Annotated in this window: 54 protein-coding genes, 1 tRNA gene and 1 other RNA gene (2 of these 56 only partly in view); 31 read left to right on the forward strand and 25 right to left on the reverse strand. The window is 74.1% G+C overall.

Features of this window, described 5'->3' with window-relative positions:
- From BJ976_RS09695 to BJ976_RS09710, 4 genes are all read right to left on the reverse strand, one after another.
- Window positions 1–79, reverse strand: a protein-coding gene (locus BJ976_RS09695; protein WP_184231855.1) for an IS5 family transposase; it reaches 816 nt to the left of the window's first position. Within the gene, window positions 1–79 belong to an annotated coding region that runs on past the window's edge; the region does not span the whole gene.
- 55 nt (window positions 80–134) lie between these two features.
- On the reverse strand, window positions 135–572 hold the full coding sequence (locus BJ976_RS09700; RefSeq protein ID WP_184231856.1) for a hypothetical protein: 438 nt from the start codon (window positions 570–572) through the stop codon (window positions 135–137).
- Window positions 573–595: 23 nt separating this feature from the next.
- Entirely contained in the window at window positions 596–1,825 is a 1,230-nt protein-coding gene (locus BJ976_RS09705; RefSeq protein ID WP_167736965.1) for a tyrosine-type recombinase/integrase, read from the reverse strand.
- Between the two features lie 150 nt (window positions 1,826–1,975).
- A tRNA-Ser gene (locus BJ976_RS09710) sits at window positions 1,976–2,060 on the reverse strand.
- A gap of 141 nt (window positions 2,061–2,201) precedes the next feature.
- On the opposite strand from BJ976_RS09710, the gene ffs reads away from it, so the two are divergent.
- Window positions 2,202–2,298: signal recognition particle sRNA small type (gene ffs / locus BJ976_RS09715), an RNA gene on the forward strand.
- Between the two features lie 24 nt (window positions 2,299–2,322).
- Entirely contained in the window at window positions 2,323–3,306 is a 984-nt protein-coding gene (gene gluQRS, locus BJ976_RS09720; RefSeq protein ID WP_135030739.1) for a tRNA glutamyl-Q(34) synthetase GluQRS, read from the forward strand.
- A gap of 19 nt (window positions 3,307–3,325) precedes the next feature.
- On the opposite strand, the gene BJ976_RS09725 is transcribed toward gluQRS, so the two are convergent.
- On the reverse strand, window positions 3,326–3,988 hold the full coding sequence (locus BJ976_RS09725; protein ID WP_135030738.1) for a malonic semialdehyde reductase: 663 nt from the start codon (window positions 3,986–3,988) through the stop codon (window positions 3,326–3,328).
- Window positions 3,989–4,089: 101 nt separating this feature from the next.
- On the opposite strand from BJ976_RS09725, the gene BJ976_RS09730 reads away from it, so the two are divergent.
- Both BJ976_RS09730 and recR read left to right on the forward strand, forming a co-directional pair.
- Window positions 4,090–7,638, forward strand: a complete 3,549-nt coding sequence (locus BJ976_RS09730; protein WP_135030737.1) for a DNA polymerase III subunit gamma and tau — start codon at window positions 4,090–4,092, stop codon at window positions 7,636–7,638.
- A 61-nt stretch (window positions 7,639–7,699) separates the two neighbouring features.
- The gene (recR, locus tag BJ976_RS09735) at window positions 7,700–8,299 is read left to right on the forward strand and encodes a recombination mediator RecR (protein WP_135030736.1); all 600 of its coding nucleotides are present in this window, start codon (window positions 7,700–7,702) and stop codon (window positions 8,297–8,299) included.
- A gap of 11 nt (window positions 8,300–8,310) precedes the next feature.
- On the opposite strand, the gene BJ976_RS09740 is transcribed toward recR, so the two are convergent.
- Window positions 8,311–9,570 (reverse strand): ABC transporter permease, encoded by a 1,260-nt coding sequence (locus BJ976_RS09740; RefSeq protein WP_135030735.1) that lies wholly within the window; start codon window positions 9,568–9,570, stop codon window positions 8,311–8,313.
- Window positions 9,567–10,559, reverse strand: coding sequence for an ABC transporter ATP-binding protein (locus BJ976_RS09745; protein ID WP_135030734.1), 993 nt, complete (start codon window positions 10,557–10,559; stop codon window positions 9,567–9,569). Before BJ976_RS09745 ends, BJ976_RS09740 begins: the two co-directional genes overlap by 4 nt.
- Before the next feature lie 215 nt (window positions 10,560–10,774).
- On the opposite strand from BJ976_RS09745, the gene BJ976_RS09750 reads away from it, so the two are divergent.
- A complete protein-coding gene (locus BJ976_RS09750) occupies window positions 10,775–12,061 on the forward strand; it encodes an aspartate kinase (protein WP_135030733.1) in 1,287 nt (428 codons plus the stop codon).
- 158 nt (window positions 12,062–12,219) lie between these two features.
- On the opposite strand, the gene BJ976_RS09755 is transcribed toward BJ976_RS09750, so the two are convergent.
- Window positions 12,220–15,195, reverse strand: coding sequence for a S8 family serine peptidase (locus BJ976_RS09755; protein WP_135030732.1), 2,976 nt, complete (start codon window positions 15,193–15,195; stop codon window positions 12,220–12,222).
- Window positions 15,196–15,418: 223 nt separating this feature from the next.
- Between BJ976_RS09755 and BJ976_RS09760 the strand changes: the two genes are divergently transcribed.
- Window positions 15,419–16,438: a 3-methyladenine DNA glycosylase gene (locus BJ976_RS09760; RefSeq protein WP_135030731.1), complete on the forward strand. Its 1,020-nt coding sequence runs from the start codon at window positions 15,419–15,421 to the stop codon at window positions 16,436–16,438.
- 206 nt (window positions 16,439–16,644) lie between these two features.
- Here BJ976_RS09760 and BJ976_RS09765 read toward each other — a convergent pair whose 3' ends face one another.
- On the reverse strand, window positions 16,645–17,049 hold the full coding sequence (locus tag BJ976_RS09765) for a hypothetical protein (protein WP_135030730.1): 405 nt from the start codon (window positions 17,047–17,049) through the stop codon (window positions 16,645–16,647).
- An 80-nt stretch (window positions 17,050–17,129) separates the two neighbouring features.
- On the opposite strand from BJ976_RS09765, the gene BJ976_RS09770 reads away from it, so the two are divergent.
- The 4 genes from BJ976_RS09770 (at window position 17,130) to BJ976_RS09785 (ending at window position 19,166) form a co-directional block, all read left to right on the forward strand.
- Complete coding sequence (locus BJ976_RS09770; protein WP_135030729.1) at window positions 17,130–18,143, forward strand: GNAT family N-acetyltransferase; 1,014 nt, start codon at window positions 17,130–17,132, stop codon at window positions 18,141–18,143.
- A 76-nt stretch (window positions 18,144–18,219) separates the two neighbouring features.
- A complete protein-coding gene (locus tag BJ976_RS09775) occupies window positions 18,220–18,765 on the forward strand; it encodes a hypothetical protein (RefSeq protein WP_229667506.1) in 546 nt (181 codons plus the stop codon).
- A 3-nt stretch (window positions 18,766–18,768) separates the two neighbouring features.
- The gene (locus BJ976_RS09780; RefSeq protein WP_135030728.1) at window positions 18,769–18,966 is read left to right on the forward strand and encodes a helix-turn-helix transcriptional regulator; all 198 of its coding nucleotides are present in this window, start codon (window positions 18,769–18,771) and stop codon (window positions 18,964–18,966) included.
- Window positions 18,967–19,016: 50 nt separating this feature from the next.
- Complete coding sequence (locus BJ976_RS09785) at window positions 19,017–19,166, forward strand: hypothetical protein (RefSeq protein ID WP_167736963.1); 150 nt, start codon at window positions 19,017–19,019, stop codon at window positions 19,164–19,166.
- 31 nt (window positions 19,167–19,197) lie between these two features.
- On the opposite strand, the gene BJ976_RS09790 is transcribed toward BJ976_RS09785, so the two are convergent.
- Window positions 19,198–19,680, reverse strand: a complete 483-nt coding sequence (locus BJ976_RS09790; protein WP_135030727.1) for a YchJ family protein — start codon at window positions 19,678–19,680, stop codon at window positions 19,198–19,200.
- A 4-nt stretch (window positions 19,681–19,684) separates the two neighbouring features.
- Window positions 19,685–19,918 (reverse strand): hypothetical protein, encoded by a 234-nt coding sequence (locus tag BJ976_RS09795; RefSeq protein ID WP_135030726.1) that lies wholly within the window; start codon window positions 19,916–19,918, stop codon window positions 19,685–19,687.
- 256 nt (window positions 19,919–20,174) lie between these two features.
- On the opposite strand from BJ976_RS09795, the gene BJ976_RS09800 reads away from it, so the two are divergent.
- From BJ976_RS09800 to BJ976_RS09850, 11 genes are all read left to right on the forward strand, one after another.
- Window positions 20,175–21,221 (forward strand): hypothetical protein, encoded by a 1,047-nt coding sequence (locus tag BJ976_RS09800; RefSeq protein WP_135030725.1) that lies wholly within the window; start codon window positions 20,175–20,177, stop codon window positions 21,219–21,221.
- 254 nt (window positions 21,222–21,475) lie between these two features.
- Window positions 21,476–21,754: a phosphoribosylformylglycinamidine synthase subunit PurS gene (gene purS, locus BJ976_RS09805; RefSeq protein ID WP_135030724.1), complete on the forward strand. Its 279-nt coding sequence runs from the start codon at window positions 21,476–21,478 to the stop codon at window positions 21,752–21,754.
- Entirely contained in the window at window positions 21,754–22,551 is a 798-nt protein-coding gene (gene purQ, locus BJ976_RS09810; RefSeq protein ID WP_135030723.1) for a phosphoribosylformylglycinamidine synthase subunit PurQ, read from the forward strand. Before purS ends, purQ begins: the two co-directional genes overlap by 1 nt.
- A complete protein-coding gene (gene purL / locus BJ976_RS09815; RefSeq protein ID WP_135030722.1) occupies window positions 22,548–24,854 on the forward strand; it encodes a phosphoribosylformylglycinamidine synthase subunit PurL in 2,307 nt (768 codons plus the stop codon). The genes purQ and purL overlap by 4 nt, the downstream gene beginning before the upstream one ends.
- A gap of 181 nt (window positions 24,855–25,035) precedes the next feature.
- A complete protein-coding gene (locus BJ976_RS09820) occupies window positions 25,036–25,821 on the forward strand; it encodes a hypothetical protein (RefSeq protein WP_184231857.1) in 786 nt (261 codons plus the stop codon).
- A 224-nt stretch (window positions 25,822–26,045) separates the two neighbouring features.
- A complete protein-coding gene (locus tag BJ976_RS09825; protein ID WP_135030721.1) occupies window positions 26,046–26,864 on the forward strand; it encodes a DUF4397 domain-containing protein in 819 nt (272 codons plus the stop codon).
- Window positions 26,857–27,609 (forward strand): class F sortase, encoded by a 753-nt coding sequence (locus BJ976_RS09830; RefSeq protein ID WP_135030720.1) that lies wholly within the window; start codon window positions 26,857–26,859, stop codon window positions 27,607–27,609. Before BJ976_RS09825 ends, BJ976_RS09830 begins: the two co-directional genes overlap by 8 nt.
- A gap of 86 nt (window positions 27,610–27,695) precedes the next feature.
- Entirely contained in the window at window positions 27,696–28,235 is a 540-nt protein-coding gene (locus tag BJ976_RS09835) for an RNA polymerase sigma factor (protein ID WP_229667505.1), read from the forward strand.
- Complete coding sequence (locus tag BJ976_RS09840; protein WP_135030719.1) at window positions 28,228–29,091, forward strand: anti-sigma factor domain-containing protein; 864 nt, start codon at window positions 28,228–28,230, stop codon at window positions 29,089–29,091. Before BJ976_RS09835 ends, BJ976_RS09840 begins: the two co-directional genes overlap by 8 nt.
- 78 nt (window positions 29,092–29,169) lie before the next feature.
- The gene (locus BJ976_RS09845) at window positions 29,170–30,009 is read left to right on the forward strand and encodes a DUF1206 domain-containing protein (protein ID WP_135030718.1); all 840 of its coding nucleotides are present in this window, start codon (window positions 29,170–29,172) and stop codon (window positions 30,007–30,009) included.
- Between the two features lie 156 nt (window positions 30,010–30,165).
- The gene (locus BJ976_RS09850; RefSeq protein WP_135030717.1) at window positions 30,166–30,546 is read left to right on the forward strand and encodes a YtxH domain-containing protein; all 381 of its coding nucleotides are present in this window, start codon (window positions 30,166–30,168) and stop codon (window positions 30,544–30,546) included.
- Between the two features lie 119 nt (window positions 30,547–30,665).
- Here BJ976_RS09850 and BJ976_RS09855 read toward each other — a convergent pair whose 3' ends face one another.
- From BJ976_RS09855 to BJ976_RS09880, 6 genes are all read right to left on the reverse strand, one after another.
- A complete protein-coding gene (locus BJ976_RS09855; RefSeq protein WP_135030716.1) occupies window positions 30,666–31,448 on the reverse strand; it encodes a hypothetical protein in 783 nt (260 codons plus the stop codon).
- Window positions 31,445–32,152 carry a Tat (twin-arginine translocation) pathway signal sequence gene (locus tag BJ976_RS09860; RefSeq protein ID WP_135030715.1) on the reverse strand — a complete coding sequence of 236 codons (708 nt, stop codon included), beginning with the start codon at window positions 32,150–32,152 and terminating at the stop codon, window positions 31,445–31,447. Before BJ976_RS09860 ends, BJ976_RS09855 begins: the two co-directional genes overlap by 4 nt.
- A 148-nt stretch (window positions 32,153–32,300) precedes the next feature.
- Window positions 32,301–33,737, reverse strand: coding sequence for an LLM class flavin-dependent oxidoreductase (locus BJ976_RS09865; protein WP_260399202.1), 1,437 nt, complete (start codon window positions 33,735–33,737; stop codon window positions 32,301–32,303).
- 181 nt (window positions 33,738–33,918) lie between these two features.
- Window positions 33,919–34,848: a MetQ/NlpA family ABC transporter substrate-binding protein gene (locus BJ976_RS09870; RefSeq protein WP_209281019.1), complete on the reverse strand. Its 930-nt coding sequence runs from the start codon at window positions 34,846–34,848 to the stop codon at window positions 33,919–33,921.
- Between the two features lie 89 nt (window positions 34,849–34,937).
- On the reverse strand, window positions 34,938–35,639 hold the full coding sequence (locus BJ976_RS09875) for a methionine ABC transporter permease (RefSeq protein WP_135030714.1): 702 nt from the start codon (window positions 35,637–35,639) through the stop codon (window positions 34,938–34,940).
- Window positions 35,636–36,700 carry a methionine ABC transporter ATP-binding protein gene (locus BJ976_RS09880; protein ID WP_135030713.1) on the reverse strand — a complete coding sequence of 355 codons (1,065 nt, stop codon included), beginning with the start codon at window positions 36,698–36,700 and terminating at the stop codon, window positions 35,636–35,638. The genes BJ976_RS09875 and BJ976_RS09880 overlap by 4 nt, the downstream gene beginning before the upstream one ends.
- Before the next feature lie 341 nt (window positions 36,701–37,041).
- Here BJ976_RS09880 and BJ976_RS09885 point away from each other — a divergent pair.
- The 4 genes from BJ976_RS09885 (at window position 37,042) to BJ976_RS09900 (ending at window position 40,867) form a co-directional block, all read left to right on the forward strand.
- Window positions 37,042–37,936 (forward strand): IS5 family transposase gene (locus tag BJ976_RS09885; RefSeq protein WP_184231858.1). Its coding sequence is split into 2 segments (ribosomal slippage): window positions 37,042–37,398 and window positions 37,400–37,936, totalling 894 coding nucleotides; the frame shifts between segments, so codons are not numbered across the junction.
- A gap of 180 nt (window positions 37,937–38,116) precedes the next feature.
- Window positions 38,117–39,001 (forward strand): ABC transporter ATP-binding protein, encoded by an 885-nt coding sequence (locus BJ976_RS09890; RefSeq protein WP_135030216.1) that lies wholly within the window; start codon window positions 38,117–38,119, stop codon window positions 38,999–39,001.
- Between the two features lie 19 nt (window positions 39,002–39,020).
- Entirely contained in the window at window positions 39,021–40,043 is a 1,023-nt protein-coding gene (locus BJ976_RS09895) for an aliphatic sulfonate ABC transporter substrate-binding protein (protein ID WP_135030215.1), read from the forward strand.
- Window positions 40,040–40,867, forward strand: coding sequence for an ABC transporter permease (locus tag BJ976_RS09900; RefSeq protein ID WP_135030214.1), 828 nt, complete (start codon window positions 40,040–40,042; stop codon window positions 40,865–40,867). Before BJ976_RS09895 ends, BJ976_RS09900 begins: the two co-directional genes overlap by 4 nt.
- A 36-nt stretch (window positions 40,868–40,903) precedes the next feature.
- Here the strand turns inward: BJ976_RS09900 and BJ976_RS09905 are convergent, their stop codons facing one another.
- From BJ976_RS09905 to BJ976_RS12080, 5 genes are all read right to left on the reverse strand, one after another.
- Window positions 40,904–42,166, reverse strand: coding sequence for an acyl-CoA dehydrogenase family protein (locus BJ976_RS09905; RefSeq protein WP_135030213.1), 1,263 nt, complete (start codon window positions 42,164–42,166; stop codon window positions 40,904–40,906).
- Between the two features lie 76 nt (window positions 42,167–42,242).
- Complete coding sequence (locus BJ976_RS09910) at window positions 42,243–43,667, reverse strand: LLM class flavin-dependent oxidoreductase (protein ID WP_135030212.1); 1,425 nt, start codon at window positions 43,665–43,667, stop codon at window positions 42,243–42,245.
- On the reverse strand, window positions 43,664–45,067 hold the full coding sequence (locus BJ976_RS09915; protein WP_135030211.1) for an MFS transporter: 1,404 nt from the start codon (window positions 45,065–45,067) through the stop codon (window positions 43,664–43,666). Before BJ976_RS09915 ends, BJ976_RS09910 begins: the two co-directional genes overlap by 4 nt.
- Window positions 45,064–45,771, reverse strand: a complete 708-nt coding sequence (locus BJ976_RS12075) for an acyl-CoA dehydrogenase family protein (protein WP_229667467.1) — start codon at window positions 45,769–45,771, stop codon at window positions 45,064–45,066. Before BJ976_RS12075 ends, BJ976_RS09915 begins: the two co-directional genes overlap by 4 nt.
- Window positions 45,772–45,810: 39 nt before the next feature.
- Window positions 45,811–46,476 carry an acyl-CoA dehydrogenase family protein gene (locus BJ976_RS12080; protein WP_229667465.1) on the reverse strand — a complete coding sequence of 222 codons (666 nt, stop codon included), beginning with the start codon at window positions 46,474–46,476 and terminating at the stop codon, window positions 45,811–45,813.
- A gap of 414 nt (window positions 46,477–46,890) precedes the next feature.
- Here BJ976_RS12080 and acs point away from each other — a divergent pair, with 414 nt between their 5' ends.
- On the forward strand, window positions 46,891–49,047 hold the full coding sequence (gene acs / locus BJ976_RS09925; protein WP_135030210.1) for an acetate--CoA ligase: 2,157 nt from the start codon (window positions 46,891–46,893) through the stop codon (window positions 49,045–49,047).
- A gap of 252 nt (window positions 49,048–49,299) precedes the next feature.
- Here the strand turns inward: acs and BJ976_RS09930 are convergent, their stop codons facing one another.
- A complete protein-coding gene (locus BJ976_RS09930; RefSeq protein WP_135030209.1) occupies window positions 49,300–50,190 on the reverse strand; it encodes a siderophore-interacting protein in 891 nt (296 codons plus the stop codon).
- Window positions 50,191–50,387: 197 nt separating this feature from the next.
- Here BJ976_RS09930 and BJ976_RS09935 point away from each other — a divergent pair, with 197 nt between their 5' ends.
- Genes BJ976_RS09935 through BJ976_RS09945 form a run of 3 tightly spaced genes read left to right on the forward strand, consistent with a single transcriptional unit; the run spans window position 50,388 to window position 53,321 of the window.
- The gene (locus tag BJ976_RS09935) at window positions 50,388–50,939 is read left to right on the forward strand and encodes a YceI family protein (RefSeq protein WP_135030208.1); all 552 of its coding nucleotides are present in this window, start codon (window positions 50,388–50,390) and stop codon (window positions 50,937–50,939) included.
- The gene (locus BJ976_RS09940) at window positions 50,936–52,402 is read left to right on the forward strand and encodes an MDR family MFS transporter (RefSeq protein WP_135030207.1); all 1,467 of its coding nucleotides are present in this window, start codon (window positions 50,936–50,938) and stop codon (window positions 52,400–52,402) included. The genes BJ976_RS09935 and BJ976_RS09940 overlap by 4 nt, the downstream gene beginning before the upstream one ends.
- Window positions 52,403–52,406: 4 nt before the next feature.
- Window positions 52,407–53,321: an EamA family transporter gene (locus BJ976_RS09945; protein ID WP_135030206.1), complete on the forward strand. Its 915-nt coding sequence runs from the start codon at window positions 52,407–52,409 to the stop codon at window positions 53,319–53,321.
- Here BJ976_RS09945 and BJ976_RS09950 read toward each other — a convergent pair.
- A complete protein-coding gene (locus BJ976_RS09950; protein ID WP_135030205.1) occupies window positions 53,308–54,135 on the reverse strand; it encodes a DUF1648 domain-containing protein in 828 nt (275 codons plus the stop codon). The genes BJ976_RS09945 and BJ976_RS09950 overlap by 14 nt on opposite strands.
- 78 nt (window positions 54,136–54,213) lie before the next feature.
- A complete protein-coding gene (locus BJ976_RS09955; RefSeq protein ID WP_135030204.1) occupies window positions 54,214–54,534 on the reverse strand; it encodes a hypothetical protein in 321 nt (106 codons plus the stop codon).
- Between the two features lie 187 nt (window positions 54,535–54,721).
- Between BJ976_RS09955 and BJ976_RS09960 the strand changes: the two genes are divergently transcribed.
- On the forward strand, window positions 54,722–55,264 hold the full coding sequence (locus BJ976_RS09960; protein ID WP_135030203.1) for a metallophosphoesterase family protein: 543 nt from the start codon (window positions 54,722–54,724) through the stop codon (window positions 55,262–55,264).
- Between the two features lie 148 nt (window positions 55,265–55,412).
- Window positions 55,413–55,806, forward strand: partial view of an O-acetylhomoserine aminocarboxypropyltransferase/cysteine synthase family protein gene (locus BJ976_RS09965; protein ID WP_135030202.1) — the 5' portion only. It continues 971 nt past the right edge of the window; 394 of the gene's 1,365 nt are visible here — the first part of the coding sequence; the start codon lies at window positions 55,413–55,415; its stop codon lies off the right edge, out of view.

The following is a 55,806-nucleotide window of genomic DNA, read 5'->3' on the forward strand; positions in this document are numbered from 1 at the left end:
CGGCCCTGCCGGTCCGGGTCGGGAGCATCGGGGCGATCAACTCCCATTGGGCATCGGAGAGCATCTGGAAGCGGGACATGCCTTCCAGGGTGTCAGCTGGCCCCCTGGATCCATTCTCAGACACGCCCTAGTGGTTACTCCAGGATCGACAGGTCCAGTTCCCGTATGTCGTGCGCGACGATCTTCGCCACGAGCTGGCCGAAGCGGTCTGCGGTGTAGCGCATGGTGCGGCGGCAGCGTGGGCATCGGAACTCCGTTCCAGCCCCGCGAGTGCCGGTGTTGCCGTTGGGCAACGTGACCGGCTCGCCTCTACGCCCACCGCGCGTGAACGATGGCGCGGCCCTGGTCGTGCGCCAGCCGTTGGGCGACCACTCCCGGATGGTCTGGTTCTTCCGGGCCTCGCGCGTCCCTCCCGACGGCAGCTGCCGAACCTGGAAGGCGGCGGGGTTCCCATCGCCGTCGATCAGGGCCAGTTCGGTGCGCTTATGCCGGCCCCGGTCTGTGCAGATCAGGCTGTACTCCGTCACCCATTCGTACCCGTATTCCTCCGACGGCGAGTCACCCGCGTTCATGCCCCCTGTGTTCAGGTCCCTGTTCACGTCCCAGTTGCTCCCATCTTGTCCGCGAGCGCGGCCAGGCGGCCCCGCTCGGCGTGCTGGTAGATCTCCACGCTCTTGCTGTCCGAGTGGCCCGCGTAGGCGCGCAGCTCGGCCGTGGTGGCCCCGGCCTGGCCCAATCGGGTCAGGGCGGTGTGTCGCAGCCCGTGGAACGTGAAGTCCTCCACGGGATGCCCGCCGGCGCGGACGCGCTCGCGGTTGAGCACGTCCAGGGCGGCGTTGAAGCGCTTGCGGATCGTGTTCGGGTTGTTGAGCCGGTTCCCGGGGCCGCGGCGGGGGAACAGCAGCGCGTCCGGGTCCGGGCCGGTGTGCTCTGCCAGGTGGGCCACGGTGGCCGCGTGAATAGCGCTCGGAACGGGGATCGCGCGGAATCGGGCGGCCGACTTGGGGGTGTCCTCGCGGACGCCGGAGCCGCGGGCCTGGACCTGGGATTCCACGCGCAGCCACAGGACGCCGTCGTCGTCGGCCTGGAAGTGACGGCGTCGCAGGGCCAGCACCTCCCCCAGCCGGAGCGCGGCCCAGCCGGAAAGCAGCACGATCAGCCGGTCCTCCGGGTAGCTCATGTGGCCCGCGAGCGCGGCCACGTCCTCAGCTGCCAGCACGTCGCGGTTCCGCGTGGGCAGGTTCGGGCGGCGCAGCTTGCGGGCGGCCAGCGGCGGGACGGGCGAAGTCAGCAGCCACGGGGTGAATCCGCGGGGCAGCTCGGCGGCGTCGCCGGTGGCGAACTTGAACAGGGCGAACACGTCCCGGTGAATGCGTGCGGCGGCGTCCGCGCCGCTGGCCCGCTCCAGGGCGTCCAGCCATTCGTTCAGCTCCAGCGCTGTCACGTCCGAGACGCGCCGGTCCCCGTACTCCGGGAGGAAGTGGGCCTCTAGGTGGCGCTGGTAGGTGTAGACGCTGCCGATCTTCAGCCCGCGCTCGCGGTGCCACTGCAACCATGCCTCGGCCAGCTCTCGCACGGTGCGGGCGTCCACGTCGGCCTGTGCCCGGCGGGCGGCCTGTTCGGCCTTCAGGCGCTCGCGGCGGATGGCCGGCGGGGTGAACGTGCCGCGGGCCTTCTCGGCGCGGGCGATGTCCAGGGCGGCCCGTGCGTCGCCGATGGTCCCGAACGTGCCGATGGTGTGGACGATGTTGTCCACGGTCAGCCGGGCTCGGTAGGTGCCGGAGGGAAGTCGGTCGATCCCGCGCGGTAGCCGCTTGCCGGCCATGTCGGCCCCCGTCCTGTCGTGACAGCTATGTGCCAGGAATAGTGTCATATCGTGGGGCCTCATGGGGACTTGTGAACGTAGGGCTACCGGCCAAAATTGGCCCAGACATGCGGAAGGCCCCGAACTCATGCGGAGTTCGGGGCCTTCTCGCGGAGGATGGGGGATTTGAACCCCCGAGGGCGTGAACCCAACACGCGTTCCAGGCGTGCGCCATAGGCCGCTAGGCGAATCCTCCTTGGCGTGCCCCTGCGCGGCGGACCGCTCAAGGGCAGGCTTCATCATAACCAGATCGCAGCACACGGTGCCACTCGGACCCCCACCGTCCCCGGACCCCGCTCCGACGTCGCGCCGCGGAGCGGCCACTGCTAGACTCTCGGATGGCCCCTCACGTGGTGTCATCTCGCCGAACTCCCCCAGGACCGGAAGGTAGCAAGGGTAGGTGGGCTCTGGCAGGTGCGTGGGGGGTCTTCGATTTCCCCGAGCCCGAGGGAGGCCCCATGCCCGCCGGCCGCTACGCCCCCTCCCCCACCGGGACCCTGCATCTGGGCAACCTGCGCACCGCGATCGTCGCGTGGCTCGCGGCCCGCGCCTCGGGCCGGGACTTCTGGCTTCGGATCGAGGATCTGGACCGGGTGCGCTCCGGCGCCGAGGCCGAGCAGCTCACGGATCTGCGGGCCGTGGGCCTGGAGTGGGACGCCGCACCCGTCCGCCAGTCCGAGCGATCAGCCCTGTACGAGGGCGCCGTCGCCGCCCTGCGCGCCGCCCACGGGCCGGATGCCGTGTACGAGTGCTTCTGCTCCCGGAAGGACATCGCGCAGGCCGGCTCCGCGCCGCAGGCCGGGGACGCCACGGACGACGACGCCCCGCCCGCCCCGCTGCGGCCTCCGGGCTTCTACCCCGGCACGTGTCGCGGCCTGACGGAGGCGGAGCGCGCCGAGCGACGCCGCGAGCGCCCCGCCGCGCTGCGCATCGACGCGGCCCGCGTGGCCGGCCTGCCGGAAGGCTCGGTCCCGGAGGCCTCCGCCCGCGACCTGCTGCACGGCGAGGTCACGGGACTCGTGGACGACCTCGTGCTGCGCCGCAACGACGGCGCGTGGGCGTACAACCTGGCGGTTGTCGTCGACGACGCGGCCCAGGGCGTGGACCAGGTGGTCCGCGGGGACGACCTGCTGGACTCCGCACCCCGCCAGCGGTGGCTGGCGGCACGGATCGCCCAGGCGCAGGGACGCCCCGACGCAGCGGTGGAGCACCTGCACGTGCCGCTCGTGCTCAACGCGCAGGGGCGTCGCCTGGCCAAGCGCGACGGCGCGGTCACCCTGGCCGACCTGGCCGCCGAGGACCCCGCCTGGACGCTGGAGGCCGTGCGGGACCGGCTGTTGGCGTCCCTGGGCCTGCCGGCCAGCCCCCTGGCGGACGCCGTGGCCGCGTTCGACCCGGCCGCGCTGCCCCGGGAGCCGTGGGTGTTCCCCGGGCGTCTCTGACGGCGGCCGTCGGCGCGTTTCAGAGGACCTGCGCGGCCTGCTCGAACTCGAGCCGGCCCTGGCGCGGCTGCTGGGCCTTCTCGTCGTCGGCCGGGGCGTGGCCCACGTTGATGACCACGAGCGAGCGCCAGGCGCGGTCGGCGTGGAACTCGGCGTCGACGCCGTCGTTGCTGAACCCGGCCATGGGGCCCACCTCGAGCCCGTGGGCGCGCAGGGCCATCAGCAGGTAGCCGATCTGGATGGCGGCGTTGAGCCGGCCCATGCCCTCGCGCATCCCCGCCTTGCCCTCGGCGTCCTGCTCGAAGCCCTCGCGGAAGGGGGCCAGGTGGCCCATGTGGCGGTGCCAGTCGAGGTCGTAGGAGGCGATCAGGGTCAGCGGCGCGCGCTCCGTCTTCTCCCTGTTGAACGCGATCATGTGCGGGAGCAGGCGCCGCTTCGCCTCGGGGGACGCGATGACGTCCAGGCGCAGGGGCTGGCTGTTCATGGCCGTCGGCGCCCAGCGCAGGTCCTCGTAGGCGCGGCGGACCAGCTCGGGGTCCACCGGCTCGTCGGTGAAGAGCTGGGTGGTGTGCCCGTCGGCGAACAGGTGGTCGATCGCCTCCCGGTCCAGTCGGCCGGCGTCGGCCTGCGGCTGCGTGGGATGAGCGGTGTCCTCGGCGTCGTGGTGCATCTCGGCGGTCATGGCGGGGGCAACGCCGGGGCTCGCCCCCCGGATTCCCGGCAGCCGCCGGACGGTGGGGAGCGCCGTTATCGTGTCCGGACCCACCGGATAGGCTGACGCGGGTGAGCACCGCCCTGTACCGCCGCTACCGCCCCGACCGGTTCGAGGACGTGATCGGACAGGACCATGTCACCGTGCCGCTCCGGACCGCGCTGTCCAAGGACCGCGTGAACCACGCCTACCTCTTCTCCGGCCCGCGCGGCTGTGGCAAGACCACGTCCGCCCGGATCCTGGCGCGCTGCCTGAACTGCGCGCAGGGCCCCACGCCCACGCCCTGCGGGGAGTGCGACTCGTGCCGGGACCTCGCCACGGGCGGCCCCGGCTCCTTGGACGTCCTGGAGATCGACGCCGCCAGCCACGGCGGCGTGGACGACGCGCGCGGGCTGCGCGAGCGGGCCACGTTCGCCCCGGTGCGGGACCGCTTCAAGATCCTCATCATCGACGAGGCCCACATGGTCACGGCGGCCGGCTTCAACGCGCTGCTGAAGATCGTGGAGGAGCCGCCGGAGCACCTCAAGTTCATCTTCGCTACCACGGAGCCGGACAAGGTGATCGGCACCATCCGCTCGCGCACCCACCACTACCCGTTCCGCCTGGTGCCCCCGGAGCCGCTGATCGCCCACCTGGAGCAGCTGTGCCAGGAGGAGGGCGTGCGGGTGGAGCCCGGGGTCCTGCCGCTCGTGGTGCGCGCGGGCACCGGCTCGGTGCGGGACACCCTGTCCGTGCTGGACCAGCTGATCGGCGGCGCCCAACAGGGGCAGGTCTCGTACGAGCTCGCCGTCAGCCTGCTCGGGTTCACCCCGGAGGCGCTGCTGGACGACGTGATCGACGCCGTCGCCGCGGACGACACCCCCACCGTGTTCCGCGTGGCGGACCGCGTGGTGCAGTCCGGCCAGGACCCGCGCCGGTTCGTGGAGGACCTGCTGGACCGGTTCCGCGACCTGGTGATCGCCCGCGCCCTGCCGGACGAGGCCGGCGCCATCCTGCACGGCATGCCCGAGGACCAGGTCCGCCGGCTCGCCGCGCAGGCCGCCCAGCTCTCCCGGTCCGAGCTCTCCCGCCTCGCGGACGTCACCAACCTGGCCCTGACGGACATGGTGGGCGCCACGAGCCCCCGGCTGCACCTCGAGCTGCTCATGGCGCGCCTCATGCTGCCCGCCACGGATGATTCGCACCGCGGCCTGGCCGCCCGCCTGGAGGCCCTCGAGCGTCGTGTCGGCGCCGGCGCCCCCCTCGCCGACGACGACGGCGGTGCCCCCTCCGGCGCGTCCGCCTCCCGGGGCGCGGCGGACGGGACGGAGGCGCTGAGCGGGGCCGCGCTCGCCCGCGCCGCCGCGCGGCGCGCGGAGACCACGGCTGCGGCGCCGGACCCGGCTCCGCAGCCGGCCCCGGAGCGGGGGGCGGAGCAGCCCGCCGGCCCGGGAGCCGGACGACAGGCCGACCGGGACCCCGCGCCCTCCCCTGAGGCACCGGCACGTCCTGAGGCCCCGGCACGCCCGGAGACTGCGGCTCGTCCCGAGACTCCGGCCCGCCCCGCGCCACCGACAGAGGACGCCCGGCCGGCCCCGACGCCGGGGGACACCCCGCGCCCGGCCGCCGAGCCGGCCGGGCCCGCAGCCGAGCCCGCACCCGCCCCTGCGCCGGCCCCCGCTGCCGCCGCACCGAGCCAGGTGGAGAAGGTGCGCCGCGCATGGCCGGACATCCTGGGCGCGGTCGAGGACTCCTCGCGCCTGGTGTGGATGCTGGTGAAGGACAACGCCTCGGTAGCCGGCTACGACGGCGACCTGCTCACCATCGCCTTCACCCAGGACGGCCCGCGCCGCTCCCTGCTCTCCCGTCAGGGCGACCAGGTGCTGGCCGAGGCCGTGCACCGGGTCCTCGGCATCCGGCCCGAGTTGGACCTCATCCTGGGCGGCGACGGCCCGCAGGACGGCGGCGGGCCCTCCCGACCGGACCGGCCCGCGCCCCCGCAGGGTCCGCGGCAGGGCCGAGGCCCCGCGCCGGAGCGCGCGGAGGGCCCGGCGTCGACCCGGCCGTCGGCCGAGCGGGCCGCCCCAGGGCCAGCGGCCCCCGGGCGCCGGACACCGGCCGAGTCCGCCCCGCGATCCGTTCCGGCCGAGCGTGCGCCCGCCCAGGACCTCCCGGTGGCCACGTCCTGGCCCTCGCCCGCCCCGCAGGCCGACCCCGCCCAGGGCCGGACGACCCCGTCTCGACCCGACCGCCCGGAGCAGCCGACGGACCTGTCGTCGCCGTCCGCGCCGGTCGGCGGGCACGCCCCCGCCGCGCCACGCCCCCCTGCCTCGGCGGACGCCCGGTCAGGCGCTCGCCCCGGGACGGCGGACACCACCCCGCCCGCAGCACCCGCCCCGCAGGGCTGGGGCAGCGCGGACGAGGCGCCCCCCGCCTGGGAGGACGCCCCGCCGCCCCCCGAGGACCCATGGGACGCCCTGCCCGAGTTCGACCCGGACGCGGACATGGAGGACTCCCCCGGACCCGAGGGCTGGACCCCGGACCAGGACGACGCGGAGGAGTCCGCCCCCGGAGCCCCCGCCGAGCCCGCCCATGACGTGCCGACCCCGCAGGACTGGGGCCCTCCCGCTGGGCGCACCCCCGCCGGCGACGCCGCCGGGCAGGGGGCCGCCGCGCCGTCGTCGCCCGAGCCGGACCGGCCCGCCGAGGTGACCCCCGCCCCCAGCGACGCCGACGTGCGCCGCGCCTACGACCCGGGGCCGCTCGTCCGCGAGGAGGAGCACACCATCCCGGTGTTCGCCAAGCCCGAGGCCGAGCTGCGCGCCGAGTTCGCCGCACGTTTCGGCGGCACGCGGCCGGCCGGCTTCGACGCCGGTCGCGCTGCGGCGCAGCCCGCCGGGGACGAGACCGCCGGCGACGACGACGCCGACCCCGACCGACCGAGGGCGGCCGTCCGGGCCGCGCTCGCCGGGGAGCCCGACCGGTACGGGCAGGACGCGGCGGAGAACGAGGCCGAACGGACGGCCGACGTCCGCGAGGACCCGCAGGCCGCGGCCTCCGGGACGGAGGAACCCGTCGCCGAGTCCCCAGCCCGCCCCACCGCGGACGACACGCCGGACCCCGGCGTGCCTGCGGAGCACCACGAGGACGCGTCCCCCACCCCGGGCTCGGACGCTGCCGCCTCGACCCGTGCCGAAGGCCGCGGCGCAGGCCACCCGGACAGCTGGTTCGGCGCGCTCATGGAGCGGCTCGAGGCCGGGGGCCCGCTCGACCCGCCGGTCAACGCGGGTCGGCCCGGACCGGGCGCTGCGGCAGGCTCGGGCGGGCGGCCCAGCGCCTCGGCGCTCGACGGACCGGATGCGCCCGACCACGCACCGCCCGCGGACACCGCCAGCGTCGACCCCCGGGCCGCCGCCATCCGTGCCGCCCGCGAGGCGGCACGCGGCAGCGGGGCGAGGCCGGACGACGACGCGCCCGCCGGCCCCGTTGCGGCGTCCGCCCCGTCCGTAGACTGGTCGGACGAGGTGGCCAGTGAGGACGACGTCTCCCTCGAGGAGTCCGGCCTGGTCGGCCGGCCGGTGGTGGAGCGTCTGCTGGGCGCCCGCCTGCTCGAGGAGCGGCCCCACGAGGGCGGCTTCTGACCCGCCGCAGCACCCGCAGGAGGACGGGCACCCGCGTGCCCCCAGGAGAGGACGGTGAGACGTGTACGACGGTGCCGTCCAGGAGCTGATCGACGAGCTCGGCCGACTTCCGGGCATCGGCCCGAAGTCCGCCCAGCGCATCGCCTTCCACATCATGGATGCGGACGCCGCGGACATGCTCCGCCTGGCCGAGGCGATCCGCACCGTCAAGGACAAGGTGCGCCTGTGCACCGTGTGCTTCAACGTGTCGGAGGAGGAGGTCTGCCGGCTCTGCCGGGACGAGCGCCGGGACCGCAGCCAGATCTGCGTGGTCGAGGAGTCCCAGGACGTCATGGCCATGGAGCGCACCCGCGCCTTCTCCGGCCGGTACCACGTGCTCGGCGGCTCCATCAATCCGATCGCCGGGATCGGCCCCGAGCAGCTGCACGTGCGTGAGCTGCTCACCCGCCTCCAGGACGAGACCGTCCAGGAGGTCATCCTCGCCACGGACCCGAACCTCGAGGGCGAGGCCACCGCCACCTACCTGGGCCGCCTCCTCGGCGCCACCGGCATCCGCGTCACCCGGCTCGCCTCCGGCCTGCCGGTGGGCGGCGACCTCGAGTACGCGGACGAGGTCACCCTCGGCCGCGCCTTCGAGGGCCGTCGCCCGATCGCCGGCTGACCCGCCCCCGCTCAGGCCACCCGCGTGCCGGCGGCGAGCCGTCCGGCCGGGGTGTCCAGCCGGCGGTGTCCCCACCACAGCAGACCCGCGGTCAGCGCGCCCTGCATGGCCAGTCCCAGCGGCCACATCGGCCACGTGCCCTCGCGGGCCGGCGTCGCCATCTGGTCGATCCCGCGCAGCTCGCCGTCGAGGCACTCCACCGACGCCCGCGGGTCCCGCTGCGCCTGCCGGTACGCCGCGGACAGCCCGTTCAAGGGCCCCACGTCCGGGGCGAGGCCGCCCGACGACCCGGCCGGACGCGCGATCCACGGGGAGGCGTCCGCCACCACCACGAAGGGGTTCGGCGCCACGAGCCAGGCCACCCGGCGCCCGTCGAGGACCTCCTGGTCCGTCACCGGACCCACGCAGCGGTCCGCGATGGAGTCGAACGCCTCGGGGAACCGGCGCTGCTGCTCGGCGTAGTACGCGTCCCACTCCTGTTCGGTCATGCCGGCCGCCTCCTCCTCGGAGAGGGTCTCCTCCGGCGAAGCGTGCTCGGGCTGGCTCGCGCGCACCGTCAGCGAGGTGAACTGCATCGAGAGCACCAGCGCCACCACGGAGCCGATGGTCAGCGCCGCCACGAGCAGGTACGTCACGACGACGGCGAACAGGGTGCGCCCGGCGATCGCGGAGACGGCCACGCCGATCCCGGTCACCACCGCGAACTCCACGAGGATCATCAGGATCCCGACCAGGACGTACAGGGGATTCACGCGACCCACCACGGCCGCGACCACGAGCCAGGGCAGGGCCGCGGCCACGAACGCGGCCGAGGCGATCCACGCCGCCAGCCACTTGCCGGCCATGAGCTGCCACGTGGACAGGAGCGTCACCTGGGTGATCGCGAGCGTGCCGCCCGCCCGGTCACCCGAGATGGCGTTGGCCGCCAGCGCCGGCGCCACGAGCAGGGCGAGGGTGAGGGTGAACATGAGGACGCCGTCGAACATCCACTGTCCGGCCGTGCGCAGCGCAGCCTCCTGGTCGGCGGCGCTCATGCCGGTCATCTCCCCGGCGCTGAGGGCGCGCAGCCCCAGGGCCCCGAGGGTGACGGCGCCGACCAGCAGGAAGAACAGGCCCAGCAGCACGTACCAGCCGCGCGAGCGCAGCCGCTGGCGCAGCTCCATGCCCACCACGGTGCGCAGGGCGGCGCCGCCGGACAGGCCCGCGGCGCCCGGGCCGGGTCCCTGCGGCGCGGCGCCGGGGGTGGGGCGGGTGTCCAGGGCGGTGCTCATGCGCGGTCTCCTTCGATGCGCTGGGGGTGGGCGCCGCCGTCGAGGGCGAGGTCCAGGTAGGCGTTCTCGAGGCGTGAGCCCTCGGGGGCGAGGCGGCTGACGGGCACCCCGGCGGCCACCAGGTCCGCCAGCAGGGCCGCCGCGGCGTCCTCACCGCGCAGGTGCACCACGACGCCGGGCCGGTGCCGCTCGGGGCCCTCGGCCAGGAGCACGCCGCGCGCCTCGAGGGCGCGGACGAGCTCGGGCAGGCGCGACGGGTCGGGCCCGGCGATCCGGTACGGGCGCTCGGCGGCGGTGTCGTCCGCGCCGGAGAGGTCCTTCACGGCCACCGTGGCGCCCTCGCTCACGAACACCGCGCGGTCCGCCATCTCCTCGAGCTCGGAGAGCACGTGCGAGGAGATGAGGACGGCGGTGCCCTGCGCGGCCATCGCCCGGACGTCGTCGCGCAGGCGCAGCCGGGAGGTGGGGTCCAGTCCGTTGGCGGGCTCGTCCAGCATCAGCACCGCGGGCCGGTGCACCGTGGCCCGGGCCAGGGACAGGCGCTGCTGCTGGCCGCGGGAGAGCACGCGCGCGGGCCGGTCGGCGAACTCCTCGAGCCCCACCCAGGCCAGCTGCTCCCGGGCCCGGGCGTCGGCGTCGGCGGCGCCCATCCCGTACAGCCGTCCCAGGCTGGCGAGGATGTCCCGGCAGGTCAGGGCCTCCCACACGCCGAGGGTGTCCGGCATCCAGCCCAGCCGGGCGCGGGCGGCCGTCGGGTCGGTCATGGCGTCCACGCCCGCCACGCACACGGACCCCCGGTCGGGACGCAGCAGCGTCGCGAGGATCAGCATCAGCGTGGTCTTGCCGGAGCCGTTGGGGCCCACGAGGGCGGTCACGGACCCGGCGGGGGCGGTGAGGGACACGTCCCGCACGGCGTGCACGGCGCCGAAGGACCGCGCCAGGCCGTGGGCGGTGATGCCGCCGGGGGCGGGGAGGGCTGTGGTGGTCATGCCCCCATCCTGGGCTCCGCCCGCCGTCCGGGGATCCGACCACGGGATGATCCCCGCCGACCCCGGCCTCGTCCACCAGGCGGACGTCGGGGGTCACCCGCCGGATGCCCCTGGCATGCGCCCCTAGACTGACCCCAGCCGCGTCCCGGCGCCGGTCCCTCCCGGGCCGTCCGGCCCCGGCCCGTCCGCCTCCCCGTCCGGAAGGATCCCGTCCCGTGAGCCTGATCGTCCAGAAGTTCGGCGGCTCCTCCGTGGCCGACGCCGAGGGCATCCAGCGCGTGGCCCGCCGCGTCGTCGCCACGCAGCGCGCCGGCCACGAGGTCTGCGTGGTGGTGTCCGCCATGGGCGACACCACGGACGAGCTGCTCGACCTCGCCGCCGAGCTCACCGACGACGCCCCCGCCCGTGAGATGGACATCCTGCTCTCCGCGGGCGAGCGCATCTCCATGTCCCTGCTGGCCATGGCCATCCACGCGCAGGGCGTGGACGCCCGCTCCTTCACCGGCTCGCAGGCCGGCATGATGACGGACGCCTCCTACGGCCGCGCGCGGATCGTGAAGGTCAGCCCGGAGCGCGTGCGGCAGGCCCTCGACGCCGGCTCGGTGGCCATCGTCGCCGGCTTCCAGGGGATGAGCCCCGAGTCGAAGGACATCACGACCATGGGCCGCGGCGGCTCGGACACCACCGCGGTGGCGCTGGCGGCCGCGCTCGGCGCGGACGTGTGCGAGATCTACACGGACGTGGACGGCGTGTACTCGGCGGACCCGCGCGTCGTGCCCTCGGCCCGCAAGCTCGAGCGCCTCTCCTCGGAGGAGACCCTCGAGCTGGCCGCCTCCGGCGCCAAGGTCCTGCACCTGCGCTCCGTGGAGTACGCCCGCCGGTTCGGCGTGCCGATCCACGTGCGCTCCTCCTTCTCCGACCACGAGGGCACCTGGATCATGCCCGACCCGAACGACACCATCACCCTCGAGGAAGGCGCTCCCATGGAACAGCCCATCGTCTCCGGCGTGGCCCACGACCGCTCCGAGGCCAAGGTCACGATCGTCGGCGTCCCGGACGTGCCCGGCAAGGCCGCCGAGATCTTCCGCGTGATCGCCGAGTCCAACGTGAACATCGACATGATCGTGCAGAACGTGTCCCGCCAGGGCTCGGGGCGCACGGACATCTCCTTCACCCTGCCGCTCGTGGAGGGCAAGGAGGCCATGGCGGCGCTGCGCGCGGCGCAGGAGCAGATCGGCTTCGAGGAGATCGTCCCGGACCGGGAGATCGGCAAGCTCTCCCTCATCGGCGCGGGCATGCGCTCGAACCCCGGCATCTCGGCCACCTTCTTCAAGGCCCTCTCCGACGCCGGCGTGAACGTGGACCTGATCTCCACCTCGGAGATCCGCATCTCCGTGGTCACCTCCGAGGACAAGCTCGACGACGCCGTCCGCGCCGTGCACACCGCCTTCGGCCTGGACACCGAGGTCGAGGCCACCGTGTACGGGGGCACCGGCCGCTGACCCTCCGCCCACGACGCACGACGCCCGCCCCGGTCGGACCGGGGCGGGCGTCGTCGTCTCCCCGAGTCGCGACCCCGGACACGACGCCGCCCCCGCACCTTCACGAGGAAGGTGCGGGGGCGGCGTCGTCAGGGGCCGAGCCCGTCAGGGGTGTCCGATCAGGGGACCGTCACCTCGACGTCGGTGGCGACGCCCTCGGCCCACTGGACCTGGCCGCGCCAGGTGCCGGAGGTCAGGCCGTCCCAGGACACGGTGGCCTCGGTCTCCTCACCCACGGTCACGGGGACCGGGTTCGGGGAGACGGTGAGGTTGCCGGCGTCCGTGGTCAGCTGCACGGTCTCCAGGGACGCGGTGTCCGCGCCGGCCGGGTTCGCGTAGAGCTGGGTCAGCACCAGGTAGGTGCCGGCCTCCGGGTTCTGGATGGTGACGGCCTCATCCGAGGCCGCCGTGGCGGACGCCAGTTGCTGGCCGGAGGGGGTCTGCACCAGCATGTCCCAGTCGGCGGTGTCCACGCCGGAGTCGACTGCGAAGGTCACGGTCTCCACACCCTCGCCCACGGTCACCTGGGAGACCTTGGACGCGCCGGGCTCGAGGGTGACCGCCTGGGCGTCCACCTTGTTCAGGCCCAGGACGGTGGGGGTGAGCTCCCCGCTGAAGCCGGGCTCGATGGTGACCTGCTCGGAGCCCGAGGCCCCGGTGCCCTGCACGGCGGTCTCGGCGAGGGCCGGGACCGACTTGAGGGTGATCGGCGAGGTCACCGTGGGGACGGCCTTGCCCTTGGCGGTGGACCAGGAGAAGGAGCCGTGGTCCCACTCGTTCAGCGCCGCGTCGGTGCGGGTGATCGTGAGGGTGACCTCGGCCGACTGACCGGCCTTCAGGTCCAGGACGGACGGGGAGGCGGTGACGTCGTAGCCCGGCATGTCCTCGGAGAACTGCCAGCGGCCGTTCTCCAGGGCGGTGACGGTGCGCGTCACCGTGGTGGTGCCCAGCACGTCCGGGATGGCCACGGACGCCAGGTTGACGTCACGGCCGCGCAGCTCGCCCATGATCAGGGCGTCCCACTGCTCGGCGCCCGACTCGTAGACCAGGCCCGGACGGGCGGCGGCCTTCGGGTCGGCCGAGCCGGCACCGGTGGCGAAGTTGTCCTCGTTGACGGAGCCGTCCGCGTTGTAGACGTCACCGGCCGAGGTCATGAGGGCCGACTTCACAGCCATCGGGGACCAGTCGGGGTACTTGCCGATGAGCAGGGACGCCATGCCCGCCAGGTTCGGCGAGGCCATGGAGGTGCCGGACATGAGGCCGAAGGTGTTGCCGTCGTAGGACGGGTCCAGCGGGGAGACGCCGGCGATCACGTTGACGCCCGGGGCGGCCACGTCCGGCTTGAGGAACTCCTGGTTCACGGCGTTGGACGGGCCGCGCGAGGAGAACCCGGCGATCTGCGGCAGCGGCTCCTCCGGCAGGCCGGTGGTGTCCTGCGGGACGATCGTGGCCGTGTAGTCGCCGTTCTTGACCTTCTCGATCAGGGAGGCGTCGTTGGTGTGCACGGTGGGCACGGAGTGGATGTCCGCGTCCATGGAGCTCGGGGTCACGTTCACGAGGATCATGCCGATGCCGCCGGCCTCGGCCACGGCCTTGGACTTGTCCACGCGGGCGATCGCGCCGCGCTCGCAGAGCACGATCTTGCCGGCGGTCTTCGCCGGGTCCAGCGAGCCGGGCACGCAGAGGCGGGCGTCCTCGGCGCTGGCGCCCGCGGCCGCCACCTCGCTGGAGTGCACGACCTCGGCCGGGCCGACGCCGGTGCGGGCCGAGGATGCACCGCGCACCTTGGTGCCGTCGGAGAGCTCCACGGTGCCGGTCAGCTCGTTGGAGAACGTCTCGGCGGCCACGGTGGTGACCCACGGGGAGGAGTGGTTCACGGTGTTCGGCGTGGGGCCGGAGTTGCCGCCCGAGGCGGAGACGAAGATGCCGGCCTCGGCGGCGGAGCGGAAGGCCATGGCCACCGGATCCACCACGGAGGTGTTGTTGCCGGAGATCGAGTAGTTGATCACGTCCACGTTGTTCTCGATGGCCTGCTCCACGGCGGCCACGGACGCGGAGGTGTAGCAGCCGCCCGTGGACGGGTCGGTGTCCTCCCAGCAGATCTTGTAGGAGATCAGCTTCGCGGCGGGGGCCACGCCCGCCCCGGTGCCGAAGGAGTCCCCGTTGATGGTCTGCTCGACGTCCGTGTTGCCGACGATGGTGGTGGCCACGTGCGTGCCGTGGGAGAAGACGCCCAGCGGAGAGATGCGCTCGTTCGGGTCGCGCTGGTCCACCGGGACGTACTTCTCGAAGTCCTCGGAGAACGCGTAGGCGCCCAGCAGCTTGGAGTCACAGGAGGAGGCCGGGAAGTCCGGGCCGGTCTCGCACTCGGCGACGGCGGTGGTGCCGTCCGCCTTGAGCATCGCGATCTGGCCGTCCGCCGTGCGGTACGGCTCGCCGACCTTCGGCTTGCCCTTCAGCGGGCCCACCGGCTCCCCGTCGATGTAGGGGTTGTCCGGGTTGATGCCGGAGTCGATGACACCGACCACGACGCCCTTGCCGGCGTTGACCGGCTTGCCGTAGGTGGTGTTCCAGGTGCCCTTCTTGCCGGGCAGGCCGAGGAACTCGGTGGAGGTGTAGTCCGGGGCCACCTGCTCGTCCGGGGTGACGGCGAGGACCGAGGGGTCCTTCGCCAGGGTGGCGGCCTGGTCGGCGGACAGCTCGGCCACGAACGCGTTGACGGCGCGCTGGAACTGGAGCTTCGGCTCCACACCGGCCTTGGCGGCCAGCTTGGCCTGCTGGCGCTCGAGCTTGGCCTCGTAGGCCTTCACGCGCGGGTGCGAGGGGTCGAACTTGGCCTTGGGGGCGGCGCCCGGCGTGGTCTGGCCGCCCTCGGCGACGACGGACGGGGCCTGCTTCAGGACGACGAAGTAGCGGCCGGCCTCGAAGACGTCGGTCTGGCGGAGCTGCCCCTGCGGGCTCTGCGCGGTGGTGCCGTTGCCGAGGTCGAGGGCGCCGGCGGGGACGGCGAGCGCGGGGGCGGCCACGAGTCCGAGGCCGGCCACGGCGGCGGCCAGGCGACGGAAGCGCGGTGCGGGGGTGGTGGAACGGGGCATGGGCCTCCGCCTTTCTCATCACGGGGTGCGAGTGCAACTGTCCACCGCGGCACGTCATCCCGGGTCAGGAATGCATGATGTGAGGTGGACCACAGTCAGTGGGAGAAATCTACCTGGTGATCGACGAGTGCGCCAAAAGGATGTCCGGAGTCCGGACAGGGGGCTCACGGGAGGCGCGCACGGCCGGCGTCCGGATCTCCCCGTCCGGGAGAATGGTCCCGTCATGTCCTCCGCCAGCCCTTCCCCCGCCCTCCCGAGCACCCGCCCCCGGACCGTCCTCGCGCCCGAGGACTGGCGGGCCCGCGCCCGGGCCCACCGCGAGCGCATCGCCCGCCGCACGGACCCGCTCGTGGCGCTGCGCATGCGCGGCGAGAAGCACCCCGTGCAGGACTTCCTGTTCGGCTACTACACGCACTCCCCCGCCGCGCTGCAGCGGTGGCATTCGGGAGCCGGCGTCGTCCTCGCCGACGACGACGGCACCGCGGCCGCCGCCGAGGCCGCCGAGCTGGGCACGGCCCCCCGCGGCGAGTGGAAGCATTGGCGACGCGTCGAGGCGGGCGAGGTGCCCGGCGTCGTGCTGGAGGGGCGCGAGGTGGGCGGCTGGACCGTGGACGTGCCGGTGTTCCTGGCGGACCGCGCGTCGGGGGCGGCGTTCACCCGGGAGCTGCTGGCGCGCACGGCGCAGCGGGCGGCCCGGCTGGGGTGCTTCGGGCTGCACGAGTGGGCCATGGCGTACCGCTCGGACGTGCACGGGGTGCGGCACTCCCAGCTGCCGCTGCGGCTCGGCGCGGCGGGGACGGACGCCGTGGTGGAGGGCTCGCGGATCCGGTGCACGCACTTCGACGCGTTCCGGTTCTTCGCCCCGGAGGCGCGGGGGCTGAACGAGGGCGAGGACGGCGTCCTGCCCACCCGGGAGGGGATGCGGGACATGGAGCAGCCCGGCTGCCTGCACGCCGGCATGGACCTCTACAAGTGGGCGTACAAGCTGGTGCCGCTCGTGGACTCGGACCTGCTCGCGGACTGCTTCGACCTCGCCTGGGACATCCGGCGCCTGGACATGGAGGCCTCCCCCTACGACCTCACCGGCGTGGACGACCTCTCCGACGGACGCGGCGGGTATGAGGCCGTGCGGATCGAGGAGCCGGCCGGGCGCGCCGAGTACGCCCGGAGGCAGCGGGAGTTCGCCGAGCGGGGCCAGGCGCTGCGGATAAGGCTGCTGGCGGTGCTGGAGGGGGCCGGGTGAGGATGCCGCTCGAGCAGGGGCCAGGACGCTGGACCTCCCGTTCTGTTCAGGACCGCGTCCCGAGGGCGAGGTTCTGAGCACAGCGGGAGGTCTTGTGTAGTGCGGCTGCTGCGGGCCCGCCCGTCACCCGTCCACGATGCAGAACTCGCCGCCCTCCGGGCCGGGGCGGGAGGACCACCGGAGTGCCGACGCCGGGAGGCGGACTCTCAGCGGATCGCCGCGTCGGCGTGGGCTTGGGTCAGGGGTGTGACGAGCAGGACGATGGCCGGGAGGACGGCGGCGGCCAGCAGGGCCACCACGGCCCACGACCAGGCGGCCGCCCTCTCCGGACGTCCGGTGCGGTGGACGGCGACGGACGCGACGAGCGCGGCGGCGGTGCAGACCGCCGGACAGGCCCCGAGGGCGAGCTCCCCGAGCGTCACCGCCTGCAGGTCCCGTTCGAGGAGCCCCAGGACCAGCGCGATGCCCGGCGGGACCACGAGGAGCAGCGGGATGAGGGCGACCACCCAGGCACGGAGCACACGGTCTCGGGCGGACCCGGTCCGCTCGGCCGGCGTGTGCGGGGCCGGCGACGGCCGGCAGGGGAACGCGAGGGGCAGGGTGTCAGTCACGGGAGCACTCCTTCGCTGCGGGCCGGCGGCTGCTGTGCCCGGGATGATCTGAGCATAGGCCCCACCGGTACCCTGGCGCCATGATCCTGCACATCACCCTGCCGGAGGACTGGGCCGAGGCCCGCCGCACGGGCCGCTACACGGCGTCCACGCGGGACGCGACGTTCCCCGAGGTCGGCTTCCTGCACGCCTCCGAGGACGCCCGCCAGGCCGCCGTCGTGGCGGCGGCGGTGTACGCGGACCGGCCGGACGCCTTCCTCGTCGCGCTCGACGAGGAGGCCCTCACCGGCTCCGGCTTCGCGGTGCGCCGCGAGCCCGGCGACCCTGCCGACCCCGCCTCCGAGCTCTTCCCGCACGTCCACCCGGGCACGGTGGCCTGGGACCACGTCCCCGTGCAGATGATGCGGCCCGTCGCCGCGCCGGACGCCGAAGCTCGTGTGCTGCGCGAGGACACCGCGGAGGCGGCCGCCCTGCAGGACGCGGGGTGGACGGAGCGCTCGCGGTCGTGGGGCGCGCGCCTGCATCTGGCCGACGACGCCGACCTCACCCCATACCGCGACCTCGTCGCCGCGGTGGAGGCGCATGGGGTCGAGGTGCGGGTGCTGGGATCGGCGGACCTGCCCGCCCTCCGCGCGCTCGACGTCGAGGCCGCCCCGCGCTTCCCGCGCACCGACGGCTCGTTCCACACGCCCCTGCCCGAGGATCTCCAGGCGCGTCTGGAAGAGGAGGACGGGGTCGCCGTCGGGGCGTTCGCCGACGGGGAGCTGATCGGCTTCACCCTGGTGTTCCGCACGCACGGAGCGGAGGGGGAGGGCCGCTGGGACGTGGACCGGACGGCGGTGGCGCAGCTGCGCGGCAGCCGGGGCGTGGGGAAGGCCGTGAAGGCGGCCTCGGTGCTGGCCACCCATGCCCGGGGCGGACGGGTCTGGGGCACGGGCGGCGCCGAAGTCAACACGGCCGCCCTGCGCATGAACGAGGCCCTCGGCTTCGAGCTCGAGCCGCTGTGGCTGGCCCTCGTGCCGCCGACCCCGGCCCACGCTCGGGAGACGTCCACGGACACCACCCGGGGCGAAGAGGAAGTCAAGGGTGCTTGACGTCCAGCGTGCTTGACTGTCAAGCTTGCTTCACATCGCCGGGCACGGAGCCCGGCACCGCACAAAGGAGCAGGCCATGACCTCCCCCCACCACACCGATGACCTCGCCGCTCGCGCCGCCGAGGCGCCCCGCACCACCACCGACCCCCGACGGGACACGCGCCCCCGCTGGGGCAGGTCCGCTCGGCTCGGCGGCGGCACGGGACGGCTGCTCCTCGTGAGCCTGGTGCTGGGCCTGCTCATCGCCCTGCTGATCGGCGCCGCCGCCTACGGCCTGGCCGCCCTGCGCGAGCAGCCGGACGCTCGCTACCCCTGGATCATGGGCCTCATCATGGCGGCCACGTCCCTGCCGATCGGCACCGGCGTCGCCTGGTCCTTGCTCGTGGATCGCACGACCGTCCGCGGCGCGATCCGGGACACCGAGGAGACCGTCGAGGGCCGCTGGCTGGAGAAGGCGCAGTCCGGGGCGTTTGGTGACCTGCTCGTGGTGATCGGGCTGGGCACGTTCGTGATCGGCATGACCGGGTGGCAGCCGTCCCCGTCCCTGACGGGTGCCACCCTGATCGTCGTCGCCGCAGCCTCCGCCGCGGTCCGCTACCTCCTGCTGAAGCGGCGGGGCTGAGCCGTGGAGAACTCGATCCCCGCCGAGCGCGCCCGCCTGGGCTGGTCCCAGCAGCGCCTCGCGGACGAGCTCGGCGTCTCCCGCCAGACCGTGATCTCCCTCGAGAAGGGCCGCTACGACCCCTCGCTCCCCCTGGCCTTCCGGCTGGCCGCCGTGTTCGGCCGGCGCATCGAGGACCTGTTCACCCCGGACGCGGACTGACCCGCCCGTAGACTGGCCCGACCCCGACCGGCCCCCACCCCAGGAGCACCATGACCGGCCTTCCCCCCGAGCTGCGCGACGCCGACCTCACCCCGGACGACTCCCCGCGCCGCACCCGGCCGGTGGTCACGATCGTCGCCCTGCTGTGCATCGTGGGACTGATCCTGAGCGTGGCCGCCGGGTTCCTCTCCGCATTCTGACCCGCACCGCCCCCGACGACGCGCGCCCGCCTCAGCCGGCGACGTCCCCGTCCACGTAGCGCCAGACGCCGCCTTCGCGCCGGAACCGGCTGTGCTCGGTCATGCGCACCCGACCGCCGGAGGCGTCCTGGCCGAGCGCGGTGAAGGTCACCGTCCCGACCGTGTCGAACGGGCCGCCGCCGGTCGTGTCCGTGACCGCGAGGCGGGTGAACACGGTGGGCGTCTCCTCCGGCCCCGGGGTCAGGTCCGCCGCGGCGGGACGCGTCTCGGGTGCCCAGGTGGCCCGCAGGTAGGCGACCATCGCGGCCACGGTGCGGGCGCCGTCGTCGGTGGCGGGGTCCACCTCGCCGAGGCGGGCGAAGGCCGTGTACCGCGAGCGCATGAGGTCCTCGGCCGTGGGCGCGGCGAGGGTGCCGTTCGCGGCGAAGGCGGCGTGCCAGCGACCGCAGCAGTCGGGGTAGGCCAGGCCGCGCCCGCACGGGCAGGGCTCGGCGGCGGGCTGCGCGCGGGTCACCGGATCAGGCGCGATCGGTGCCGGCGGCGCCACGGCGTCCGGCGCGGGCGCGCATGCGGCGGACCGCGGAGAGCGCGACGCCGCCGAGCGCCAGCACCATGGCCGGGCCGAGCGGGCTGACGGGGCGCACGCGGCCGGAGTCGGGGGCGACGGCGTCGCGGCGGGCGGAGGTCAGGCGGGCGGGACGACGGGTGGCGGCGCGGTCGTCGCGGCGGCGGGGGATGCGGGCCAGGATCATGCGTCCAGGCTAGTCGCCGGCCCGGCCTTGCGAGCCGACCTCCTGCTGTGCGCAGGACCGCGTGCTAAGGACACGGTCCTGCGCAGAACGGGAGGTTTGACAACCGGAGGGGCAGCGGGGGACGGGGGTCGCCCGGCTCCCGCCCTCCCCGCCCCGCATCCGACCCCTCCTGCACAGGCATCCGCAGGGCCCGGACCCTCCCCAGACAGCCGCCCCTCCCCGCGTCGCCTCCCGTCTGCGAAGCGATCCTGCAGTCATGGACGCCGCACCCCTGCTCGAGGACCCATCGATCCGCACCGGCCGCGGACCGCTCCTGCGGGTGACGGCCCGCACGGACGCGGCCGCTCGCCGACGGGTGGCCCGCGCCTGGGACGCCGGGGCCCTGCTGCGTCTCATGCGCGGCGTCTACTGCCCCGTGCCCGACTGGCTCGCGGCCGCTCCCTGGGACCGCTTCACCCTCACGGCGGCGGCAGTGGCGCTCACCCGCCCGGACGCGGTGTTCACCGGCACGACCGCCGCCCATCTCCATGGGCTGCCCCTGATCGAGACGCCACGGACGCTGCACCTGCGCGCGACGACGCCCCACCACCACGGGAGGTCTGCCCTCGTCCGACAGGCCCTCGCCCCCGGCGCCGTCCGCACCCCTCCTCCGCCGACCGTCTCCCCCACCTGGAACCCGGTGTCCGCGCCCGGCCACTCGCCCGAGGAGATCCTGCTGCGGACGTCAGGCGGCGCCCTCCTCGGCATGGCCAGTGCGGAACCGCTGCCCACCGTGCACCTGCAGCTGTCGGCCGGCCTGCCCCCGCGGGAGATCATGGCCCCGCTGGACCGCCTCGTCCGCGACCGGCCCCGGAAGTGTGCGGAATGGGCGGCCGCCCACGCTGAGGTCCCCGCTTCCCGAGCGGCCCGCGCACGGTTCGCATGGGCCTGCGCGTTCGCCGACGGTGCGTCCGAGTCGCCCGGGGAGTCGTTGAGCCGCGTGCTCATCCACGAGCTGGGGTTCGCGCCTCCCGTGCTGCAACACCGCGTCCACGCCGAGGGCACCATGCGAGAGGACCGGCTCGACTTCTGGTGGCCGCAGGTGCGCGTGGGCGGCGAGTTCGACGGGATCACCAAGTACGACGTCGGCCTGCACGCCTCAGAGGCGGACCGGCGCCGGGCCATCCGAGAGGAGAAGGAACGCGAGATCCGGCTGCGCCGAGTGCTGTCCGGCCTGGCCCGCTGGACGTGGGAGGACCTCCGTTCCCCTGCCCGGCTGGAGGCCGAGCTGGTGCGCCAGGGCGTGCCCCGGCGTCGTGGGTGAGCGGGCGCCGCGGCGCAGGACCTCCCGTTGTGCACATGCCCTCGTCGTGAGGACGCGGTCCTGCGCACAACAGGAGGTCGCAGCGAGCGGAGCGGGGCGGGGCGGGGCGGGGCGGGGCCGCACGGCGCCTCGGTAGACTGGCGGGGCAAGCTCGCGGAGCGTCCGGCGACCCCGGCGTGAGACGGCACCACCGCTCTCCTCTGCCCGTCCCGGAGCACCACCCGCACGGCCCCCTCAGACACCAGGAGCGTTGGATGCCCATCATCGTCGTCGACGTCATGCCCAAGCCCGAGATCCTCGACCCGCAGGGCAAGGCGATCAACGGCGCCCTGCCGCGGCTCGGGTTCACCGAGTTCAGCCAGGTCCGCCAGGGCAAGCGCTTCGAGCTCTCCGTGGAGGGCGAGGTCACGGAGCAGATCCTGGACCAGGCCCGCAAGGCGGCCGAGGAGATGCTCTCCAACCCGGTCATCGAGGACGTCGTGAACGTCGCCGTGATCGACGAGTCCGAGACCAACGACGAGGCCCACGCCTGATGACCACGGATCTCCCCCTGATCGGCGACTACTCGACGCCGCAGACCCCGCTCAGCGGTGCCCGGATCGGCGTCGTCACGTTCCCCGGCACCCTCGACGACGTCGACGCCCTCCGCGCCGTGCGCCTCACCGGCGCCGAGGCCGTGTCCCTGTGGCACGCCGACGACGACGCCGCGGCCACGCTCGCCGGCCTCGACGCCGTCGTGATCCCGGGCGGCTTCTCCTACGGCGACTACCTGCGGGCCGGCGCGATCTCCCGGTTCGCGCCCATGATGACCGCGATCGCCGAGGCCGCCGGCGGCCCCGAGGGCTCCGCGGACGGCCTGCCGGTGCTGGGCATCTGCAACGGCTTCCAGATCCTCACCGAGTCCCACCTGCTGCCGGGCTCGATGATCAAGAACGACCACCTGCACTTCATCTGCCGGGACCAGCAGCTGCGCGTGGAGAACACGGACACCGCCTGGACCCGCGACTTCGAGCAGGGCCAGACCATCACCGTCCCGCTGAAGAACCAGGACGGCCAGTACGTGGCGGACGAGGCCACCCTGGACCGTCTCGAGGGCGAGGGCCGCGTGGTGTTCCGCTACGTGGGCTGGAACCCGAACGGCTCGCGCCGGGACATCGCCGGCATCGCCAACCCCGCGGGCAACGTGGTCGGCCTGATGCCGCACCCGGAGCACGCGATCGAGGTCGGCTTCGGCCCGGACACCGAGCACGGCGTCCGCACGGGCACCGACGGCCTGTCCTTCTTCACCTCCGTCCTGACCACCCTCGCGAGCCGGGGAGGCGCCGCATGAGCCAGCAGTTCACCATCGAGACGGTCGACCAGGCCGCCGCGCACCCGGACCTCGAGCAGCCCTGGGCCGAGCTCGGCCTCAAGGAGGACGAGTACGCCCGGATCCGCGAGATCCTGGGCCGCCGCCCCACCGCGGCCGAGCTGGCCATGTACTCCGTCATGTGGTCCGAGCACTGCTCGTACAAGTCCTCCAAGGTGCACCTGCGCCAGTTCGGGGACAAGCTCACGGACGAGATGAAGCGGCACATGATGGTCGGCATCGGCGAGAACGCCGGCGTGACCGACCTCGGCGACGGCTGGGCCGTGACCTTCAAGGTCGAGTCCCACAACCACCCGTCCTTCGTGGAGCCCTACCAGGGCGCGGCCACCGGCATCGGCGGCATCGTGCGCGACATCATCTCGATGGGCGCCCGCCCCGTGGCCGTGATGGACCCGCTGCGCTTCGGCGCGATCGACCACCCGGACACCGCGCGCGTGGTGCACGGCGTCGTCGCGGGCATCGGCGGCTACGGCAACTCGCTGGGCCTGCCGAACATCGGCGGCGAGGTCGCCTTCGACTCCTCCTACCAGGGCAACCCGCTGGTCAACGCCCTGGCGGTGGGCGTGCTCAAGCACGGGGACCTGCGCCTGGCGAACGCGTCCGGCGTCGGGAACAAGGTGGTCCTGTTCGGCGCCCGCACGGGCGGCGACGGCATCGGCGGCGCCTCGGTGCTCGCCTCGGAGTCCTTCGACGACGGCGGCAAGCCCGCCAAGCGTCCGTCCGTGCAGGTCGGCGACCCGTTCGCGGAGAAGGTGCTGATCGAGTGCTGCCTCGAGCTGTTCCGGGACTCCCTCGTGGAGGGCATCCAGGACCTCGGCGCGGCCGGCATCTCCTGCGCCACCTCCGAGCTCGCCTCCAACGGCGAGGGCGGGATGCGCGTGGAGCTGACCCACGTGCTGCTGCGCGACCCCACCCTGACCCCGGGCGAGATCCTCATGTCCGAGTCGCAGGAGCGCATGATGGCCGTGGTCACCCCCGAGAACGTGGCCGCGTTCGAGGCCGTCATGGCCACGTGGGACGTGGAGTACTCCTGGCTCGGCGAGGTCACCGGCGACGGCCGCCTGGTCATCACGTGGGACGGCGAGACCATCGTGGACGTCGACCCCCGCACCGTGGCCCACGACGGCCCCGTGTACGAGCGCCCGTACCACCGCCCCTCCTTCCAGGACGCCCTCCAGGCGGACACCTTCCGCTCCTCCGCGGCCGGGCAGGACCTGCCGACCACGGACGAGGAGCTGCGCGCCGCCGTCCTCGAGCTGATGGCCTCGCCGAACCTGGCGGACGTCTCCTGGATCACCCGCCAGTACGACCGCTACGTGCGCGGCAACACCGCCCTCTCCGCCCCGGACGACGCCGGCGTGGTCCGCGTGGACGAGGAGACCGGCATGGGCGTGGCCGTGGCCACGGACTGCAACGACCGCTACGCCTACCTGGACCCGTACGCGGGCGCGCAGCTCTCCCTCGCGGAGGCCTACCGCAACGTGACCACGGTGGGCGCCGTGCCGCTGGCGGTCACCGACTGCCTCAACTTCGGCTCCCCCGAGGACCCGGAGGTCATGTGGCAGTTCGCCGAGGCCGTGCGCGGGCTCGCGGATGCCTGCCAGGTGCTGGGCGTGCCCGTCACCGGCGGCAACGTGTCCCTGTACAACCAGACCGGCGGCGTCGCCATCCACCCCACCCCCACCGTGGGCGTGCTGGGCCGGTTCGACGACGTCCTGCGCCGCACCCCCTCGGGCTTCGGCCGGGACGCGGACGGCCAGGCCGTGTACCTGCTCGGTGAGACCCGCGACGAGCTGGACGGCTCCGAGTACGCGAACCTGCGCGGCCACCTCGGCGGCGTGCCCCCGCGCGTGGACCTGGAGCGGGAGCGCCTGCTGGGCGAGCTGCTGGTCAACATGTCCCGCGACGGGATGGTCGACGCCGCGCACGACGTCTCCAAGGGCGGCCTCGCCGCCACCCTGGCGGACATGGTCCTGCGCTTCGGCGTGGGCGCCCGGATCGTGCTCGACGAGCTGATGCGCCGCGACGGCGTGGACGCCTTCACCGCCCTGTTCTCCGAGACCCAGGGCCGCGCCGTGGTCTCCGTGCCGCGCACCGAGGAGGTCCGCTTCACGGACATGACCACGGCCCGCGGGTACACCGTCGCGCGCCTGGGCGTGGTGGACGCGGAGTCCGAGGCGCTCGAGGTGCAGGGGCAGTTCACCCTGCCGATCGCCGAGCTGCGCGAGGCCTGGGAGGCCACGTTGCCGAAGCACTTCGGCTGAGCCGGGATCCGGGCCGGATCGGACCGGCGCCGGACGCACCGCGGGCGGGAGAGGGGTCCCCTCTCCCGCCCGCGGCGTCTCACCCCTGGCCGGACCCCTGACCCGCGGAGATAAGGTCACAGAGCAGGGAGGCGTCCCCTCCACGGGGCGCGCCTCCGCCACCCGTAGCGAGAGGACCACCATGGCCCAGAAGAACCGACCCCAGCCCTCCCACGCGGCGACGCCGCAGCGCGCCGCGAACGCGACCCGCACCCCGGAGCACGGCTCCTCCACGGTGCACGAGACCGTGGCCGCGCACGACGACGCCGCCCGCGACTCCTGGCTCGGCACCGACCGCGGCCACCGCCCCTCGAACATCTCGTGGGGTGCGATCCTGGCCGGCGTCGTGACGTTCCTGGCGGTGCTCGTCCTCCTGGGCGTGCTCGCCACCGCGCTGGGCCTGAGCGCCGTGGGCGGCACCGCCGTGGGCATCTGGTCGCTCGTGACCCTGGTGCTCGGCCTGGCCGCCGCCGGCTTCGTGGCCGGCGCGCTCGCCGTGCGCGGGGGCCTGCTGCACGGGCTCGTGACGTGGGCGACCTCGCTCATCGGCCTCCTGCTGCTCGTGGGCCTGCTCGGCTCCTCGCTGCTGGGCACCGTGGGCGGCGTGGTGGGCGGCATCGCCAACACCGCGGCCCAGGCCACCCAGGTCTCCCCGGAGCAGATCGGCGCCGCCGCGCAGGACGCGCAGGGGCAGGTCAGCGAGCAGGACGTACAGCAGGCCCAGGACCAGGCCCAGCAGGCCGCCGACGAGGCGGCCCGGACCTTCGAGGAGAACCGCGACGAGCTCGCCCAGGGCGCCTGGTGGACCTTCGGCGGTCTGCTGCTCGGCGGCCTCGTGTCCTCCCTCGCCGGTGTGGCCGGCGCGCGTGCGGTGCACCGCCGCGAGACGGAGCTGCGCAACGGCACCGGCCGTCGCGTCGACGCCTGATCCGTCATCACCCTCGGGCTCCCCGCACGGGAGCCCGCCGCAGGCCCCGAGGCATCGCCTCGGGGCCTGTCCCGTGCCCGGTAGGAGCGCCCCGGAGCAGGCCGCGCAGAATTTCTTCTGCCGATCTGCAACCGGACCGCCTCCACGCCGGTAGTCCTGGTGTGAGCACATCCCGTGCCGCATCCGACCCGCCCCCCGGGGCGACGACGAAGAGGACTGATCCCATGCGCAAGACCCTTCCCGCCGCTGTGACCGCTGCCGTCGGCCTCGCCGTGATGGCCCCCCTGTCCGCCGCCGCCATGGACCACGACGACTACGCGGAGCTGTCCGTCCTGCACGGCGTGCCCGGCCTGACCGTGGACGTCTACGTGGACGGCGAACTGACCCTCGACGACTTCGAGCCCGGCGAGCTGGCCGGCCCGCTTGAGCTTCCCGCCGGGGACTACGAGGTGGCCATCACCGCCGCCGACGCCGAGGACGACTCCGACCCGGTGCTGGGCCCGGTGGACCTGACCCTTGAGGAGGACGGGAACTACACCGCCGCGGCCCACCTGGACGCCGAGGGCGCCCCCACCGTCACCGCGTTCGAGAACGACACCGACGAGCTGGCCGCCGGCGAGGGCCGTCTGACCGTGCGCCACATCGCCGCCGCCCCGGCCGTGGACGTGTGGGCCGGCGACGAGGTCGTCGTGCCGGGCCTGGAGAACCCGGATGAGGCCTCCCTCGAGATCCCCGCCGGCACCGTCCCCGCCGCGATCTCCGTGGCCGGCACCACCGAGCCCGTCCTGGGCCCGGCCGACGTCGAGGTGGCCGAGGGCATGACCACGATCGCCTACGCCTGGGGCTCCGCCGAGGACGGCACCCTGGCCCTGGCCACCCAGGCCGTCGAGGCCGAGCACATGGCGCCGACCGCCGTGTCCGCCGACGTGGACGTGGCCCCCGCCGGTCCGTCCGCGGGTCTGCTGGCCGCCGGCGGCGCCGCCCTCGCCGCGCTGGCCGCCGGCTCCTGGACCGTGGCCCGCCGCCGGGCGGCCCATGCCTGACGTCCACGCACAGAGCGGTCGCCGTCGCCGCCGGACGGGGCTCGTCCCCACCCTGGTGGCGGCGGCGGCCGTCCTGCTGGCCTCCTCCGGCTGCGCCCCGGCCGACGGCATCGCCGTCGGCGCGGGGGCGCCGGGGACCGCCGAACCGCTCTCGTCGGTGGCGGGCCGTCCTGACGCGTCGACGTCCGCCTCGGTCGCTCCGCCGCAGGATCCGCCGTCCGTCACGGCATCGGCCGGGTCGAGCAGGACACCGGTCCCGGTCCGCCCCGCCACGGACGCGCCCCCGACGCGCACCGCCGCACCCGTCCGGCTCGTCTACCCGGCGATCGGGACGGACATGGAGGTGGTGCCCACCGGCGTTCTCGCGGACGGCGGGATGGAGCTCCCCGACGACCCGGACGTCGCCGGCTGGTACCGCCACGGGCCCGCGCCCGGGGACGCCGCCGGATCGGCCGTGATCGCCTCCCACTCGGGCTCGCCGCGCAATCCCGTGGGCCGGCTCTACGCCCTGCGGGAGTCGGAGGTGGGCGACGAGCTGACGGTCGTGGACGCCGAGGGTGTCGAACGCCGGCACGTCGTCACGTCGGTGGCCGCGTTCGGCAAGGCGGGATTGGACTTCACCCCCCACTTCCGCCGGACCGGGGACCCGGTGCTGACCCTGATCACGTGCGGCGGCGAATGGGACGAGGCCACCGGTCACTACACGGACAACATCGTGGTGACCGCCACACCGGTGGCGGACTGAGCGTTACCCTGGACGGACGTGCGGAGACACCGACGCGGATGGACGCCGCCCGGTTCCGAGGGAGCCGTGCGGTGAGGAGAACGCCCATGCACCACGACGACGTCGCCCGGCGCTTCGCCGACGGGGACCCCGAGGCGATGCGGCAGGCCTACGACCGGCACGGCACGCTTGTCTTCTCCCTGTGCGCCGCGTCGCTACGGCACCGGGAGGACGCCGAGGACGCGGCGCAGCAGGTCTTCACCCGCGCCTGGCGGTCCCGGGGGACCTACGACCCGTCCCGCCCCCTGGGCGCCTGGCTCACCGGCATCACGCGCCGGGTCGTGGCGGACGTCGGCGCGGCGCGGATCCGCCAGGCCCGCACCGTCGAGGCCGAGGCGGGCCACCTGCCCCGCGAGGACGCCACAGGGGACAGGGTCAGCGAGTCCGCCGTGGCGTCCCTGGTGGTCCGGCAGGCGCTGGACCGGCTCGGCCCGCCGCAGGACGAGGTGCTGCGGCTGGCGTTCCTGGAGGACCTGTCCTACCCGCAGATCGCCGAGCGGCTCTCCCTGCCGCTCGGCACCGTCAAGTCCCATGTCCACCGCGGCCTGGCCGCGCTGAGGAAGAGCCTGGAGGTGTCCGGTGTCTGAGCATCCCCCGCAGCAGGGCCGCCTGGCCGAGGACCAGGTGGCCGACCTCGCCGTGCGCCTGCACCGGGACCACGCGGTCCGCGGCCTCTCCGGCCCCGCCCCCGTCCCGGACGACGTCGCGGTCGGGCTCGATGCGCGCTCCCTCGAAGAGCTGCACGGCACGCTGCGCGTCCTCGCCGCCCTCGCCGACCCGGCGCCCGACCTCGTCGCGCCGCCGGCGGGCCTGTGGGATCGGATCGTCGCGGACCTGGACACCCCGGAGCGGGCGGACGCGGCCCCCGACGCCGTGGTCGCCTCCACGGCCCGGACGGACGGGCGCGACGACGTCGTGGTCCCCTTGACCGAGAGCCGTGCCGCCCGCGCCGCGGCGCGGACGGAGCGGACCCGCTGGTGGCCGGTGGCCGCCGCCGCGGCGGCCGGCCTGGTGGTCGGCGGCCTCGGCGTGGGCATGGCCCTGTCCGGGAGCGAGGGCGGCACGGACGGCGCCCCGGTGGCCCAGCCGACCCCGACCGAGGAGCTGCTCGGCGACGCGCGGCTGGATCCGGTCGCGCAGGGCGGGACCCTGGCCCGGGCGGAGATGCGCCGCGAGTCGGACGGGGAGATGCGGCTCGCCGTCCATGTGCCCACCGTGCCCGACGCCGAGGACGGCTACCTCGAGGTGTGGTTGCGGGACGAGGCGGCCAGCCGGATGATCTCCCTGGGCACGGTGACCTCGGAGGACGCCGTGCTGACCGTCCCCGAGGGCGTGCAGCTCGGGGAGTACCCGGTGGTGGACGTCTCCCACGAGCACTTCGACGGCGATCCCACCCACTCCGGCACGTCGCTGTGGGTGGGCGAGATGGTCCGCCGGTCCTGAGCCCCGGGCGGGGCTCAGGACCCGTCACCGTGTGACCCCGGGCACCCGGGTCCGCGTCCCCCGCACGAGGCTTCCGGCATGGCAGACCCCGCGCGTTCCGCGCCCCCTTCCGCCGCTGGCACGCTCCGCTCGGGCGCCGACACCGCCCGCCGCGCCACCCGGTCGGAGATGTTCCGCCGCCTGGCCCGACTGGGCCACGTGGCCAACGGCATCCTGCACGTCCTGATCGGCCTGCTCGCCTTCGACCTCGCCCGGGGCGGAGGCGGCGACGCCGACCAGTCCGGCGCCGCCGGACTCCTGGCGGACAACCCGGCGGGCCTCGTCCTGCTGTGGATCACGGTGGCCGGATGCGCCTCGCTGTCCGTCTGGCACCTGGCCGCCGCCGTGTGGGGCGGGGACGAGACCCTGGATCGCGTGAAGGACGCCGGCAAGGCGGTGGTGTTCGCCGCCGTCGCGAGCACGTTCGCCGCCGCCGGCGTGGGTGCGGGCCGGGACTCGGGCGAGGCCACCCGGTCCTTCACCGCCACGCTCCTGGAGCACCCGGCGGGCGCGACGCTCCTCGTGGCGATCGGCCTGGTGATCGTGGGCATCGGCGGCCACCACATCCACAAGGGCATGACCCGCCGTTTCGTGAAGGACCTCACCTCCCCGTCCCGCGAGGACGTGTCCCGAGCGCTCACGGTGACCGGCGTGGTGGGGTACACGGCCAAGGGCATCGTGCTGGCCCTGGTGGGGGCCCTCTTCGTCCTGGCGGTGGTCCAGCACGATCCCTCGCAGAGCACGGGCATGGACGGCGCCCTGAAGACGCTGCTGGCGCAGCCCTTCGGGCCCTGGCTGCTGGGCGCGGTGGGGCTGGGCCTGGTCCTCTACGGCGTCTACGAGTTCCTGCGCTCACGCTACGACCGCATGCCCGGCTGATCCTCCCGCCGCCGCCCCGGGCCCGACTCCCGCGTCATCATGCGCTCGGATGTTGACGCGGCGGCCCCGGGGGGCCAAGGTGGACCCGACGGCGCCGGACGGGCGCCCCGAGCCCGACCCTCGCGGTCGGGCCGCCACAACTCAGAAGGAGACACCATGCGTTGGTTCACTCTCGCCGTCGGCGCCGCCGCCGGCTACCTGCTCGGCAGCGCCGAGGGCCGCCAGAACCTCCAGAAGATGACCCAGAACGCCCAGACGCTCTGGAACGATCCGAAGACCCAGGAGAAGGTCGGCCAGGCCAAGGAGAAGGCCCAGGCCGTCGCCTCCGACGCCAAGGACAAGACCCAGGAGAAGGCCGCCGAGGTGAAGGCCACGGCGGAGGAGAAGAAGGAGTCCGACGTGAACGAGGACAAGAAGGACCAGGTCACCGTCTCGAACAACGAGAACGTCCCGGCCGCCAACGCCACCGGCGCCGACCCGGACATCATCTCGGACCCCTCCACCGCGCTCGGCGACGAGGGCCCCGCGAACGCCTGATCCGGCGGACGCCCGGTCCCGGCGCCTGAGCGCCGGACCCACACGACGACGCCCCACCTCCTCGCGGAGGTGGGGCGTCGTCGCGTGTCCACCCGGAGCCGCAGGCCCCGGCCGGGTGATCAACCGGCCGGGGCGGGCTCCGGCGCGGCGGGCGGGGCGGCGATCTCGTCCGCCGCGGGCGCCTCGACGGGCTCGACGGCGTTCCAGTCCGAGAACGTCACCGTGCCCTCGGTACCGGGCGCCACGGTCTCCACGGTGAGGAGGGCGCCGTCGTCCTCGGCCACCGTGAACGCCTTCAGACGGGTGGTCCCGTCCCCGGCGCCGGCCACCGGCTGCTCGAGGACGTAGCGCACGGCGTCCTCGCCGCTGCGACGGATCCCGTCCGCCTCCGCGGCGGCGCCCTCGAGGCCGCCGGCGGCGGGCACGCCCGCGAGCAGCCCGTCCACCACGGCGCGCATGCTCAGGCCCTGGCCCACCGGGACCTCCTGCCACTTCTGCGCGTACTCGGGGCGCTCGGGGCCGGCGACGCCGCCGCGCTCCTCCACGACGAACCGGTGGTACTGCTTCCCGCCCACCACGCGGATCTCGTCCCGGGCGGTGTGCTGCCCGGCGCGGAACTCGCCGGTGTAGAGCAGGTCCCCGCCGTCCACGGCGCCGGCCACCTCGGTGGCGTCCGGGACGCCCATCCCACCGCCGGCCACGCCGGCGTCGGTGCCGACCTCCGTGGTCATGCGGACGGACTGGGCGCCCTCGAGCTGGGCGCGGGCGCGGTCCCACGCGCCGGAGGCGTCCTCGCCGGAGGCGCCGCACGCGGTCAGGGCCAGTGCGGCGCCGAGCCCGAGCACGGCCGCGGGCACGGCGCGACGGGCGGGGACGCGGGGGCTGCGGTCGGGGCGCATCACTGCTCCACCTCCTCCGGCACCTCGGCCGGGTCGATCTGGTTCCAGTCGGTCAGCGTGAGCTCCTGGATCTGCGTCCCGTCCTCCACGCGCAGGCCCACGAGCGAGCCGTCCTCGTCCACCGTGAAGGCGCGCACGGTGAACGCGTCCCCCTCCTGGCGGGCGGCCTCGGCGGCCTGCGAGGGCACCTGGTAGCGGTGGGCGGTCCCCCCGGACCACTCGACCTCCTCGGGCTGCACATCGGCCCCGGCGAGGGCGTCCGCGGCGGGCAGGGCGATGCTCTCGAGGGTCCCCCCGATCGGGCTCCCCTGGGACGGGGGGGCCGTCTCGCGCCACCCGTCGGTGTTGTACTGCGCGGCCACCTGGGCCGGCACGTCCTGTCCCTGCGTGGTGATGCGCGCGTAGGAGCGGCCGTCCACGGTGCGGGTGTCCACGGTCATCCAAGAGTCGTCGCCCACGAGCATCGAGGCCTCCGTGGTGCCGTCCGTGCCCTCGAGCGGTCCGGCGAGGTCCCACGTGATCACGCGGGGCGTCTGCGAGCCGTCGGTGCTCACGAAGGACATCCGGACGGACTCCGCGCCGTCGATCTGGGCGCGGGCCTGCTCCCAGGCCTCGCCGGCGGCGGGCGGCTGGCTCGCGCACCCGGCGAGGACGAGGGCCCCCAGGGCCCCCAGCCCGGCCGCGTGGACGGCACGTCTGCGCTGCATGTTCTCCTCCTGAGGGACGGGTCGGCGGGCGGACCGCCGCTGTGCTGGGCCTCACCCTACCCAGCGCGGCTGGACGCGGCCCGGACGCACGACGGAGCCCGGCCCCTCGCGCGGAGGGGCGGGCGCCGTCGTCGGGCGGAGTCCCCGGTCAGCCCTGCCGGTGGCGCAGCGCGAAGGACGCGCCGTGGTGGTTCCGGGGCAGGTGGTCACCGCGGCCGAAGAGCTTCTGACGCAGCGTGCCGTCCGTGTACCCGGTCTTGTAGCGGCCGAGCTCCTGCAGCTCGGGCACCACGAACTCCACGATGTCCTCGAAGGTTCCCGGGGTGATGTGGTACGCCAGGTTGAAGCCGTCCACGTCCGTCTCGTCCGCCCACTCGGCCAGCTGCCGGGCTGCCGATGCGCCGCCGCCCACGATCACCGGGCCGAAGCCGCCGATGCCCACCCACTCGGCCAGCTTGCGGACCGTCCACTCCTCGTCCGTGCCAGAGGCCTTCTGGAAGGTCTCCACCGCGGACTGGATGGCGTTGGACTGCACGTCGCCGATCGGCTCGTCCAGCTCGTACTGCGAGAGGTCGATGCCCATCCAGCCGGACATCAGCACGAGGCCGCCGAGCGGGTCCACGTACTGGGCGAGGTCGTCGTACTTGGCGCGGGCGTCGTCGTCGGTGGCGCCGGTGACCACGGTCTGCATGGCGAAGACCTTGACGTCGTAGGGGTCGCGGCCAGCCTCGACGAGGGCCTGGCGGATCTTCGCGGTGGTGGCCTTGGCCAGCTCCTTCGTGGGGGAGTTGATGAAGACCGCCTCGGCGTGCTTGCCCGCGAAGGCGCGGCCGCGCGTCGAGGCGCCGGCCTGGTAGATCACGGGGGTGCGCTGCGCGGACGGCTCGGTCACGGCGTGGCCGGGGACCTTGAAGTACTTGCCCTCGTGGGCGATGTCGTGGACCTTGGCCGGGTCCGCGAACACGCCGGTCTCCTTGTCGTAGACCACCGCGTCGTCCTCCCACGAGCCCTCGAGGAGCTTGTAGACGACGTCGAGGTACTCGTCCGCGTGCTCGTAGCGCTCGTCGTGCTCCATCTGGTCGTCCTGGCCCATGTTCTGGGCCGCCGAGGGCAGGTAGCCGGTGACGACGTTCCAGCCCACGCGGCCGCCCGTGAGGTGGTCCAGCGTGGCCAGGCGGCGGGCGAACGGGTACGGGTGCTCGTAGGCGGTGCCGGCGGTGACCCCGAAGCCGAGGTGCTCGGTGACGGCGGCCATCGCCGAGACCAGCAGGAACGGGTCGTTGACCGGGGTCTGCGCACCAGTGCGGATGGCGGCCTCGGAGGTGCCCCCGTAGACGGAGTAGGGGCCGAGCACGTCCGCGATGAACAGGCCGTCGAAGAGACCCTGCTCAAGGGTCTTGGCCAGGTGCGTCCAGTAGCCCAGCGTGTTGTAGTCGCGGGCGTGGTCGTCCGGATGGCGCCACAGGCCCGGCGACTGATGGGCCACGCAGTTCATGTCGAAGGCGTTGAAGAGCAGCTCGCGGCCGCGGCCCGGGGCCGGGGGGGCGGCGGGGACGGCGGGCTGGGCGGTGTTCTCGGTGGTCATGGCAGGAGGTCCTTCGGGAGTGGAGGGCAGAAGAGGTCGGACGCTCAGTCCAGCCCCGGCCGATGCGGGGGGCAATTCGGGGTGGCGGCGAGGCGCGCGCAACGTCACCTTCGCCGCGCCCTGCACGGGAGGGCCGCGCGGCCGCCGGCGTGTGACCCGGGGTTGCGGGGTGCCCGACGGGTCAGTCCTCGGAGACGGGGGTGAGCACGCCGGCGACCAGGGGATCGTCGGTGGTCTCGAGGTACTCCTTGAACTTCGGGTCGCTGAAGACCTCCTGCAGCTTTTTGGTCTCCGGCGACTCCACGGCGTCGGTGGCGACGATCAGGCGGGAGGCGAAGCTCCGGGGCGGGTCCGGGAAGAGGATCCCCTTGTCCCGGCTCACCTTGCCGGCGTCGAACAGGTTCGTGTATCCGACGGCGACGTCCACCGAGTCCAGGGTCCGCGGCATGGACAGCAGGTCGATCTCCTGGAAGTCGAAGCCGCGGGGGTTCGCGGTGACGTCCTTGAGGCGGGCAGTACGCGGCTCGATCGACGGGTCCAGCTCGATCAGGCCCTCACGCTCGAGCAGCCACAACGCCTGCCCCTGGTTCGCGAGGTCCGTGGGCACGGCCACCACGGCCCCGGCGGGGACGCCGTCCAGGGAGTCGTAGCGGGAGGAGTACAGGCCGAACGCCCACTGGTACAGCTCCGTGGTGGGCGTCAGGTCGAACCCATTCCCGTCCGCCACCTGTTTCATGTACCACTGATGCTCGAAGATGGTGGCGTCCACCTCACCCGTGGCCACCGCGCGGTTCGCCTGGACCGCGTCCGCGATCCCGACCGGCTCGATGGTGACACCGTGCTGCGGCGCGATCTCCGCCGCCACGTACTCGAGGATGCGCTCCTCGCCTGCCATGGCGGGCTCGTAGTGGACCCGCAGGGGCCGGTCGACGGCCGCCGCCGATCCGCCGGCGGCCACCGCCGGATGGGCCGCACCCCGCATCAGGATGACCCCCAGAGCCAGGGCGACGATCGCGGCGACGGCGGCCACGGTCCAGGGGAGGCGGTCGGTGCGCCGCCGCAGGGTGAACCCGTGGTCGTGGCCGGTGGTGGACGAAGTGGAACGCGGCAAGGGGTGCCTCCTGATGAGGTCGAGCGGGCGAGAGGAAGGGCGAGGATGAGAACGTGGGCGTCCCGGCGAGGACGCCCGGCTGTGATCGGTCACGGGCGTTCCAGGGACCGGGCGAGGCGGTCGCCGGCGAACTGGACCAGCTGCACGCTGACGATCAGCACGACGATGGTCGCCGCCATGACGGTCATGTCGAACCGCTGGTAGCCGTAGGTGACGGCCAGATAGCCGATGCCGCCGGCACCGATGGTCCCCGCGATGGCCGAGTACTCGAGCATCGAGATCGTGTTGAGGGTGAGGGCCGAGACGAGGCCCGGCACCGCCTCCCGCAGCTGGGTCTGCAGGATGATCTGGACCGGCGAGCTGCCGGTGACGAGGCCGACGGCGAGGTTCTCCCGAGGGAGGTCGTTCAGAGTGTTCTGGACGAGCCGGGCGAAGAAGGGGACGCCGGCGATGACCATGGGCACCACGGCGGCACGGATGCCCAGGGTGGTCCCCGTGATCCACGCGGTGAACGGGATGATCGCGGCCATCAGGACGAGGAAGGGGAGCGAGCGCCCCATGTTGGCGACCCAGCTGAGGACGCCGTGCCAGCGGGGATGGGGGAAGAGCCCACGGGAGGACGTGTTGTACAGCAGCACGCCTCCGATCCCGCCGAAGGCCACGACGAAGACCATGACGATCCCGACCATCGCCCAGGTCTCGCCGTAGGCCGGGAGCAGGAGCGCAGGGATCTCGCTCCACGGGGTGTCGAAGGTGAGCGGCTCGGAGGCGGCGGCGGCGAGCGCGATCATGCCGCGACCCCTGCGACCTCACGCGTCAGGTCGGCGTCGGCCGGACGCCCGCGCACGGGCACGTCGGCACCGCCCTCCACGATCACCCGGAGCCCGGCGGCGTCCAGAACCGCGACGGCGGCGGCGACCTGCCGCTGATCGTCGGTGTCGAGCCCGATCACCAGCCGGCCGAGCGGACGGGTGCCGTGGTCCTCGAGGGTGCCGCCCAGCAGGCTCACCCCCGCGGACACGGCGCGGGCGAGGTCGCCGAACCAAGCGGGGTCGACGGGGACGGAGCCCAGGGAGACGCGCAGGACGGTGCGCACACCGGGCACCCGCTCCACCGGGTGGACGGGCAGGAGCTGGCCGGCCGCCGGAGAGTCCCCGCGTCCGATCAGGTCGGCGACCCGTCCGTGCTCCGCGATCCGCCCGTGGTCCAGGAAGGCCACCTCGTCGGCCGCGGCCCGGACGGCCTCCATCTCGTGGGTGATGAGGACGATCGAGACTCCGAGGTCGGCGCGCAGCTCGGTGAGGAGGCGGAGGATCTGATGGGTCGAGCGCGGATCGAGACCTGAGGTGGACTCGTCCGAGAGGAGGATGCGAGGTCGAAGAGCGAGCGCCCGGGCGATGCCGACCCGCTGCGCCTGACCACCCGAGAGCTGGCCGGGGTAGGCGTCCGCCTTGTGCAGCAGATCCACCCGTTCCAGGAGCTCCGCCACCCGCGCCTCCATCTCCCCGTGCTCCACTCCGAGGTTGCGCAGCGGCAGTGCGACGTTCTCAGCGACGGTGATCCGGCGCAGCAGCGCCGAGTGCTGGAAGATCGTCCCGATCGAGCGGCGGCTGTCCCGCAGCGCACGCCCGGAGAGCTCGGACAGGTTGCGCCCGTCTACGAGGATCTGCCCGGAGGAGGGCATCTCCAGGAGGGAGATGCAGCGGGACAGGGTGGACTTGCCGGCCCCCGACGGACCGACCACGGCGGTGATGGATCCGTCCGGCACCGTCAGGTCGATGCCCTTCAACACCTCGACCGGTCGCCCGGTCTTCAACTCGTATCTCTTGTGCAGATCGACGATCTCCAGCACGGCGTCTCCTTCATCGGGTCGCGACCGGCGCACGGGTTCTCGCGTCGGGCCGCCGCACGGCGAGGCCCGGGAAGCGTGGACGCGTCCATCGGTCCTGGCGGGAGCACCCTGGCCCTCGCCCGGCCTGCGGGAGGCGGGTGAGGCGGGTTGCTGCGGCGTCGTCGAGCCAGATCTCTCGGCCGCTCTGGATGGGTGGCTCCAGCTGACCACAGGCCGCGTCGCGGGCGGGTCCACCTCGGCGTCTGAGGACGCGCGACACCCGCCGGACGGCACGCCGTCCCGCGGCCGGGCCTAGGGCGTGTCTGAGAATAGATGCACGAGTCAGCTGAGACCCTGGGGACATGTCCCGGTTCCAGATGCTCTCCGACGCCCAATGGGAGTTGATCGCCCCGATGCTCCCGACCCGGACCGGCCGCGCCGGCAGGCCGTTCGCCGACGCCCGCACCATGGTGGAGGCGATCATCTACCGGTACCGGTGCGGAATCGCTTGGAGGGATCTGCCCGAGGTCTACGGGCCCTGGCAGACCGTGTGGACCTGGCATCGGCGCTTGGCCGAAAAAGGCACATGGGACACGGTGCTGGCCACGCTGACCGCCGCCGCTGACGCCGAAGGCCTGATCGATTGGTCGGTCTCGGTGGACTCCACGATCGCCCGCGCCCACCAGCACGCGACGAACATCACCCGCCACACAGGGGGATGGATCGAACTACAAGAATCCGCGTGAGGAGCCGGCCGATCACGGCATCGGGCGCTCCCGTGGCGGGCTGAGCACGAAGATCCATCAGCTCGTCGATGGGACCGGGCTGCCGCTGGTCAGCCTGATCACCCCCGGCCAGGCAGGGGACTCCCCGATGCTGCTTCCTCTTCTGGAGCAGCTGCGCGTGCCCCGGCCAGTAGGGCGGCCCCGGACCCGCCCCGAGGCCGTGCTGGGCGATAAGGCGTACTCCTCCCGGGCGATCCGCACCCACCTACGTGCCCGTGGGATCAAAGCGGTCATCCCCGAACCGGCCGACCAGCAGGGCCACCGCAGACGGCGCGGTGCCCGCGGCGGGCGCCCCGTCAGCCTCGACGCGGACGCCTACAAGGGCCGCAACGTCATCGAGCGTCAGTACGCTCACCTGAAGCAGTGGCGGGGTCTGGCGACCCGGTATGACAAGTACGCGATCATCTACAGGGCCGCTGTGGTCCTGAATGCTGTGCTCGCGTGGTCAAAACGATTGTCAGACATGCCCTAGATGACGTGCCAGGTCACGTGCGCTGGAGCGCGGCGCCGTCGTCATGGTGAGGTCGGGGAGCCCCTCCCCCGCGCCGACCGCGCGGCCCGGCCCGACGACCCCGGGGCGTCCCACCCCGTTCCCGGAGGGAGCGAGCGGGTGGGCGCCACGCCTGCACACCGATGGGACGACACACGTTCGATGCCTGCACACACCCTCAGCCCCGCTGACCGATCCCCCAGGACCGCGAACCGTCCGGCGGACGCCGCCGCGACAGCCCCCGCGCCTCGACGGGACAGCCTCGGCGTCGCCTTCCACGGCGTCGGGCGCACCTTCAGCACGGCGAACGGACCGCGCGTCGTGCTGCGGGACGTGGACCTCACGGTGTCCCCCGGAGAGGTGCTGGCGATCATCGGCGCCTCCGGCTGCGGCAAGTCCACGCTGCTGCGCGCCGTCGGTGGGCTGGACAGCGGCTTCGACGGCCGGCTCCTGATCGGCGGCTCCCCCGTGCTGCCGTTCGATGAGCGCACCGCCGTCGGCTTCCAGGAGCCCCGTCTGCTGCCCTGGCGCACGATCCGTCGCAACGTGGAGCTGGGTCTGCCCCGTGGGCTGAACCGCGCCGAGGGCCGCGAGCGCGTCCAGCACCTGCTCGAACTCGTCGGCCTGGCCCCGTTCGCGGACCACCGGCCGCGCGAGGTCTCCGGTGGCATGGCGCAACGGGCGTCCCTGGCCCGCGCGTTGGCCCGCCGCCCCGGCGTCCTCCTGCTCGACGAGCCCTTCGGAGCGCTCGACGCCCTCACCCGGCTCAAGATGCAGGACCTGCTGCTGGACGTCCACGCCGCCACCGGCACCACCGTGCTGCTCGTGACGCACGACGTCGAGGAGGCCCTCCAGTTGGCCGACCGGGTCCTTCTGCTCTCCCGCCCCCAGACGGATCGCGGGCAGCCCGCCCCCGCCCCCGGGGCCACGGTCGGACGGATCGTCGAGGTCCCCGGCACCCGGCCGCGCGACCGCGCCGACGCCGACCTCGCCCGCCTGCGCTCCGAGCTCCTCGCGGGCCTGGGCATCGCTTCCCACTCCCACTGACCCCCTGAAAGGCACACCCATGCGCACCCTTCGCCCTGCCCTCCCCCTGACCGCCCTGCTCGCCGCCTCCGCCCTCGCGCTCACGGCCTGCGCCGGAGAGGACGCCCCGTCCGCCGCCGGCTCGAGCGCCGGAACGGCCGCCGCGTCCCAGACGCTGTCCATCGACTTCGCGACCTACAACCCCCTCTCCCTGGTCATCAAGGACCAGGGGTGGCTTGAGGAGGAGCTCTCCGACGACGGCGTCACGGTGGAATGGGTGCAGTCGGCCGGTTCGAACAAGGCCAACGAGGCCCTGCGGTCGGGCGCGATCGACGTCGGCTCCACCGCAGGCTCCGCGGCCCTCCTCAACCGGGCCAACGGGGCGCCGATCAAGACCATCGTCGTCGCGAACCAGCCGGAGTGGTCCGCACTCCTGACCGGGCCGGACTCCGACATCACGTCCATCGAGCAGCTCGAGGGTCGGTCGGTGGCCGCGACCAAGGGCACCGACCCGTACTTCTTCCTGATCCAGGCCCTCGAGGGCGCGGGGGTCGAGCCGTCCTCGGTCACGGTGCAGAACCTCCAGCACGCGGACGGACGCGCAGCCCTGGAGAACGGCTCCGTGGACGCGTGGGCCGGGCTCGATCCGATCATGGCCGCCGCCGAGGCGAACGGGGCGCGGTTCGTGCACCGCGACCCCGACCTGAACAGCTACAGCGTGGTGAACGCCACGGAGGACTTCCTCACGGAGAGCCCGGAGACGGCGCAGGTGGTCGCCGACACGTACGAGCGCGCGCGCCGGTGGGCCGTCGAGAACCCCGAGGAGACGGCCCGGATCCTGGCCGAGGTCGCCGGCCTGGAGGAGTCGGTGGCCACCCAGGTCATCGCGGAGCGGACCAACCTGGACATCTCACCCGTGCCCGGCAAGGACCAGCGGAGGGTGCTCTCCGCCATCGGCCCGATCTTCGTCGACACGGGCGACGTCCCCGATCAGGAGCAGGTCGACGAGGCGCTCGAGACCCTCTTCGATCCGACCTTCGCCGAGAAGGCCGAGTCGAAGTGAGCGCGTCCACGACCGTCGGCGCCCCCGAGACGACGCCGACCCCTGCGGGCGCGCCGCGTCCGGAGGCGCTGTCCCGACCGGGAGTGCGCGCCGCCGTCGGACTCGCGGTCCCCGTGCTGCTCCTGCTGGCGTGGTGGGCCGCCACCGCGGCGGGTGCCTTCTCGGCGGTGCAGCTGCCCTCCCCGCAGGCGGTCGTTCGGGCCGGGGCCGACCTGGCCGGACGCGGCGATCTGTGGACCCACATCGGGATCTCGACGCAGCGCGTGCTGCTGGGCTTCGCGATCGGCGCGGTCCTCGGCCTGGCCGTGGGATCGGCCCTGGGGCTGTCCCGCTGGGCGGACGCCCTGCTGGCCCCGCTGATCGGAGCGTTGCGGGCCGTGCCGTCCCTCGCCTGGGTGCCCCTGCTGATCCTGTGGATGCAGATCGGCGAGGACTCGAAGGTCACCCTGATCGCGATCGGTGCGTTCTTCCCCGTGTTCACCACTGTCCACTCCGCGCTGCGGCACGTCGACCCGCATCTCGTGGAAGCGGGCCGCGCGTTCGGCTACCACGGGCTCTCGCTCCTGCGGACGGTGCAGCTGCCGGCCGTGGTGCCCGCCGTGTTCTCCGGCCTGCGGCTGGCCCTCGCCCAGGCCTGGCTGTTCCTGGTGGCTGCGGAGCTGATCGCCTCCTCCATGGGGCTGGGCTTCCTGCTCACGGATTCGCAGAACAACGGCCGGACGGACCGGCTAATCCTCGCGATCATCCTGCTCGCGGTGCTCGGGAAGGTGTCCGACTGGGGGCTCGGCCTCGTGGAGCGCTGGGCGCTGCGCCGCTGGAGCTGACCCCGAGCTCGCCCCGCCGCCCGGCGCGGCCGCCGCTCACACCTCCTCGGCGACGTCCCCCGCGGAGGTGTAGGCCACGGGCGGGGTGCCGTTGACCAGCCAGTCCCCGGCCATGCGCACCTTGAACGCGGCCGGGTCGTGGGTGGCGAGGGTGCGGGCGTTGCGCCAGTGCCTGTCCAGCTGCAGTGCCGCGGAGGTCGCCGAGGCGCCAAGGGTGTCGAAGATGCGCGTGCACACGTCCAGCACGGCGCTCGGGACCACGGCCTGCGCGCGGTAGGCGGCGGCCATGGCCTCCTGCACCAGGGCGGCGTCCCAGGCGGGGGCGGCGTCGTCGTCGCCGTGTCCCGGGGCGGCCTCCGCGGCCTCATCCAGCAGGCGACCGATGGCGCGCACCATCTCCTCCGCCGCGGCCTGCTGCCCGGCCAGCTGGCCCATGATCTCCAGCAGCTGGGGGTCCTGGGCGGGGACGTCGGCGGTGCCCGTGTTGAAGGTGCGGCGGCGGGTGCGCAGCAGCTCGGCGCCCTCCGCGAGCGCCGCCCGCCCGACGCCGGCCAGCAGCGCCAGCAGGGTGGCCTCGAGGAAGACGGGCACGGGCCCGTCCGCGCGGGGCACCTCGAGCAGGTCCTCGGCCGCGGCGCCGTCCAGGATCACGGAGCCGGTGGCGGTGAGGCGCTGGCCGAAGCCGTCCCAGTCGTCCTTCACGCGCACCCGCGGCTGACGCACGCGCACGACGGCGACCGCCCGGTCCGGCTCGCGGACCACGCCCCCGGCGCGCTTGGAGTTGCGGCGGGAGACGAGCCCGGCGCCGTCGATGCCCACCGTGGCGATGGTCCACGTGGCGAAGGCCGTGCCGGTGGCGTAGTACTTCTGCCCCGTGACCACCCAGGTGCCGCCCTCGTCTCGCGCGGCACGGGTGGCGGCCCGGCCCGGGGCCGCGCCCGCCCGCTCGGCCAGCGCGGAGCCGGCCCAGTCGCCCGCCACGACCCGGCGCAGCCAGGGCCCGCGCAGCCGGGCCGGCTGGTCCAGCACGGTGGCGATGAACACCAGATGCGAGCGCCACAGGTGGGCGGTGTTCACGTCCCGGCCGGCGAGGTCCATGAGCAGCCGCAGCACGGTCTCGGACCCGCCGCCCTCGCCGCCGTCCGCCACGGGCACCCCCACGCGGCCGAAGCCCGACTCGCGCAGCCCCTGCTGCACCGCGAAGGGCAGGTGCCGGCCGACCTCGCGGGCGCGTTCACCGTGCCCCACGGCGTCGAGGGCGTCGGCGTAGCGGGCGGCGAGGTCGGCGTAGCTGGTCATGACTCCACTCTGACACGGGATGACGCGGGGCTCGCGCCCCTGCGGAGCATGAGGAACAGGGTCCGCTCCCCGAGCGTCAGGAGCGCCCGGGGCGGAACCGCACACCCCGGTGGCCGGCGGGCAGCCGGGGGCCGTCCCCGGTGAGGTTCTCCCGCAGGGTCCTGCCGGCTTCGGGCTCACGGAGCAGCCCGCGACGGCGCAGCTCCGGGCTCACGAGGGCGGAGAACCGCTCCAGGTCCGCCGGGCGGACGGCGGCGCAGATGTTGAACCCGTCCACTCCGGTCTGGTCCCGCCACCGCTGCAGCTCGTCCGCCACGGTGGCCGGCGATCCGACGATCACCGGGCCGCGGCCGCCGATGCTGACAAACTCCGCCACCTCCCGCACCGTCCACACCCGGTCCGGTGACTCGGTGGTGAATGCCGCGAGCGCCGTCCGGGAAGCCTCGTTCTCTACATGCTCGAGGGGGACATCCGGGTCCAGCCCAGACAGGTCCACGCCGGTCCAGCCGCCGAAGAGCGCGAGGGCCCCCTCGATGTCCACATGCTCCCGGTAGCCCACCAGCCGGGCCTGCGCCTCCTCGTCCGTCTCGGAGACCACCACGGTGACCATGGCGAACACCCGGATCGCGCCCGGCTCGCGCCCGGCCGTCTGCAGCTCCGAGCGCGTCTGGTCCACGAAGCGGCGGACGTGCGCCGTCGTCGGGCCGATGTAGAAGGCGGCCTCGGCATGCTCCCGGGCGAACCGGCGGCCGCGCGGGGAGCCGCCGGCCTGGAACAGGAACGGGGTGCCCTGCGGGCCCGGATGCGCCAGGGCGACACCGGGCACGCGGACGTGCTCGCCGTCGGCGCCGGTGGGGTGGACCTTCGCCGGGTCCGCGAAGATCCCGGCCACGGCGTCGGCGCGGACCGCGCCCGGCTCCACGGAGCCCTCGAACTGGCGGTAGATCGCATCGAGGTACTCGTCGGCCCGGTCGTAGCGCTCGTCATGCGGCAGCTGCTGCTCAAGCCCCAGGTTGCGGGCCGCGGAGTCCTGGTAGCTGGTGACGATGTTCCAGCCGATCCGCCCTGCCGTGAAGTGGTCGAGCGACGCGAGGGTGCGAGCCAGCAGGTACGGCTGCTCGTAGGTGACGGAGGCGGTGACGCCGAACCCGAGGCGGTCCGTCACGGCGCCCATCGCGGAGACCGCCGTGAACGGGTCCAGCAGCGGCCACTGCACGCCGCCGCGGACGGTGGCGTCCACCCCGCCGCCGTAGACGTCGTAGAGGCCGAGGATGTCCGCGAGGAACAGGGCGGAGAAGCCGCCGCCCTCCAGGGTGCGGGCCAGGTCCGTCCAGTAGGAAAGCCGGTCGAACGCGGCGATCCGGGACTCCGGGTGGCGCCACAGCCCCGGGGACTGGTGCACCGGCGTCATCATGTCGAACGCGCAGAGACGGAACGGGACAGGGGCGGGCACAGACTGGGCCTCGGAGTCGTGGGGATGCGGGGCGGGCACAGCGGTCATCGGGCCTCCTGGGTCACGAGGTGGTCGGTCGGGTGGTCCTCGGCGGAGGGGGTGGCAGGGGCGGGACGAGCCTCCGGAACGCGGGGGTCGCCGGCGCCGACCAGGTCCACGTCGTCGGCGCCGCGGGGGTCACGGGCGAGGACGGAGGCCGCCAGGGACAGCACCGCCAGCAGGGTGAGGTAGGCGGCGATCAGCCACGGGGTGCCGTTGCCCGCCTGGAAGAGCAGGGCGGCGATGAACGGGGCGAATCCTCCGCCCACCACGGTGCCGAGCTGGTATCCGAGATTCACGCCGGAGTAGCGCACGCGGACCGGGAACTGCTCGGCGAACCACGCGGCCTGCGGGCCGTACACGGAGTCATGGGCAACGTTGATCACGAGCACCACCACCAGCGGCAGCAGGGACAGGGCCCCGGCCTCGGCCACGAAGAACAGGACCCACCCGGCCACCGCGGTCAGGCAGTAGCCGAGCTGGGACACGCGGCGCCGTCCGTACCGGTCGGACAGGGCTCCCCAGAACGGGGTGGAGATCAGGCCGATCGCCGAGGCGATCATGGTGGCCTCCAGCAGGACCGAGCTGTCCAGACCCTTCAGCACCAGATAGCTGACCAGGTAGGTGGTCACCAGGTAGTAGAGGCCGTTCTGCCCCAGGCGCAGGCCGGCGGTGACCAGCACCGGGCGGGTGTGGTGGCGCAGCAGCTCCAGCACCGGGGCGCTGCTGACGCCGTCGGCCTCCCGCAGCTGCCGGAACTCCTCCGCGTCCTCCACGCCGAGGCGGATGAGCAGGCCGACCACCACGAGCACGGCGGAGGCCAGGAACGGGATGCGCCAGCCGAACGCCGCGAACTGCTCCGGCGTGCTCAGCGCCGTGGTGACGGTGAAGGCACCGGTGGCCAGGAGCATGCCGGCCGAGGATCCGACCTGGGTGAAGGAGCCGAAGAAGCCGCGCCGGCCGGCCGGAGCGTGCTCCACGGACGTCAGGGCGGCGCCGCCCCACTCCATGCCGGCGGACAGGCCCTGCAGGCAGCGCAGCAGCACCAGCCCGACGACGGACCACCATCCGACCTGCTCGAAGGTCGGCAGCAGGCCGATGCCCACGGAGGCCACCCCCATGACCACCAGGGAGACCACCAGGAGCGACTTGCGTCCGACGCGGTCGCCGAAGTGCCCGGCGAGGATGCCGCCCAGGGGGCGAACGACCACACCGACAGCCAGGGTCGCGAAGGAGGCGATCGATCCGCCCAGAGGTGTGGAGCCGGGGAAGAACTGGACGTTGAACACGAGCGCCGCGGCGAGGCCGTAGAGGTAGAAGTCGTACCACTCGATGGTGGTGCCCACGAACGAGCCGAACACGGCCCGCAGCCGGGTGCGGCGGATGCTCTGGACGGTCTGCGCGCTCATCGTGGGTCTCCCTGGGCTGCGGTGCCCTCGGCACCGGCCGCGCCCTCGCCCCCGGCACCGGTCGTGGCAGCACCGGGGGCGTCTCCGATGGCGTTGAGCCCCTCGGGCAGGGTGCCGTTGACGAACCAGTCGCCCACGGAGCGGGCGCGGAACGGGATGGGGTTGTGGGTGGCCACGGTCTGCGCGTTGCGCCAGAACCGGTCCAGGGCCTTGCCGGCCCGGGTGTGGGAGGCACCACCGGCGTGGAACAGCTCAGAGGTCGCGCGGATGGCGGCCTCCGGGACCGTCACCTGCGCCTGCTCGACGGCCAGCTCGGCCGCGTAGATCTCCAGGGCCAGGTCCTGTTCCGCGTCGCCGCCCCCGCCGCGGCGGTCGGCCCGGGCCTCGTCGACCGCGGCGATCGCGGCGTCCAGGGCGTCGGCGGCGTGCAGCACCGTGGCGGTCACGGAGAACGCGGTGGAGGCGATCCTGCCGACCGCCTCCTGGATCAGCGGGTCGTCCCGGTAGCGGGCGCCGGAGCCGGTGTTGAAGGTGCGGGTGCGGCGGCGGACCAGCTCCGCCGCGGTGTCCCGGGCCCCGGTGGCGATGCCGGCGAGCACGGCGAGCAGGAACAGCTGGAAGTAGGCGGCCTCGATCACGGCCTCGGCCGTACCGGTCTGCCGCTCGAACACGTCGGCCCGGTCCACGGGGACGCGGGTGAACACGGCGGTGCCGGTGGCGGTGAGCCGCTGGCCGAAGCCGTCCTAGTCGTCGTAGAGCTCGACGCCCTCCTGGTCCACGGGCACCACAGCGAAGCAGCGTCCCGTGGTGGGGCGGCCGTCGTCGTCCGTCACGGCGGCGGAGACGCGGGTGTGGGTGGAGAACAGAGAGGCGGTGGCGTAGCCCTTGCGGCCGGTCAGCAGGGCGGTGCCGTCCGGTCCCTGCTCGAGCGTGGTGTTCAGGGTGCCCAGGGCATTGCCCGAGGTCTCCGTGGACGCATTGCCCACCGTGGCGCCCTCCAAAACCAGCCGGTACCAGCGGTCCTGCTGCGCTGCGTCCTTGTGGCGCAGGGACTCGAGGAAGCCGTAGTGGGAGCGGTACTGGTGGGCCACGTTGGAGTCGGCGGCGGCCAGGTCCACCAGCAGTGCGGTCAGGGTCCGCACGCTCACCTCGGGACCCCCGTGGGAGCGCGGTACCCGGAGGGTCGCGAAGCCCGCCGCGTTGAGCTCGCGGATCTCCGCGTAGGGCAGGGTGCGGTGCACGTCCCGCTCGGCGGCGCCGGCGGCGATCCGCTCGACGATCGGGGCGAAGCGCCGGCGGAGCAGGGCGAGGTCGGCGGTGTCCGGGACGTCCGGCACCGCCGCGAGCGGCGGCCGGCCGGGGACCGCGTTGACGGTCGGATCGTGGGCGTTGGCTGTGGGCACAGGCATGGAGATGCTCCTCTTCCATCGGTCCCGGCGGTAGCACCGTCGCGTTCCTGCGGAGCAGGGCTGCGGGGGTTGCTGCGGCGTCGTCGATCCGGGTCTCTCGGCCGCTCTGGATGGGTCTGCCCCAGCACAGCACGGCCGGCCCCTGCCCCGGAATCCCCCGCAGGATCCGGTGTCATCCCCGCCCCCGCCGGACGCCCTGAACCGCCCGGCACCGCCCATGTGACCGTCCGCGACCGCTTCCACCCCGACCGACGACCCCGGGCACCGTGCCGGACCCCCGCCGGGCCTACAGTGGCTCGCGCACACCATCCAGAGCGGCACCAGAGACCTGGCTCCTCGACGCCGCAGCAACCCGGGCCCGCGGTCAGCGGACTGCGGGTGCTCCCGCCAGGACCGATGGAAGGAGAACGACGCATGTCCGCGTCCCCGCACACCACCACCGCCCCGGCACCCGAAGCCGCCGTCCGCGGCCCCAACGACGGCGTGCCCACCGCCGCCCTGGCGACCCTGCCGGGCCCGCTGCCGCAGCACCTGGTGGATGCGGCGGACCCGGATGTCCATCCGGGACGTCCCGCGGACCTGTTGCACGGAGGACGAGGCAACGGGGCCGTCGTCGCCGAGTCCGACCGGCTGGCCTTCTGGGAGGCGGTGGGCCGCCGGCTGACCTGGGACACGGACTTCACCCAGGTGAACGACACCGTCCCCACGGACGCCGCCACGGGCACCGCCCCGCAGATCCGCTGGTACGCGGACGGCCGGCTCAACGTGGCCGTGAACTGCGTGGACCGGCACGTGGCGGCGGGGCGCGGGGAGAAGGTCGCCCTGTACTTCGAGGGCGAGCCCGGGGACCGCCGCACCGTGACCTACACGCAGCTGCTGGCAGAGGTCTCCCAGGCGGCGAACGCCCTCGAGGAGCTCGGCATCCGCCCCGGGGACCGCGTGGTCGTGTACCTGCCGGTGCTCGTGGAGACCATCGTGATCGCCCTGGCGTGCGCGCGGATCGGCGCGGTGCACTCGCTGGTGTTCGGCGGGTTCTCCGCGGACGCGCTGCGCTTCCGCGTGGAGGACACGGGCGCCAAGCTCCTGGTCACCACGGACGGCCAGTTCCGCCGCGGCACGGCCGTCCCGGTGAAGGCCCACGCGGACGAGGCCGTGTCCGGGGACAACGCGATCGAGCACGTGCTGGTGCTGGACCGCACCGGCCAGCGGGACATCCCGTGGACCGAGGGCCGGGACCTGTGGTGGCACGACGTCGTCGACCGCCAGCCCACCACCCACGCGGCGCGGGCCTTCGACGCCGAGCACCCGCTGTTCATCATGTACACCTCCGGCACCACGGGACAGCCCAAGGGCCTCGTGCACACCTCCGCCGGGTACCTCGCGGCCGCCTCCTGGACGCACGACCTCCTGTTCTCGCACCCGGACGTGTCCCGGCGGGACACGGACGTGCACTGGTGCACCGCGGACCTGGCCTGGGTCACCGCCCACACCTACGAGATCTACGGACCGCTCTCCAACGGCGTCACCCAGGTGATCTACGAGGGCGTGCCCAACGCCCCGCACCCGGGCCGGCACTTCGAGGTGATCGAGCGCTACGGCGTGACCAGCTACTACACGGCCCCCACGCTGATCCGCTCCCTCATGGGCTGGCATCCGGACGGCATCCCCGCGCGCGAGGACGGCGGCCCCGACCTGTCCTCCATCCGCCTGATCGGCACCGTGGGCGAAGCCGTGAACCCCGAGGCCTGGGTGTGGGCGCGCACGCAGATCGGACGGGACGCCCTCGGCCCCGACGACCCGCGGGACGGCTCCGCCGGCGTGCCCATGGTGGACACGTGGTGGCAGTCCGAGACCGGCTCCACCGTGATCTCCCCGCGCCCCACGGACACCTCGTTCAAGCCCGGCTGCGGCTCCCGCCCCCTGCCGGGACTGGACGTGGCCGTGGTGGACGACGACGGCGCGCCCGTCCCCGCGGACGTCCAAGGCAGGATCGTGGTCACCCGCACGTCGCCGTCGATGGCCCGCACCGTGTGGGGCGACCCGGCGCGCTTCTTCCACTCCTATTGGGAGGACTACGCGGAGCAGGGCTGGTTCCTCGCCGGCGACGGCGCCAAGCACGACGCGGACGGGGACGTCTGGATCCTCGGCCGGATCGACGACGTCATCAACATCTCCGGGCACCGGCTGTCCACCATCGAGATCGAGTCCGCGCTGGTCTCCCACCCCGAGGTGATCGAGGCCGGCGTGTGCCCGGTGCCGGACCCGAGGACCGGCCACGCCGCCGTCGCCTTCGTGGTGGCGCACGCCCGCTGGGCGGCCGGCGACGACGCCGCGGCCGCCGAGCGGGCCCAGGAGCTGCGGGCGCACGTGGGCCGGGTGATCGGCCCGGTGGCCAAGCCGGCCGACGTGGTGTTCGTCCCCGACGTGCCGAAGACCCGCTCGGGCAAGATCATGCGCCGCCTGCTCACCCAGCTGCACCGGGGCAGCCCCCTGGGCGACACCACGAGCCTGCAGAACGAGCCGTGCATCGCGCAGATCGCCAACGTCATGGCCGCCCGCCGCGCCTCCTGACCCCCGCCCCCCGCTTTCGTTCGGGAAACGGCACTTCCCCGAGCGTTTTCGTTCGGAAAGCAGCGCCTCCCCACGCATCCCGTGCGGGAGACGGTGCCCGCCGACGGGCGCCCGCGTCTCCGCCTGGAGGGTGTCCTCGGCGTGGTCCGTGGGCGGCGCCGTCACCGGCGGCGCCCGTTTCCCGAACGACAGCGTTCCAGCGGGTGCCGTTCCCCGAACGACGACGTTCTCGAGCGCGCTTCTTCGGTTCGCTCAGCCCCCGGTGGCGCCGTCGTCGAAGATCTGCCCGACGGGCGTGCGCTTCTCCGCCTGGAAGGCGTCCTCGGCGCGGCCGTGCGCCCAGTACGCGGAGACCGAGAGCGCCCGCCGCTCGATGCCGCGCACGTCGGTCAGGTGGGCCCGCGCGCGCTTGACCTGCCCGCGCTCGCCGTGGACGAACACCTGGACGCGGCCGTCCCGCCACTCGACGTCCTCGACGGCGGCCGCGAACCGGGACGTCTCCGGGGTGAACGGGCCGCCGCGGTGCAGCCAGCGCACCTGGACCCCGGCCGAGGCCGTCAGGTCCAGCTCCTCCTCGGGGCCCGCCACCTCCACCAGCGCGACGCCGACCGCGCCCGGAGCGGTCGCGGCCAGGTCCTCGAGGGCCGCCGCGATCGCCGGGAGCGCGGACTCGTCCCCGGCCAGCAGGTGCCAGTCCGCCGCCGGGTCCGGGCGGTACATGCCGCCGGGGCCCAGGAACGCCACCCGGTCCCCCACCGGCAGGGACGCGGCCCACGGACCGGCGAGGCCGGCGTCGTCGTCGCCCGCCTCCCCGTGGACCACGAAGTCCACGTCCACCGTGCCCGCCGCCGCGTCCACGGAGCGCACCGTGTAGGTGCGGGTCACGGGCATCTGCTCGGGGGCGAGGCGCTCGCGGAGGGTGTCCATGTCATAGGGCGGCTCGAGACCGAGCGCGGGGTCCGCGAACAGCAGCTTGAGGTACTGGTCCGTGGCGCCCTTCTCCGCCCAGCGGGCGTGGAACGTCGCGAACCCCTCCCCGCCGAGCGTGAGCCGCACCAGGTGCGGGGTGAGACGGCGCGCCGCCTGCACGGTGAGCACGGTCTGCGGGCGGGGTGGGCGGTCGGGGGCGACAGGACGGGACATGCGGGCCTCCTGGCGGTGGGTGCGGGCCGGTCGTCGGCCCACTCTGTCACGACGGCGTCGGGTCGGCTCCCGGCGGCCGTCGGCCCGGCACGGCCCCGGGACCCGTCCTAGGGCGTCCAGTAGCATCGGGGGAGCCGTGCCGGCGCCGGACCCCGCCGGACTCCCGGCACTCCCGCCCGCGATCCCCGGAGGAACCCATGACGTCACTGGCCGAGCTCGCCGGAACGTGGACCCTGGATCCGGAGCACACGAGCATCGGCTTCTCGGCGCGTCATGCGATGGTGACGAAGGTGCGCGGGGCGTTCAACGACGTCGCCGGCACCCTGGTCATCGACCCCCGGGGCCTGGAGCACTCCCACGTGAGCGTCACGGCCATGGCGGAGAGCATCGACACCCGCAACGAGAACCGGGACGAGCACCTGCGCTCCCGCGACTTCTTCGACGTCGCCACGTATCCGGACATCACGTTCCGCTCCACCTCGACCGTGGAGCGCGGGGACTGGAGCTTCCTGGTGGTCGGGGACCTCACGCTGCGCGGGGTCGCCCACGAGGTGATCGTGCCGCTCGAGCTGGTGGGCGTGGACGTGGACCCGTTCGGCCTCACCCGCGCGGGCTTCGAGGGCTCGCGCCGCGTGGACCGCCGGCAGTGGGGCCTCGAGTGGAACACCCCCCTGGACTTCGGCGGCGTCCTGATCTCCGAGCGCATCACCCTGGAGTTCGAGCTCTCCCTGATCCGCGACGCCGCGTGAGCCGCGCCTCCGACGCCGACCGCGCCCCGTCCGACCCCCTCCTCGTCCCGGGCCCTCCTGCGGGCACCGGGCGTCTGCTGTCCCTGCTGGTCGCCGCCGCGTTCGTGGTGATCCTCAACGAGACGATCATGTCCGTGGCCCTGCCCACGCTCATGCAGGAGTTCGCCGTCACGGCCGCCACCGCCCAGTGGCTCACCACCGGCTTCATGCTCACCATGGCCGTGGTCATCCCGTTCACCGGGTGGCTGCTCACCCGGCTGCCGCTGCGGGCCGTGTTCGTGCTCGCCATGTCCACGTTCCTCGCGGGCACCGTCATGGCGGGCCTCGCTCCCGTGTTCGGCGTGCTGATCGCCGGGCGGGTGGTGCAGGCCGTGGGAACCGCACTGATGATGCCGCTGCTGATGACCACCGTGATGAATGTGGTCCCCGTGACCCGGCGCGGCGCCACCATGGGCGTGATCTCCGTGGTCATCTCGGTGGCCCCGGCGACCGGGCCCACCGTGGGCGGGGTGATCCTCGAGCACCTGACGTGGCGGTGGATGTTCGGCACCGTGGCGCCGATCGCCCTGGCCGCCCTGGTGGCCGGGTCGGTGTGGGTGCGCGACGTGACGGAGCGGCGGCGGGTGCCCCTCGACGTCGTCTCGGGCCTGCTCTCCGCCGCCGGGTTCGCCTCCCTCGTCTTCGGGCTGTCCTCGATCGGCGAGGCCGCCGCCGGCCATGCGCCGCTGCCCCCGGTGCTGCCGATCGCCGCCGGTGTCGTGGTCCTGTCCGTGTTCGCGGCGCGCCAGCTCCGCCTGGGGGACGCGGCCCTGCTCGACCTGCGGGTCCTCGCCCGCCCCGGGTACGCGGTGCCCCTGGGCGTGCTGCTCGTGGGGATGATGGCCCTGTTCGGCACACTGATCCTCCTGCCGCTCTACCTGCAGTCCGTGCTCGGCTGGGACGCCCAGGCCACGGGGCTGGCCCTGCTGCCCGGCGGCCTGGTGATGGCCTCGGTGGCCTACGTCACCGGCCGGGCCTACGACCGCGTGGGCCCGCGCCCCCTCGTGCGCCCCGGCGCCGTCCTCGCCGCCGCCGGGCTGTGGGGCTACGCGCTCCTCCTCGGCCCGGCGACGACGGCCGGCCTGGTGACGGCCCTGCACGTCACCCTGTCCGCGGGGCTGGGGCTGCTGTTCGGGCCGCTGATGACCACCGCCCTGGGCGCCCTCGACCGCCCGCAGTACCCGCACGGCTCGGCGCTGCTCTCCACGCTCCAGCAGGTGGCCGCCGCGACGGGCACCGCCGTGTTCATCACCGTGCTCACCGTGGGCACGGCCGCGGGCCTGGCGGCCGGGGCCGGTCAGATGGAGGCCACCATGCGCGGCGTCCACACCGCCTTCCTCACCGGCGCCGTCGTGCACCTCGTCTCCCTGGTCGGCGCGTTCCGGGTGCGCCGGCCGGCACCGGCGCCTGAGACGGCGGGCTGAGGCCGTGCCCCTGGTCCTGCTCGTCCTCGTCTCCCTGCTGAGCCAGCAGCTGGGCGCCTCCGTGGCGGGCCTGCTCTTCGACGACGTCGGCTCGGCCGGCATGGTCGCGCTGCGCATCGTCTTCTCCGCCGCGGTCCTGCTCGCCGTCACCCGGCCCTCGCGTGCCACGCTGGCCGGGCTCGGCCGGCCCGGGTGGGCCGCCGTCGTCGGGCTCGGGGCCGCGATGACCGGCATGAACCTGATGATCTACGAGGCGTTCGCGCGCATCCCACAGGGCGTGGCGGTGACGTTCGAGGTGCTCGGCCCGCTGGCGCTGTCCGTGCTGGCCCGGCCGTCCTGGCGCTCGGGGCTGTGGGCGGCGATCGCCCTGGCGGGCATCGCCGTGCTGGGACGGGACGGGTTCTCCCCCGAGAGCGGGATCCACGCCGCCGGCCTGGATCCCGTGGGCGTGGCGCTCGCCCTGGGCGCGGCGGCGTGCTGGGCCGGGTACATCGTGCTGTCCCGACGCGCGGGCACCCATCTGCCCGGTGTGCAGGGCCTGGCCCTGGCGGCGGCGGCGGGGTCGCTGCTCGCGGTGCCGGTGGGCGTGGGGACGGCCGGGACCGCGCTGGCCGACCCCGTGGTGCTGGCGGTGGGCCTGGCGGTGGCGCTGCTGTCCACGGCCGTGCCGTACGGGATCGAGATGCAGGTGCTGCGGCGCATGCCCACAGCCCTGTTCTCCCTGCTGACCTGCCTGTCCCCCGTGGCCGCGGCGCTGACGGCCTGGGCCGTGCGCGGCCAGGAGCTCGGCGGGCCGGACCTGGCGGGGATGGCGCTGGTGATCGCCGCCTGCGCGGCCGCCGTGTGGACCGGCCGCGAACGCCCGGTCCGGGGCGCGGGTTCCGGGCTGGGCGGCCGCGGCGCGCTCAGCGGGCGCTGAAGGCCGCGATCCAGAGGACGGCCGGGAGGGCCACGGCGATCAGTGCGAAGAAGCCGACCACGAGGGCCCGTCCGCCGCGGGAGCCCACGTTCACCGTGGTGCCGACGCCGTAGCCGGGACGCTTGGGCACCATGACGCGAGAGTCCTCGGGGTCCTTCATCAGGCCCGCCGCGGTCCAGCGGGCGTCCTCGGCCTCGTCCTCCGGGGTGGGTCGGACCCCGGCCTCGGCGGCCCGCGCACGCATGGCCCGCTGCTGCCACGCGACGATCGGGCCCATGGCCAGCAGCGTGCCACCCAGGACGAGGGTGGCGCCCAGGGGCATGACCCACCACGGCAGGGCGCCGTCCCCGCCGCCGAGCACGGTGAGGGTGGTCGGGACCGTGAGCAGGGAGACCAGGAGCATCACCACGCCCACCAGCACCGTGGTGCCGCGCGCGGTCCCCTCGGTCTGGAAGCGCCGCCATGGGTTCGGCTCGGCCGGGCCGTGTGCGCCGGCGGCGGTCGGCTGCCCCGCACCCATGCGGACCAGCGGGATGGTCAGGGCCATGACCGCGCACGTGCCGAGGGAGATGAGCGGGCCCAGCGCGAGCGAGCCGAGCGAGGTGTCCTCCCACGCGTCGGGGCGGCCGTCGGGGCCCCAGTGCGTGGGGATCCGGTCCGGCAGGCCGGGCAGGGCGAGCCACGCGGCCACGATCAGGCCGAGGTTGAGCAGGGCCGCGGCCAGCAGCGGCAGCCAGGAGCGGCCACGACCGGCGCGGAGGGCGTCGGCGTACGGGTCGGACGGCCCGGGCGAGGGCGGAGTGTCATGAGTCACACCCTCAGCCTATGGGGTCCATGTGCGGGGGCCGTGTCCGGGCCCACCCTCGCAGGGCGGGACCTCCGGCCCGCCCGGTTACGCGGTTCCCGTGAGGGCGAGGACCGCGTAGACCAGCATCGGGGAGGCGAGGGCCACGCCGGCCACCGCGGTCCACCGCCAGGCGACACGAGCCGAGGACGTCAGGAAGGTCCGCACGGTCGCCACCACCGCCGCGGCCAGGCCGAGCAGGGCCACCACCACGATGCGTGATTCGATCCGTGCCACCGCGTCCTCCGTGCCCCAGGGAGCGGAGAGGCCCTGGACGAAGGTGAGGGCGAGGAGCAAGAAGCACACCAGCACCGCCGAGGGCGTGCCCAGCAGCACCCAAGCCGCCACCGCCGTGATGCGGGCCGTCACCAGGGAGCGTGGGGTCGGCTCACGCGGCGGGGCCCACCCACCACCCGCAACCGGCGGGGTCGGTGGCGACGGCGACCCGTCACCGCGCCCCGGCGTCCCCCCGCCCGTCCCCGTTCCGGGGTCGTGTCCGGCTCCTGCCTGCATCATGGCCCCCTCCGTCTCGGCTCCAGGATGTCAGGATGGCCGGATGAGCGCAGAGTTCTCCACAGGCACCCGACTGCTCCTGATCGCGGACACCCACATCCCGAAGAAGGCGCGCGCCATGCCCGCCCAGGTGTGGGAGGAGGTGGCGCGGGCCGACGTCGTGCTCCACGCCGGCGACTGGGTGGACGAGGCCGTCCTGGACGAGCTCGAGGCGCGCGCGGCGCGCGTGGTGGGCGTGTGGGGCAACAACGACGGGCCCGCCCTGCGGGGGCGGCTGCCGGAGGTGGCGCGCGTGGAGCTGGGCGGCGTGCGGATCGCGATGGTCCACGAGACGGGCGCGGCCGCGGGACGCGAGAAGCGCATGGCCGCGGCGTTCGACGACGTGGACGTGCTGGTGTTCGGGCACAGCCACATCCCGTGGGACACCGTCGCCGGCCCCGAGACCGCGAACCCCGGGCTGCGCCTGCTCAACCCCGGCTCCTGCACGGACCGCCGCCGCCAGCCCGTGTGCACGCTGTTGCGGGCGGTGGCGCAGGACGGCGAGCTGACCGAGGTGGAGCTGGTGCCGGTGGACCGCACCCCCTGACCCCCGGCCGCCCCTGCGTGACGCCGGGTGTCGTCCGCGACTCCGCCCCCGCCGCGCCCGGGCCGGAGAATGGGCTGCAGACGACGGCGGCCCCGCGCCCGCGCGCCCCGCCGCCCCCGCTCCGCCGGCCCCCACCGAAAGGACCCCCGTGGCTGACCACGAGTTCGGCTTCCGCACGAAGGCCCTCCATGCGGGCGCCGTGCCGGACGCCGTGCACGGCTCCCGCGCCGTGCCGATCCACCAGACCAGCTCGTTCGTGTTCGAGTCGGCGGACGACGCGGCCAACCTCTTCGCGCTGCAGAAGTACGGCAACATCTACAGCCGCATCGGCAACCCCACGGTGGCGGCCTTCGAGGAGCGGATCGCCACGCTCGAGGGCGGCATCGGCGCGGTGGCCACCGCCTCCGGCATGGCCGCGGAGTTCATCACCTTCGCGGCCCTGTGCCAGGCGGGGGACCACATCGTGGCCTCGGCCAAGCTCTACGGCGGCACCATCACCCAGCTGGACGTGTCCCTGCGCCGGTTCGGCGTGGAGACGACGT

Source organism: Micrococcus flavus (genome assembly GCF_014204815.1).
Taxonomy (GTDB): domain Bacteria; phylum Actinomycetota; class Actinomycetes; order Actinomycetales; family Micrococcaceae; genus Micrococcus; species Micrococcus flavus.

What these genes read in the sequence shown, in the direction of transcription:
- BJ976_RS09700 (WP_184231856.1), bottom strand. Translation starts at nt 572, where the DNA reads ATGAACGCGGGTGACTCGCCGTCGGAGGAATACGGGTACGAATGGGTG.
- BJ976_RS09705 (WP_167736965.1), bottom strand. Translation starts at nt 1,825, where the DNA reads ATGGCCGGCAAGCGGCTACCGCGCGGGATCGACCGACTTCCCTCCGGC.
- gluQRS (WP_135030739.1), top strand. Translation starts at nt 2,323, where the DNA reads ATGCCCGCCGGCCGCTACGCCCCCTCCCCCACCGGGACCCTGCATCTG.
- BJ976_RS09725 (WP_135030738.1), bottom strand. Translation starts at nt 3,988, where the DNA reads ATGACCGCCGAGATGCACCACGACGCCGAGGACACCGCTCATCCCACG.
- BJ976_RS09740 (WP_135030735.1), bottom strand. Translation starts at nt 9,570, where the DNA reads ATGAGCACCGCCCTGGACACCCGCCCCACCCCCGGCGCCGCGCCGCAG.
- BJ976_RS09745 (WP_135030734.1), bottom strand. Translation starts at nt 10,559, where the DNA reads ATGACCACCACAGCCCTCCCCGCCCCCGGCGGCATCACCGCCCACGGC.
- BJ976_RS09755 (WP_135030732.1), bottom strand. Translation starts at nt 15,195, where the DNA reads ATGCCCCGTTCCACCACCCCCGCACCGCGCTTCCGTCGCCTGGCCGCC.
- BJ976_RS09760 (WP_135030731.1), top strand. Translation starts at nt 15,419, where the DNA reads ATGTCCTCCGCCAGCCCTTCCCCCGCCCTCCCGAGCACCCGCCCCCGG.
- BJ976_RS09770 (WP_135030729.1), top strand. Translation starts at nt 17,130, where the DNA reads ATGATCCTGCACATCACCCTGCCGGAGGACTGGGCCGAGGCCCGCCGC.
- BJ976_RS09775 (WP_229667506.1), top strand. Translation starts at nt 18,220, where the DNA reads ATGACCTCCCCCCACCACACCGATGACCTCGCCGCTCGCGCCGCCGAG.
- BJ976_RS09785 (WP_167736963.1), top strand. Translation starts at nt 19,017, where the DNA reads ATGACCGGCCTTCCCCCCGAGCTGCGCGACGCCGACCTCACCCCGGAC.
- BJ976_RS09795 (WP_135030726.1), bottom strand. Translation starts at nt 19,918, where the DNA reads ATGATCCTGGCCCGCATCCCCCGCCGCCGCGACGACCGCGCCGCCACC.
- BJ976_RS09800 (WP_135030725.1), top strand. Translation starts at nt 20,175, where the DNA reads ATGGACGCCGCACCCCTGCTCGAGGACCCATCGATCCGCACCGGCCGC.
- purS (WP_135030724.1), top strand. Translation starts at nt 21,476, where the DNA reads ATGCCCATCATCGTCGTCGACGTCATGCCCAAGCCCGAGATCCTCGAC.
- purQ (WP_135030723.1), top strand. Translation starts at nt 21,754, where the DNA reads ATGACCACGGATCTCCCCCTGATCGGCGACTACTCGACGCCGCAGACC.
- purL (WP_135030722.1), top strand. Translation starts at nt 22,548, where the DNA reads ATGAGCCAGCAGTTCACCATCGAGACGGTCGACCAGGCCGCCGCGCAC.
- BJ976_RS09820 (WP_184231857.1), top strand. Translation starts at nt 25,036, where the DNA reads ATGGCCCAGAAGAACCGACCCCAGCCCTCCCACGCGGCGACGCCGCAG.
- BJ976_RS09825 (WP_135030721.1), top strand. Translation starts at nt 26,046, where the DNA reads ATGCGCAAGACCCTTCCCGCCGCTGTGACCGCTGCCGTCGGCCTCGCC.
- BJ976_RS09830 (WP_135030720.1), top strand. Translation starts at nt 26,857, where the DNA reads ATGCCTGACGTCCACGCACAGAGCGGTCGCCGTCGCCGCCGGACGGGG.
- BJ976_RS09835 (WP_229667505.1), top strand. Translation starts at nt 27,696, where the DNA reads ATGCACCACGACGACGTCGCCCGGCGCTTCGCCGACGGGGACCCCGAG.
- BJ976_RS09845 (WP_135030718.1), top strand. Translation starts at nt 29,170, where the DNA reads ATGGCAGACCCCGCGCGTTCCGCGCCCCCTTCCGCCGCTGGCACGCTC.
- BJ976_RS09850 (WP_135030717.1), top strand. Translation starts at nt 30,166, where the DNA reads ATGCGTTGGTTCACTCTCGCCGTCGGCGCCGCCGCCGGCTACCTGCTC.
- BJ976_RS09860 (WP_135030715.1), bottom strand. Translation starts at nt 32,152, where the DNA reads ATGCAGCGCAGACGTGCCGTCCACGCGGCCGGGCTGGGGGCCCTGGGG.
- BJ976_RS09865 (WP_260399202.1), bottom strand. Translation starts at nt 33,737, where the DNA reads ATGACCACCGAGAACACCGCCCAGCCCGCCGTCCCCGCCGCCCCCCCG.
- BJ976_RS09875 (WP_135030714.1), bottom strand. Translation starts at nt 35,639, where the DNA reads ATGATCGCGCTCGCCGCCGCCGCCTCCGAGCCGCTCACCTTCGACACC.
- BJ976_RS09890 (WP_135030216.1), top strand. Translation starts at nt 38,117, where the DNA reads ATGCCTGCACACACCCTCAGCCCCGCTGACCGATCCCCCAGGACCGCG.
- BJ976_RS09895 (WP_135030215.1), top strand. Translation starts at nt 39,021, where the DNA reads ATGCGCACCCTTCGCCCTGCCCTCCCCCTGACCGCCCTGCTCGCCGCC.
- BJ976_RS09905 (WP_135030213.1), bottom strand. Translation starts at nt 42,166, where the DNA reads ATGACCAGCTACGCCGACCTCGCCGCCCGCTACGCCGACGCCCTCGAC.
- BJ976_RS09910 (WP_135030212.1), bottom strand. Translation starts at nt 43,667, where the DNA reads ATGACCGCTGTGCCCGCCCCGCATCCCCACGACTCCGAGGCCCAGTCT.
- BJ976_RS09915 (WP_135030211.1), bottom strand. Translation starts at nt 45,067, where the DNA reads ATGAGCGCGCAGACCGTCCAGAGCATCCGCCGCACCCGGCTGCGGGCC.
- BJ976_RS12080 (WP_229667465.1), bottom strand. Translation starts at nt 46,476, where the DNA reads ATGCCTGTGCCCACAGCCAACGCCCACGATCCGACCGTCAACGCGGTC.
- acs (WP_135030210.1), top strand. Translation starts at nt 46,891, where the DNA reads ATGTCCGCGTCCCCGCACACCACCACCGCCCCGGCACCCGAAGCCGCC.
- BJ976_RS09930 (WP_135030209.1), bottom strand. Translation starts at nt 50,190, where the DNA reads ATGTCCCGTCCTGTCGCCCCCGACCGCCCACCCCGCCCGCAGACCGTG.
- BJ976_RS09935 (WP_135030208.1), top strand. Translation starts at nt 50,388, where the DNA reads ATGACGTCACTGGCCGAGCTCGCCGGAACGTGGACCCTGGATCCGGAG.
- BJ976_RS09960 (WP_135030203.1), top strand. Translation starts at nt 54,722, where the DNA reads ATGAGCGCAGAGTTCTCCACAGGCACCCGACTGCTCCTGATCGCGGAC.